Here is a 57671-nt window from a genome sequence, read left to right as displayed (position 1 = left end):
GCATTTTCGGTGCGGTAATTATCATGCCTGTTGCGGTTAAGTTGGCTTGAAGTAAACATAAGCTTGGCTGTGTACGAGCAGTAAAAAATTCCCCATCAGGGCTCGCAACAACAAAGCGACGATCAAAAGCTAAGCCGAACTCTTCCACCCAACTATTAGATAACTCAATGCCAGCACTCGATTTTATTGGGTAAATGATAATGTTTTTCAGCGTAGCCTGACTCATGAATTGCCTCAAATGTTAATTGTGTTGTGATCAACTTGCGATAATATCGTTAATTGCTCGATGCGCTTATTCAGTTGATAGTAATAGACTTGGAATAACCGCTTTGATAGTGGGCAAAATGGCTTGATTTTGCAATATGTATTTTTGTGAGATTAAGGTATATTGAGCGCATTCTGATTTAAACCTTAGCTCAAGCTAGCATTTGCAGTGTAAGAGCTATAGAAATAGGCTTTTATGCATCTTCATATATTAGGTATTTGTGGCACATTTATGGGCGGTATTGCCGCCATTGCTAAGCAAATGGGTTTTCGTGTTTCCGGTTGCGACGCTAATGTTTATCCACCAATGAGCACGCAGTTAGCACAACTCGGCATCGAGTTAAAGCAAGGTTATTTGGTTGAGCATTTAGATGATGAACCTGATTTAATTATTGTTGGTAATGCCATGACACGCGGTAATGTCATGGTTGAGCATGTACTCGATCGGAAAATTCCTTATACCTCTGGTCCACAATGGTTACTAGACAACGTGTTAAAAGACCGTTGGGTACTTGCGGTTTCAGGCACTCATGGTAAAACTACCACAAGTTCAATGCTGACTTGGATTTTACAATATGCCGGCATGGAGCCTGGGTTCCTCATTGGCGGCGTACCACAAAACTTTGATTGCTCTGCGCGTTTAGGCAATGCACCGTTTTTTGTTATTGAAGCTGATGAATACGACACCGCATTTTTCGATAAACGCTCTAAATTTGTGCATTATCGTCCCAATACTTTAGTGATCAATAACATGGAATTTGATCATGCCGATATTTTTAATGATCTTGGTGATATTCAACGACAATTTCATCATCTTATCCGTATGGTGCCAAGCAACGGTTTAGTGTTGTCGCCGAGCGGCGAGCAAGCAATTACCGATACCTTAGCTATGGGCTGTTGGACGCCAAGGGAATACAGTGTTGGCGACCATGACAAGTTGTCAGGCTGGCATGCAGAAAAGTCTGTTGCTGACGGCAGTGAGTTTATCGTGAGTTTTCAAGGTGAAATTCAAGGACGAGTCAAGTGGGCACTTATTGGCGACTTTAATATCGACAATGGCTTAATGGCGATAGCGGCGGCAAGACATGCCGGCGTACCCACTTCAGTTGCAATCGAAGCCTTAGCAACTTTTGTTAATACCAAACGTAGACTAGAGCTCAAAGGTGAAGTTAATCAAGTTAGGGTGTTTGACGACTTCGCTCATCACCCGACCGCGATTGCGAAAACACTGGCAGGTGTGCGGGCCAACGTAGGTAATAAACGTGTTATTGCTATACTGGAGCCGCGGTCAAACACCATGAAGTCAGGTGTGCACAAAGATACTTTAGCAAAATCATTAGCGGCTGCTGATATGGTTTTTGTTTATCAGGGCGAACAGGTTAAGTGGTCTGTTGATGCGTTAATTGCTGATTGTATTCAACCTTGCTTTATCAGCCAAGATATCGCACAACTGGTCGCTGACATTGTTGCTAAAACTCAAGCAGGAGATACGCTTGTTGTTATGAGTAACGGTGGTTTTGGCGGTATTCATGATAAACTGTTATCGGCACTTGCAACGCAGTAGCCATTGTTTAAACGACTTGAGTGATCAATAACATCGTGCAAGTCGTATGATATAGGTAACAAAAGTAAATTTTGATTAACTCAGGTGAATAAGTGCAAAATCAATCAGTAACAATTAATAATAGCGATGAGTTTGATAAAAAAATAACCTTAGCAATTACTGGCGCTTCGGGCTCAGCTTATGCGCTGCGTTTATTAGAGTGCTTAGTTGCTGCTAATTACCAAGTTTATTTATTGTGCTCAAGCGCTGCGCGAGTGGTATTTGACACTGAAGTGGGGTTGAAATTGCCGAGTTCGCCGGATGCCGCAAGTCAATTTTTTACTGAAAAATTTAACGCTAAAGCAGAGCAAATTATTGTTTTTGGTAAGGAGCAATGGTTTTCACCGGTGGCGTCTGGTTCGGCTGCGCCGAAAACGATGGTGGTTTGTCCATGTTCTACTGGAACGCTAGCGGCTATTAGCCAAGGCATGAGTGATAATTTGATCGAGCGTGCTGCCGATGTGGTGATAAAAGAACGCGGACAGTTAATTTTAGTGCCGCGCGAAACACCATTTTCAACTATTCACTTACAGAATATGCTGTCGTTATCACAAATGGGTGTCACCATTATGCCAGCCGCACCGGGTTTTTATCATCAACCCAAATCGATAAATGATCTGATTGATTTTATGGTGGGGCGTTTACTTGATCATTTAAATATCCCGCAAACCATTATGCCGCGTTGGGGTTATCAAGCGTTTCCAAGTGCTAACAAGCAAACAAGTTAGTTACCTAACAAGCTTATACTGACAAAGTTAGCGACAGTTGCAACAAGGATTAGTGAATCACGCTAAGGTTTATAGATCTTAAGGTTAATTCACCTAATCAGCGTTGCTGGCGGCTTTGTTCTTTGCTTTAATTGCTTTAATATCAACACCGTCAAGCAACAGCATGACATCAGCGAGTAAGCGCTTGAGTTCGGTAACTTCAGTAGGGATGCTTTTTTTGACTTTTTGCACATAAGCAATCGCTTCACGATTTTGAATAACCTCTAATAGCGCCTTTAAGGTTTCGCTATCGTTAGCATCAATTGCCGGCAATTTTTTTTCACTCGCCGCGTTATAAAGTGAGTAGGTAGCAATTAAACTTGCTTGTGCTTCTTTCAATCTTTCCATAAAAATCAGTCCTTGTTTTTATTATTAGGTTGGTATCTACCATACTGAAAAATAAAAAATTGTCTAAATATTTATCACTTTTTTTAGCTTTAATTGTTAATATTTACAAGCTGTTAACAATTGGTGCTGAACGATCAATAACTGCTATTTGTCGCATTGCACTTAAGTTTTAAATGCTGATGTGTTCTAGTAGTAAAATAACAATAATTTATAGTCGTTGAAATGACTCTTATAAGTATTTAGATTGTCAATTTAATGATTATTATATAGCTGATTAGGTTAAAGATAATGTCTAAATTTACATCCAGAATATCCTCGCTAGCACTCAGTATCGCCTTAGTGTTAGGTACAAGCCATCATGCTTTTGCAGAAGATAGTGCCACGAAAGCAACAAACAAAGCGCAAGCTGAAAAATGGTCGGTAAACAACCCTCCAGGGAAGTTCACCACAGCAAAAATTGACGTTCGCCAAGGTACTTGGATGAATGTTGATATAAGCCCAGACGGCAAAACTTTAGTGTTTGATTTATTAGGTGATATTTACACTTTGCCTATTGAGGGTGGCGAAGCTACAGCATTAATGACTGACATTGCTTGGCAAATGCAGCCACGTTTTAGTCCTGATGGTCAACATATTGCGTTCACCTCAGACGAAGATGGCGGTGATAATCTTTGGATCATGAATGCAGATGGCAGCGCCGGTAAAGCGGTCAGCTCAGAAACTTTTCGCTTATTAAATAGTCCGGCCTGGTCGCCAGATGGTAATTATCTTGTGGGTCGTAAACACTTTACTGGTTCTCGTTCATTAGGTGCTGGCGAAGTATGGATGTACCACAAAACTGGCGGCAACGGTGTCATGCTAACTAAGCGACCTAATGAGCAAAAAGATCTAGGTGAACCGGCATTTTCGCATGATGGGAAATATGTTTATTTCTCGCAAGATGCAACGCCTGGTAAAACTTTTCATTACAGTAAAGATTCTGAAAAAGGCATTTATAAAATTAAACGCCTGGAACTGGCTACCGGTGAAATTAAAGTGGTGGTTTCAGGTAAAGGTGGTGCGATACGTCCTGTTCCGTCACCGGATGGTAAATATTTAGCTTATATTAGCCGTGACGATTTCCAGTCTAATTTATATTTATATGACTTAAAAAGTGGTAAAGAAAGCTTAATTTTTGAAAATTTAGATCGTGATATGCAAGAAACATGGGCTATTCACGGTGTTTATCCGAATATGGCTTGGCTACCAAACAGTGAAGGCATGGTGTTTTGGTCTGGTGGGCAAATTCATAAGCTTGATCTTGAAAGTAAAAAAACAACGGTTATTCCTTTTCACGTTAAAACTGAGAAAAAAATACAAACTGCATTACGTTTCCAACAAGATATCGACCAAGATAACTTTGATGTAAAAATGCTGCGTGATGTTGAAATATCACCGGACGGTAGAAAAGTTGTTTATGAATCAATGGGGCATATTTATCTTCGCACCATTGCTGACGGTAAAGCAAAAGGAAAAGCTAAGCGCTTAACTAAACAAAAATCACATTTTGAATTAAATCCGAGTTTTTCTCGTGACGGAAAATATGTGGTTTACAGCACGTGGGACGATAATAAGCTGGGTGAAATTCGTATGGTTTCTGCCCGTGGCGGTAAAAGCCGCGTATTAACTGACGAGCCTGGTAAGTATGTAGAGCCTAGTTTTTCACCCGATGGTAAAAGCGTAGTCTATCGTAAGGTTTCAGGTGGCTATATTACTGATCCAACGTGGGGTTTAAATCCGGGTATTTATACGGTTAATGTTAAAAACGGTACCCCAAAACTGGTAACTGAGTCAGGTGAATTACCGCACTTTGGTGCTAAAAATGATCGGATTTATGTTTTACGTAATGGTGAAACGCCACAGTTAGTGAAAATCAGCTTAGACAACTCATCAACAGCTGATAAAGAGCAAGCGCTTTATCAAGGCAAGTTTGCCACTGAGTATAAAGTATCACCTGATGGTAAGTATTTAGCGTTTGCAGAGCGCTTTAAAGTGTTTGTAACTCCGTTTGTTGAACGTGGTCAGGTCATTGATATTGGACCTTCATCGAAAAATTTGCCGGTGAAAAAATTATCCGTGCGTGCTGGTGAGAGTATTAACTGGAACGGTCAGTCGAATGAACTGTACTGGAGCTTAGGCCCTGATTTATACCAAGCAAGTGTCGCGGGTTTATTTGATATTACGACTGAAGAGCCTAGCGCTAAAACAGATAAGCAAGCGAGTGATAGCTCAACGCAAGCACCACTTAAAACTTATTTAGGCTATAAAGAAAAAGCTGACAAGCCTTCAGGTCGAGTTGCTTTTGTTGGTGGTAAAGTTATCACTATGGAAGGTGAGCAAGTTATTGAAAATGGTGTTGTTGTGGTTGAAGGCAATAAAATTATTGCCGTGGGCCAACAAGGTCAAGTGACTATTCCATCTAACGCTAAAGTGATTGATATCACTGGTAAATCGATTATGCCTGGCTTGATTGACGCACATGCCCATGGCCCACAAGGTAGCAATGAAATTATTCCACAGCAAAACTGGAAAAATTACGCGGGCTTAGCGCTAGGTGTCACGACTATTCATGATCCATCGAATGACACCACTGAATTTTTTGCGGCTAGCGAATTGCAAAAAGCCGGTGATATTGTTGGACCACGTTTATTTTCAACCGGGAGTATTTTATACGGCGCCACCGCGGCGGGTTATACCTCACATGTTGATAGCTTAGATGATGCTAAATTTCATATTGAACGTTTGAAAAAAGCCGGTGTATTTAGTGTTAAAAGCTATAACCAACCGCGACGTAATCAACGTCAACAAATGATACAAGCTGCGCGTGAAGCTGAAATATTAGTAGTGCCAGAAGGGGGATCACTACTGCAACACAACCTTACTATGCTAGTTGATGGCCATACAACATTAGAGCATTCAATTTCAACCGCGAAAATTTACGATGACATCAAGCAATTATGGTCACAATCTGAAATGGCTTACACGCCAACCATGGGCGTAGCTTACGGTGGTATTTCGGGTGAACATTTTTGGTATGACACCACGGATGTATGGTTACATCCTCGCTTAAGTAAATATGTTCCGAGTGAGTTTTTAGATCCACGCTCCATGCGTCGTAGTAAAGCACCACATCATCATTACAATCACATTAACGTCGCGAAAGTTGCTAAAGAGCTAAACGACCTAGGGGTTGTAGTGAACGCCGGTGGGCACGGACAACGTGAAGGCTTAGCGATGCACTGGGAAATGTGGATGATGGCACAAGGTGGTATGTCACCATTAGATGCTATTCGCACGGCAACAATGTCTTCGGCACACACCTTAGGTTTAGATAGCCAATTAGGTTCACTTAAAGTAGGTAAACTTGCTGATATTTTAGTGATTGACGGCGATGTTAGTGAAAATATTCGCTTATCCGATCAAGTAGTTTATACCATGGTAAATGGTCGTTTATACAATGCCGAAACCATGAATGAAGTAGGTAACTACGATAACAAACGTGAAAAATTCTATTTTGAAAAATAGGCTTTAGTAAGTTTGATGTCACAAAGCCCGGATTTATCCGGGCTTTTTATTTTTAAACTATTGGCGTTTAAACAAAAAGGCTCAATCCAGACTTGTTTTTGGATTGAGTTTTGTACTGGTTTCAATTATTGTTTGCTTATTAAAAGTCACTCATTATGGCTGATAAAGTTTAAGTTCTTAAGCGCCTCGCTTAATTTATTCAAAACTCGTTATACTGCGCTTACTAAGCTTAGGCTGAGTAAGTTATAGGGCTAATTGTGAATATTGAAGTATTAGAAAACCCCGATGCGCAGTTAGTGTCATTTTTAGATGAAAAAATTGCCGAATTTAATTGGGCTCGCTGGGAAGTGAGCGAGCGTAAAGCATTAGCCGTAAAATTGAGCGATGAAAATGGCGAGATTATTGCCGGTGCTGCCGGGCGAACATTTGGTGATTGGTTGATGATTAATACCTTATGGGTGGCTGAGAGCTCGCGAGGGCAACATGTTGGTAGCCAGCTGTTAGCAAAAATAGAATTGGCCGCGCAGGCAAGAGGTTGCAATAAGGCGTTACTGGATACTTTGAACTTTCAAGCTATGCCATTTTACCAAAAACATGGTTATAAAGTGCAATGGACGCAGCAGGGTTATCCTAAAACTGGCTGTAAATATTACATGGTTAAGCAATTATCCAGTCACTCTTAATAAAGCTTTAGTTGGTGGAATTAACATGTATTCAGGAAAGTGTTTGTGCAAAGAAGTAGTTATTGCCGTACATGGTGAAATTAGCGATATTATTCATTGTCATTGTTCGTTATGTCGAAAAAACTCAGGTACGGCTTATGCCACTAATGGCTTTGTTAATAGTGCCGACTTTGAAATCATAACAGGTCAAGAATCCTTAAGTCGCTTTTCTTTTAAGCCGGGTCGTACCCGTCATTTTTGTCAGCATTGTGGTAGCCCGATCTTTAGTAGTAATGATGACGATATCGCAAGAATTCGAGTCAGGTTAGGGATTTTCGATAGCGATATTTTAGCACGACCACTATCACATAATTTTGTTGATTCCAAAGCTAACTGGGACGATTTAGATGCAGAGCTTCCACGTTATTCAACCTTTGAGCCTAGCCGTTTGAAATAACGTTTTTGTTTAACGATGCATTGCCATAAAGTCATTTGAGATAATCAGTAATACCAGCCTAAATCGTCTATTATCAGCAGGCAGTTTTATCGTCATAAAAAGACACTAAGGTGCCATTTTTCCTGACCCCTTAGTGTGCTATAAGCTGATTTATTAGCCAATGGTATTGGTTTAGTTTCTCCCGGCCATTACACCGCCGTCATGATCCCAAATTGCCCCAGTGACCCAGTCGGCTTGTTCGCTTAATAAAAAGCTCACTGTGTTGGCAATATCATCAGCTTGCCCAATTCTGCCAATAGGGTGAAAGGCATCAAAACCTGCTAGTGCACTATCAATCTCTTCTGGCTCAATAAATGACTGATATATCGGTGTTTTTACGACAGCAGGTGCTACTGCATTAACCCGAATATTATATTCTGCGAGTTCCATAGCCATATGTTGAGTGAGGGCATGTAAACCGGCTTTTGCCATGGAATAAGCCGACGATGGTGTTGCTTTTATGGCTTGTTTAGCCCACATAGAACCAATATTAACAATGGCGCCTGCACGGTGTTTTATCATGTTTTTAGCTACGGCTTGCGAGATAAAAAATGTTGCTCTATTTAGCTCCATATATTGGTCATAAACTGCATTGTTATGCGCCATAAAGCTGGTTGGTTTAAAATAGCCAGCGGCGTTAACCAAGTAAGTAACGTGTCGAGGAAGATCCTCAATATATTGATTTAATTCGTCAACTTGTGTTTTGCTGTATAAATCAACCGACAAAGTTTCTACCTGTGCTAATGGTGATAGCTCGGCTTTTATGGCGTTGAGTTTATCAGTATCACGACCAATGATGATCAGGTCAGTGCCTTTTGCGGCCAGTTGTTGTGCTGTAGCTAAACCCATACCACTTGAGCCACCGATAATTACTGCTAAATTGTTTTTTGAAACGCTCATATTTTTCTCCAATTTGTTATCTACACTTGCTAAAGTGTTGATAGCTTAGCGAGCAAATCAGCTTGTTGAAAAGTAGGTACAAATTAGTGGGGTAGGTACTTTTTAGTACATCTTTATGAATAACAATGAAAAAATAATTTCAAGAAAAACACCACCTTTAAATAGTGCGCGTATGGTTGAAACAATATATGGTTGTAAGTGGTCACTGACGGTTTATCAATTACTGTCTGACGGTATTAATCGACCCGGTGAAATGGTGCGCAGTGTTGAGGGGTTAACCACTAAAGTGCTTAATGTGTGTTTAAAAAAGAATATCGAGTTTGGTATTTTAGAGCGGCAAAGTTTTAATGAGCTACCTCCGCGAGTTGAGTACCATGTGACTGACTTTGGTCGAAAGTTTCTCACCATCGTTGACGCTTTAGAAGCGTTGCAACAAGAAGTAGATAACGATAAAGGATAGTGCTGATTTATGTTAATTTTTCATCCTAATTGTCAATGTTGCGATAAGGATCAAGGTGTTTGCCCCAATTGTCAGGGGGATTTTATGCCACGTCCAACCCGACAGGGTGACTTATTGGTTAAATATCCTGCTTCAACAAAACGTATTACTCAAGCTTAATGGTAATATTGATATGCTATGAATAGTAAATAATGAGATTTAAAGAGGTTAGTATGAGCATAGTACGAGTAAATGAATTTACCGCAGCTGTTGGCAAGTCAGCTGAACTTTTCGATTTTTTGCAAACTTTAGTACCTTACATTGCTGGCGCAGCTGGTTGTATTGCTTGTGAGTTATTAAAGCATCATGAGCACTCAGATCAGTTCATGATTATTGAACGTTGGAACAGCATTGAAGATCATCAACTGGCTATAACCAACTACCCGCAAGAAGATATGCAGGCAGCAATGAGTTTATTTGGCGCACCACCTAAAGGTAATTACTTTCAGCAGGATTAAAGTGACTGACTAATAAATATTAGCCAGCCAAAATTACTTATACCCAAGCAACCTAACAATCATTGCTAAGCTGTTAAATTTGTGACCGCTGCAAGTAACTTTTGTCTGATGTCGTGGTTAGTTACGGTATTGTTTTCTAAGTCAAAATTTTCAAAGAAGCTTGGTATTGATAGCGATGCCTTTACATCACCAGCAAAATAAGGTGCAGAGCCTACTGCCGCCGCTAATACGCTAGCAGCACCTCCAGGCCCTGGAGACGTTGCGAGTAATAACATAGGTTTACTTTGAAATACTTTTTGATTAATGCGAGAAGCCCAATCAAAGAGGTTTTTATAAGCAGCAGTATAGCTGCCGTTATGTTCTGCAAATGAAATGATAATGGCATCGCTTTCACCGAGTTTATCGAAGAATGCCTTCGCTGCTTCTGGTTGACCTAGTTCTATTTCTTTATCTTGACTAAAAATAGGCAGCTCGAAGTCGTTTAAATCCAGTATTTCAACCTTAATATCGCTATTTGTTGTTGCTGCTAAATTAGCGGTGTATGTTGCGAGTTTTTTGTTGATTGATGTACGGCTTGAGCTTGCACCAAATGCGATTACTTTCATGATAATGCCTCGTTTTTTTGATCTGATTTGTAAATAAATATAGCTTGGCCTTCGGCTAATGCTGTAAACGTAAGGCCTTGTTTATCATGCACAAGAGTACGTGCTTGAATAACTTCACCATTGATTTCTGCCGTGCCCATACTGAGATAAACCATGGCCTCACCAGCTATATTGATGCTTTGTTGTACTACGGTATTGCTGACTGAAACTGAGATTGTATTATTAAAGTTTGTTTGTTGCGCTTCGTGACCACCGTAAACATTGATATATTCACCCTGTTTGGGATGATAATGCTGATAAGCGGCCGCTTGACCTGGTTGCTCAGGTAAAAACCAGAGTTGAATCATATGGTTTTGATGAGCATTAGGATTAATTTCATTATGGCGGAAGCCTTCTGCACCAGCACGCTGTACTTGTACTGATCCTGCCGTTAAACGCTCTCCATGCCCTAATGAACCTTGGTGTATAATATCACCCGAAACCATCACAGAAATAACATCTACTTCTTTGTGGCTATGCATCTTGGTTTCACCATGAGGTAAAAAATTAGCATCAGCAAGGTAAATAAAATTTCCTAAACCAGCAAAAGCGATAGTGTTTGAGCGACCAAAAACTGCTTGGTTGATGACAAAACGTCGTTCAATTAAACCGGCAAAACCGCCTTGTGGTAACTGCTCAAAAGTTAATGTTTCCATTTCTATCGCTATAGCCTCAAGCTGTATAAAATAAACTATAGTCAGTTTATGCCTATTTTTAGGCATGATAAATGGCGTATTAAGTAAATCATTATTACGTTTGGTGTAATAATTGAATATTAAGCGTTAATTTATTATTAATTTTATATTCTATCCTTCATTACTCTACTTAGTGATGAAACTTAGTTAAAATGACGGCAATATGTTTGTCTTTGCAGTTATATAGTCAAGACACTTCAAGCCGGTACGTGACAGTTTGAAGTATCATGGTTATACACCGCACTTATTTTAGGAAAAGTTGTGTCTATTAACGAAAAACGTCTTAATAAATACATTAGTGACTCAGGTTATTGTTCACGTAGGTTTGCTGATAAGTTGATTGAGAATAATCGGGTTACTATTAATGGTAAAGTACCTGAACTGGGCACTAAAGTTGTACCCGGCGACAAGGTTTGTGTTGATGGCATGGAAATAAAAGCCAGTGCAAGTAACCATACCGATCGTATATACATTGCTTATAACAAGCCTATTGGCATTACTTGCACCACTGAGCGTCACGTAAAAGGCAATATTATCGATGCCATTGGTCATAGCAAGCGTATCTTCCCTATTGGTCGTTTAGATAAGCCGTCTGAAGGTTTGATCTTTTTGACCAGTGATGGCGACATTGTGAACAAAATTTTACGTGCTGAAAACGCTCACGATAAAGAATATATTGTTACGGTTGATCAACCGATCAGTGAACGATTTGTTGAAAGAATGTCAAAAGGTGTGCCTATTTTAGGTACGATAACAAAGCCTTGTGTTGTTACGCCAGAAAGTAAGTTTGTATTTCGTATTATTCTAACCCAAGGCTTAAACCGACAAATTCGTCGTATGTGTGAGTATTTAGGTTATGAAGTAACAAAACTTAAGCGCGCCCGTATTATGAATGTTGAGTTAGGTAAATTGCGTCCGGGTCAATGGCGAGACTTAACGGCTAGCGAATTAGCAGAAATAACGACTGCGGTTGCTGGTTCTCGTAAAACAGCCATAGATGACGACTTTACTGAAGCAGAGCCCGCCGTTGTTGAGGCCGCTAAAAATCCTGAAATTGCTGATATTAAACATGCGAGTAAAACTATTGAATCGAATGCTGATAAATTTTCGAAGCGTAAACTAACGCGTATTGATGTGAAAAAGCCGGCGGTAACTGCAACGGGTAAAAAGCGTTTAAGTTTGAAAAAAAGCACTTAAGTTGAGCAAGTCAATTGAGCTAACCTAAGTCAAGTTGAAAGTTTTAAAACTAAGGTTGCCACTATTTCTCTGAAACGAAAAATAGCTTATTATTAAAAAAAACAATAAAAGAAAAATAATAAAAAGAGTGCATATGTTGAAAGTATTTTGGTTAAAAGTTGTAACGGTATTGGTATTTTTAGGTATTACAACCAGTAGCTATGCGAGTCAAAACAAGGATAGTGGTTTTTATATTTCACCTAAGCTCATTGTAGCCCATTCTAGTTTAAGAAATGGTCAAGTGAAGGGAAGTTACCAAGAACCTCTCATTCTATACTCAGATCAAAATCATGATAAAAATGATAATAACACCTCAGATATTGTCGGAGGAGCGTTATTATCACTTGGTTATTATAATGATAACTGGCGTGCTGAGTTATCTTATAGCTATCGCTATAGATTTGATTTAAATGGTGATGTTGGTGAACCTGATCCAAATGAATATCATAATCATAACAACCTTCCAGGCCGTTTTCGTTTAGATATTAATACTCAGTCAGTACGTTTTGATTTGTATTACAGCATATCAGCGCTGCAAACCGAGAGTCTAAAACCTTTTGTTGGTGTTAGTATTGAGTCGTTGCAACATAATATTTTAGCTAAGGTTCGAAATGCTTATAACTATACAGAAGAAAATACCGACAGTAGTTCAGTTAGTTTAGGATTCGGTGTTGGTACTGAAGTGATTTGGACCAAGAATATGAATTTTACCATATCGTTGCAGTACATCGATTTAGGCGATATTAACATTGGCCCTCAAAGTGACAATGCGTATTTTTCATCAGATAGTTTTGATACGCTTGATTTGATGTTTGGCGTTAATTACTATTTTTAATCACTATATATCATTGGCTTGATTCAAATAAGATGTGCTATGTGCTGCTAGATTTGCACATAGCACATAGCTTCCTTTTTGTTATATCTATCACAGTACTCTTCTACTTAACCTCAATTTGGGTTAATGAATTTTGCTTATCTCAAACTGACGGGAAAAATAGCTATTTTAAATTCAATAAATTTGCTGGCGAATATTGGTCGGTTAACAGTCGCGTCTCGCTTGGCCAATCTTGTATTATTGCTGTTGAGGTTATTTGACGGCTAATTTCTTTAATATTTACATTATAAGGTAATAATTTTTCACTTAAAAACTGAGCGCGCTCTGTGATAATTTTTGCTTCAGGTAAGGGCTGATTACTCGCTAAGATGATGCGATTACTGCTGCTTTTACGCTTGACGTTAAAAAAGTCACCAAACACTGATTTATAGGTGGCTGACTCATAATGATATAAGTCGCTGACTGAAAATGTATTGGCAGCTAACACGCCGTTAGTACTGAGTAATTGTTTGGTTTCTTGCAAAAACTCTTGTGTCATTAAATGTTCGGGTATGTAATCACCGTTAAAAGCGTCAAGAATTATCCAATCATATTGTTGTTTTTTAATCGTCGCACGTTTTACAAAAATACGACCGTCTTGCACTATCGAAGTTACTTGTTGATTTTCAATAAAATCAAAATAGCTTCGTGCAACTTTAATAACGGCTGGGTCAATTTCAACATTAGTGATGTTAGCGCTAGGAAATATTTCGTGTAGCGCATTCGACATACTACCACCTCCTAATCCTATGATTAAAATACGCTCCGGATTAGGGTTAAGTAACAAGCTAGAAAACAGCATTTTTGTATAGTTGAATACTAATTGTTGAGGCTGATTTACTAACATACAACTTTGTTGGGTTTTAGTGCTTTTGACGTTAAATTTTAAGCAGCGCAAGCCATTATTTTCTTCAACCAATATATTGCGGTACAACGAACGTTCACTATGGATGGTGTTAGCGTTAGCTGTGCTACTTAAAGCGTTGAGTAAAACCGCGCTGAGTATCGCGAGCCATAGCGTTAGTTTATTCATGTATAACTCCTTGGTGATTGCTGTTTTTATTATCTTTGATGCTCTTTTGTTGGTTAAGACGATTAAAAAGCATCGCGCAAACACCCAGCAAAAATAAGGTCGCGCTAAACACCATAATAATATCGTTAACTTCAAACAGTAAGACTAAGTAAAACGAGGTAATAATGGTGCCTAAAGCGCTGCCAAGTGTTGACACAAAGTAAAGAAAGCCAGCCACTTGACCACTTTTATTTTTATCGGTAACTAACAAGCGTACCGAGTAGGGAGAAATCATGCCAAGAATTACTGTCGGTATAAAGAACAAGGCCATTGATGCTAGCAATGAGCCGTAACGCGTATCTTCAATAGCGAGAAAAATTGCTTCCATGAGCCATTGTGAAGAAAATGCGACCGGTAAAATAGCGATGCCTGCACAAATAAAGATTAAACCATAGCGATTTAAAGAGGCTGCTTTGGTTGAAAGTTTGCCGCCAGCTAAGTAACCAAACGATAAACTCAGCATAAAAACAGTAATGATACTGCCCCAAATATGTACACTACTACCAAAAAATGGGGCGAGTATTCGCCCGCCAAGTAGCTCGATACCCATAATGCAAAAGCCACTAGAAAAGGCTAGTAAATAGATTAAAGGGTTCTGCCACTGCTGCATTTTATTATTTTTATTAGTCATTTAGCTCACTACTTCAGATAAATTAGTTAATTGATTAGATTTTATTCATTAATCATATTAAACATAACTGCACTGAGATGCTAGATAAGCTCAATAGTGGCTAAGTTATTTCTGTTAAGGTTATTAACTTTCAGGGTTTTATTGATGGCTTTTCTATCAGATAGCCAGTATTTAGCTAGTAAAAAGGCTTGTTAACATTAACAAGCCTTTTTCGGGGAGATTAAAACGTTTAATGACTCTTTAGTTATTTACGTTCTGAGGGGGTAATAATGCTACTTATTGGCATTAGCCAATAATGGTTTTAAGAAACGAGCGGTATGCGAGCCTTCATGCTCAGCTACTTGCTCTGGTGTTCCGGTCACCAATATTTCACCGCCACCTGAGCCACCTTCAGGGCCTAAATCAATAATCCAATCAGCAGTTTTGATAACATCTAAGTTATGCTCAATCACGACAATGGTATTACCGTGATCACGTAAACGATGAATAACTTGCAGTAATTGTTTAATATCGTGAAAGTGTAAACCGGTTGTAGGTTCATCAAGAATATAAAGCGTTTTCCCAGTATCTCGCTTTGATAGCTCCTTCGATAATTTAACCCGTTGTGCTTCACCACCTGAGAGCGTTGTTGCCGACTGCCCCAGCTTGATATAGCTTAAGCCAACATCCATTAAAGTTTGCAGTTTACGTTTTACCGCAGGAATAGGTGCAAAAAACTCTAGCGCGTCTTCAATGGTCATATCCAGTACTTCGTGAATGCTCTTACCTTTGTATTTTACTTCTAAGGTTTCACGGTTATAACGTTTACTTTTACAGACATCACAAGGTACATAAACGTCAGGTAAAAAGTGCATTTCAACTTTAATTAAACCGTCGCCCTGACAGGCTTCACAACGTCCGCCTTTGACATTAAAACTAAAGCGACCGGGCTTATAGCCACGTGAACGTGATTCTTGTGTGGCGGCAAAAATATCACGAATAGCGGTAAAAATTCCGGTATAAGTGGCAGGATTCGAACGTGGTGTTCTACCAATCGGGCTTTGATCAATATCGATAACTTTATCCAGTAAGTTTAAACCGATAATTGCTTTATGTGGCGCAGGCTCTTGCGTGGTTGCGCCGTTTAATTCGATATGAGCAAGCTTGTATAAGGTATCGTTGATCAGGGTTGATTTACCTGAGCCAGAAACACCGGTAACACAAGTCATTAAGCCATTTGGAATCACCAGATCGACATTTTTTAAGTTATTGCCTGTTGCGCCTTTGAGTTCGACAACATTTTTCTTATCAAAAGGTATGCGTTTTTTAGGGATTGCAATGCTCTCTCTACCTGATAGGTATTGACCAGTAAGTGAGTCCTCACAGGCTAAAATATCATTTACATCGCCTTCTGCAATAATACTACCACCATGTACTCCCGCGCCTGGGCCAATATCGATAACATAATCAGCGGCACGAATAGCGTCTTCATCATGCTCTACTACGATAACGGTGTTACCCAAATCACGTAAATGGATCAGGGTTTCCAGTAATCGTTCATTATCGCGTTGATGTAAGCCGATAGAAGGTTCATCAAGTACGTACATGACACCAACTAAGCCAGCGCCAATTTGGCTGGCTAAACGAATACGTTGTGCTTCACCACCGGATAAGGTGCCTGCGGCGCGTGAAAGGTTAAGATAATTTAAGCCAACATTAACCAAGAAACCTAAACGGTCACAAACTTCTTTAAGAATTTTTTCGGCAATTTGTGCTTTTTGTCCGGTCAGCTCTAAGCCTTGAAAAAATGCTAAGGCATCCGCGATGGCGTATTCTGCAATGTCGGGCAATGGCGTATCAGCAATAAAAACATTACGCGCTTCTAAGCGCAAGCGGCTTCCATGACAATCCGGGCAATGTTGACTGTTAAGATATTTTGCGAGTTCTTCACGCACCGCGTTAGATTCTGTTTCACGGTAGCGGCGATCCATGTTATTTAAAATACCTTCGAATGGATGCTTGCGGATCACGATATCGCCACGATCATTCATGTATTTAAATTCGATTTCTTGTTTGCCACTGCCTTTTAAAATCAGCTGCTGGGTTTTTTCATCCAATTCATTGAACGGTAAATTTAAGGCAAATTGATAATGGTCTGCGAGCGCTTGTAGCATTTGAAAGTAGTAAAAATTTCTTTTATCCCAGCCACGAATAGCACCACCAGCTAAACTTAATTCAGGATTAGAAATAACACGACTGGCGTCGAAATACTGTTGGTTACCTAAACCATCACAGGTTTGACAAGCTCCGGCGGGATTGTTAAAAGAAAACAATCTTGGCTCTAACTCTTGCATACTATAGCCACATTGCGGGCAGGCAAAGTTAGCAGAAAAAACCAACTCTTCTTTAGTTGCTTCATCCATGAAAGCTACTTTCACAGTTCCTGAGGTTAATGAAAGTGCAGTTTCGAATGATTCAGCAAGGCGCAATTGAATATCTTGACGCACTTTAATGCGGTCAACAACTACTTCTATGGTGTGCTTTTTATGTAGCTCTAAGGTTGGTGGATCGGAAAGGTCACAAACTTCACCATCAATTCTTGCACGAATATAACCTTGAGCAGCAAGGCTATCGAGTAACTTAACATGCTCACCTTTACGATCTTGCAATACCGGCGCAAGCACCATCACTTTAGTGCCCTCTTCGAGTGCTAACACTCTATCGACCATTTGCGAAATGGTTTGTGCGGCAAGGGGTAGGTGATGCTCAGGACAACGAGGTTCACCAACACGAGCATATAATAAACGTAAATAATCGTATATTTCGGTGATGGTACCAACGGTTGAACGTGGGTTGTGCGATGTTGATTTTTGTTCAATTGAAATAGCTGGAGATAAGCCTTCAATGTGATCGACATCGGGCTTTTCCATAAGAGATAAAAATTGACGTGCGTATGCGGAAAGTGATTCAACGTAACGCCTTTGCCCTTCAGCATACAAGGTATCAAAGGCTAATGAAGACTTACCTGAGCCAGAGAGGCCGGTAATAACAATTAACTTGTCGCGAGGAATATCTACATTAATATTTTTTAAGTTATGGGTACGAGCACCCCTGACTTCAATTTTCTTCATAATGATATTGTGACCAGTTGAGCGTCAGGAAATTTATATACGAAGTTTTTGTATGAAAATTACCCGACTGAATGTAAATTACCTTACGCTATATCAACACTTACCATATTCATTCGCTTTAAAATACCCCGTAATTAAGTGGTTTTCAAAGTGTCATGTACTAAGTGTTGCTGCTAGCAAGTAAATCAATGCCGGTTAAAATTAACGCGATATTGTTTTATTTGCTATGACATCTACACATAAAGTTAGAACCGAGAATTATCGCATAGTTTTTAATCCGAATTCATCTTAAATCTCTGTTTTTGTTCATTAGGTGCCCGTGTTAAGATATGCCGGTTTTTCTAGCCAGATTTTCAGTTTAATTATTTCCAGTTTAAATAAGAGTTAACATTTCATGAGCGCATCCGGTTTAAATAGTATTGAGAAGAAGGCCGCATTTTCGTTAGCCTCAGTGTTTGGCCTGCGTATGTTAGGTCTGTTTATGATTTTACCTGTGTTTGCCATCTATGGTGAGCAGCTTATAGGTTACAGTCCAATATGGATAGGCTTAGCGATTGGCGCTTATGGTTTAACGCAAGCACTACTGCAAATTCCAATGGGAATATTATCGGATAAGTTTGGTCGAAAACCGGTGATATTAGCAGGCTTAGTGATGTTTTTAGTCGGCAGTGTTGTTGCGGCAATGTCGGACACTATTTACGGCGTTGTGCTGGGGCGTGCGTTACAAGGTATGGGGGCTATTGCGAGTGCTATCTTGGCATTAGCTGCCGACTTAAGTCGTGAAGAGCAAAGGCCGAAAGTGATGGCCACTATCGGTATGTTTATTGGTGTTTCATTTACCGTGGCAATGATTATTGGCCCTATTGTTGCGCAAGCATTTGGCTTAAGTGGTTTGTTTTGGTTTATTGCTATACTCACCGTTTTTGCCATGCTAACCATTCAATTTGTTGTGCCTAATTCAATTAATACCGCCCCTAAAGGGGATAATGTTGCGCTGCCTTCAAAGCTTGGGAGCTTAGTGCGTGATGGTCAGTTATCACGTTTAAATGCAGGTGTTTTTATTCTTCATATGGCACTGACGGCATGTTTTGTGACTTTGCCCAAGCAGTTCGTGGCGAGTGGTTTGATGCTTGAACAGCACTGGCAGCTCTATTTACCGACCTTATTAGGTTCGTTTTTCTTAATGGTGCCATTTATGATCATGGCGATAAAAAAGCAAAAAGAAAAACAAATGTTCAGTGCTGCGGTTGCTTTGTTAACAACAGCTTTGTTATTGCTGTGGTACCTACCGACTAGTTTGACCACATTAGTGGTACTGGTGATGATGTTTTTTACTGCTTTTAATTATTTAGAAGCAACCATGCCGTCAATATTATCGCGTATTGCACCTGCTGGCGTAAAAGGCAGTGTGATGGGTATTTATTCTAGTAGCCAATTTTTAGGGGCTTTTGCTGGTGGTATGTTAGGTGGCTTTATCGCGGGTGAATTTGGAGAGCAAACGATATTTGTTGTAATGTCCGCTTTTGGTTTAGTTTGGTTGCTTTTAACCTTCGGAATGAAACCACTTAAAAAATCAAAAGCTTATAGTTTGACAACCAATATTGTTAGCGATGAAAAAGCTCGAGAGGTAGCGCAAAAACTCAGTGAAATGCCAGGGGTTATTGAAGCAACCATTATGCATGATGAAGCTGTCGCTTATTTAAAAGTTGATGATAAGCTAGTTGATTTACCGGGCATTAAAAGCTTATTAAATAGCTAGTCACTTCAGCGAAAGCTCAGATAAACAAGCGAACAACAAGTTACCGAGCAATTAAGCTAAGCAAATAAATAACCGTTTACTTATGAGTAAACGGTTATTTTATATCGGTAATAAAATCTCGAATATTATTTCTACCAACGGACAAAATAACGTCATCATCAAGTTCTTTGTTAAGCAGTGCTTTGCCCATCGGTGCTTGTGGGGTGATCAAGGTAATGTTAATTGATACGCCCTGATGACTTATTTGGCAACGATAGCCACCTGCGGCAGGGACAATAAAAAACCAGTGCCGCTTAATAATATCTTGTTCCACTTGGACCAATGATCCCATCATGACACATGTTTTATTAGATACTTGTTCAAACTTGAGGCTTTGTAAGCTTTTAATTGCCGCGCGAATTTCATCAACACGTCTTGACTGCCCTTCAGCTAAATAACTTTGCTCAATTGCTAAAGTGTCGTATTGGGTTTCTGCAACAGATTGATCATCAGTTGCCGCTTTGTGAGCATTATCTGCAGCCAGCAATGCTAAGGTTAATTCTTGTTGTAACTGAGCGCTAACGTCAGCAATGATAATGTTTTTGTCGATATTCAATAGCACTTACTCCTGATCTTATCTTTGCAGCATACGGAGATTATAAAAAAAGTAAATCTGAGTATTTCACTGAATTTTTATTGGCGTGATAAAATATCGATCTGACAGGTGTCAAAATAAGGCTTGAGTTTTGCCCTTAATGGGGATATTTTAGACATAACAGATTCGAGTAAAAACTAAACTCGCTTTAAATACGATTTTAACATGACAACCAAAAGTGACTTAATATGAATGATAATGCTGCCTTTCCACATTTATTAGCGCCATTAGATTTAGGCTTTACTACCTTAGCCAACCGCACACTAATGGGCTCAATGCATACGGGCCTTGAAGAAGAAAAAGGCGGTTTCGATAAGTTAGCTGCATTTTATCGTGCCCGAGCAAAAGGTGGCGTAGGTTTAATCGTCACCGGCGGTATTAGTCCTAATACTCGCGGGCGTTTAGCGCCCTTTGGCTGTGAACTAAGTAAATTTTGGCAGGTGGGTAAACATCAAAAAATCACGGCAGCAGTACATGAATACCCGACTAAAATTTGTTTACAATTATTGCATGCCGGCCGATATTCATATCATCCCTTCAGTGTATCAGCCAGTAAAATAAAGTCACCGATTAACCCATTTACTCCTAAAGCCATGTCAGTTGGGCAGATTAAGGGCACCATTAAAGATTTTGCCCATTCGGCAAAACTCGCTAAAAAAGCGGGCTATGATGGTGTTGAAATCATGGGCTCTGAAGGTTACCTAATCAATCAATTTAGCTGTGTAAAAGTCAATAAAAGAACCGATGAATGGGGCGGTAGCATTGAAAATAGAATGCGCCTTGCGGTGGAAACTGTTCGCGCGGTACGAGCAAGTGCAGGCGATGATTTTATTATTATTTTCCGCTTGTCGATGCTTGATCTAGTCGATGGGGGTAATAGTTGGCAAGACGTAGTTACTATGGCTAAAGGAATTGAAGCGGCAGGTGCGACATTAATCAATACCGGTATTGGGTGGCATGAAGCGCGTGTACCAACTATTTCTACTTCCGTACCCCGTGCAGCATTTACTTGGATCACCGAGCGAATGAAAAAAGAAGTAAAAGTACCGCTTATTACCACCAACCGTATTAATACGCCAGAAGTGGCAGAAGAAATATTGTCGACTGGGCAAGCGGATATGGTGTCAATGGCACGCCCATTCTTAGCGGACGAAAATTTTGTTGTTAAAGCCGCGGCCAATAAAAGTGACGAAATTAATACTTGTATTGGTTGTAACCAAGCATGTTTAGACCATGTATTTAAACAGCAAAGAGCATCATGTTTAGTAAACCCTACTGCATGTTATGAAACTGAGCTTACCTTCGAAACAGCGCCAATCAAGAAAAAAATTGCGGTAGTGGGCGCAGGTCCTGCAGGTTTGGCATTCAGTGTTTATGCTGCTCAGCGTGGTCACAGTGTCGAAATATTTGATCGTAGCGGTGAGATTGGTGGCCAGTTTAACTATGCTAAGCAAATACCAGGTAAAGAAGAGTTTTATGAAACCTTACGTTATTTTAACAAGCAAATAGAGTTAAATAATATCGCTTTGCATTTAAACCAAGAGCAAAGTGCAGAGCAATTAGCTGCTGCCGGTTTTGATGAGATTGTTTTAGCTACAGGTATTGTCCCTAGAGCTCTCGATATTAAAGGTATCGAGCATGAAAAAGTTAAATCTTATATTCAAGTATTACGTGACAAAGAACCGGTAGGTAAGCGTGTTGCAATTATTGGTGCTGGTGGTATTGGCTTTGATGTTGCAGAGTTCTTAGTTGAAGAAGAGTCTTTAACAACTAATCCTGATAAGTGGTTAAAAAGCTGGGGTGTTGATAAAAACTATCAAGAAAATGGTGGATTATCAGCAACAGTTGCTACTGAAAAGCCAACACGAGAAATATACTTATTACAACGTAAAACCACGAAAGTGGGGGCGGGCTTAGGTAAAACAACCGGTTGGATCCACAGAGCGACCTTACAGAAAAATGGCGTACAAATGTTAGCCGGTATCACTTATGATGAGGTCAATGATGAAGGTTTAGTCGTTTCTATCGACGGCAAACAACAAACCTTGCAAGTTGATAATGTAATTATTTGTGCGGGACAAGAATCTGAGCGCGGACTTTACCAACAACTTGAAGCACAAGGTATAAAAACGCACTTGATCGGTGGTGCTAATGTTGCTGCTGAACTTGATGCTAAACGTGCGATTAGACAAGCCGCAGAACTTGCAGCGAAAATTTAATTAGCCTGTATCAATAGTTACCTAGTTGTTGCCATGAATTTTTTATCAATCGCATTCATGGCAACGCACGATGAAATAGGGAAAATAATAGCAGCGATAATTTAAATTGAAATAATCATTACCTTATCTGGGTCAAATGATATGCTTATAGAAAGCACATTGTAGATAATAAAAGATAAGAGTCACTATGAAGCTAATATTCAAGCCCGCAATCGCTATTTCAAACTCACTCAGGTTCAAAGCTAAGTTTTCTTTATTAGCTTTAATGTTCTACCTTCCTCTTATTGCCAGTTTCATCTGGATTGTAAAACAGCAATTTCATGACTTAAGCCAATATCAACAAGAGCTATCCGGTAATACACAGATTGCTGATATTATTGCATTAGAGCAGTCGGTTGGAAAAAGTCGTTTAGCATTATCTAACGGCGATGATATTACTCGCCAGATTGAACAACTGACATTAGCAGCTGTTAATAAACAAACACTGCTTGAAGGTTGGCAAAACTTGCAAGCAAGTGAGCGAAAATTTAACGATTTTGCGATGTTTTACGATAAAACTTTTGCTGAACGAGAAATTCTATCCGCTGTTAGTGGCCTATCTCGAGAACCAGATCCACAAGCTTTCTATCTGGCTGAGGCCGCTTTAATAAGAATGCCAGCGCTAGTTGAATATATAGGCAGAATTAAAGACTTAACACGAAGTATTATCGGCAACGATGGTTTTAACGCCGAGACATACACATTACTTGTCGCCTTAGATAATCGCCTTGATGAATTACAATTACAATATGCAAAAACGATTGAGCAACTTAAGCGTGTTGCCCCTAATATGTTTAATGACTACTTAGCGCAATATGAAGAAGTAACGCAATCACTGAATAATTTTCAATCATCACTGCGTAATGAAGTTATTAATCCTGACAGCATTCAATGGCGCGCAGCGCAAGCTGCTAGCTTAGGTGATCAACAATATCAAAACTTACATACATTAATGGTTTTATCACAGCAAAAATTAGTTGAACGTATTACTGTTTTGCAAAGTAATAGCACGCAAGTGCTCTGGCTATTGTCGATTTTACTTGTACTTATTATGTTAGCGATTAGTTATTTATTAGTCGGTATTTACCACTCGCTTAGTGAAAATGTTAATAAAATAAATTTAGCGGCAGAGCGACTAGGCAATGGTGACTTCTCAATCGATATTGCCAGTAATTCTAAAGATGAACTCGGCGATATTGCTCGTCGTTTTAGTCAAATGCAACACAAAATACATACCTTATTATTTAATGTTGATAATGATGTTGCAGTATTAAAACGGGCAGCGGTTAATATCAATAGTTTAACTGAAGCGATGGAGCGAAATATTGCCCAGCAGCAACAGGATACTCATCAAGTTGCTAGTTCAATCAACCAAGTTAATGATTCAGTACAAGTTATCTCATCAAGTACTGCAGACGCGAAAACTTTGACAGAACAGGCTTATGCCAGTGTTAATCAAGGAGAACAAGTGATTAACGATACGGCGAGTGCTATTACGGCGATTTCTTCTCAAGTACATACGTCAGCAGAAGTGATCAATGAACTTGCTGTGCACAGCACCGAAATTGGTAAGTTTGTGAATGTTATTCGTGAAATTGCCGATCAAACCAACTTATTGGCATTAAACGCAGCAATTGAGGCGGCTCGCGCCGGTGAGCAAGGCCGAGGCTTTGCCGTTGTTGCTGATGAAGTGCGAACATTAGCCAGTAGAACCCAAGACTCAACCAGTGAAATTCAGCGAATAATTGAACAATTGCAATTAGGTACCAGTCGCTCAGTTGAAGTGATGAAAAATGGCGTCGAACAAGCCGAACAAGGTGTTGAGAAAACCGCCCAAGTCGCCGATACTTTTCAGCAAGTAAGTCAAAGTGTTACCGAGATTGTTGCAGCGACTACCGAAATATCAAATGCCGTTGAACAGCAGCGAAATATGGTCGTTGGTATCACCGGAAATACCCATGATATTGCTGAAAGTACCGACAACTTATTGCAGTCAGCTGAAGATACTGCGCATGCGGGTGCTAATATTTCTCAACTCGCAGAAGATCTTGCGGTACAATTAGCGCAGTTTACTTTGAAGAAATAATTATCTAGATTGAATGAATAATAATATACCTCATTTAGCCACCATATTTTCGGGCAATTGTTAATATGGTGAGCGTTAATTCTATGGCAGGGATAGCAGCTACTGATATTACCATTGCCGACTCTGCTGCTGACTTTAAGCAAATGCTATTGACCGAAATAGCACAAGCAAAATCACGTATTTATATTTCAGCCCTTTATATTCAAGACGATGCTGCCGGCAGAGAAGTGCTTACAGCGTTATATCAAGCTAAAGCACAAACACCGACATTAGATATTTGTTTGTTTGTTGACTTTCATCGTGCACAACGTGGTTTGATTGGAGAAAAAGAGCATGGGGGTAACCGTGAACTCTATTTAGCGCTTGAGCAACAGCATAGCGAATCGATTAATATTTACGGTGTACCAGTAAAGCGCAAGGAGTTACTTGGTGTTTTACATTTAAAAGGTATGGTGATTGACAACGTATTGCTTTATTCCGGTGCGAGTATTAACGACATATACTTACAACAAGCCGGACGTTACCGGCTCGATCGCTATTATCGTTTACAAAGCCAAGCCTTAGCAGATAATTTTTGTGAATATTTGCAACGTTGCTTTATTGATTCAAACCTCGCCCCACTTCTCAATCAAGGGGCTCTGCCTGACGCCAAAATAATTAAGCGTAATATTATGCGTTTAACTAAACTACTGAAGTCGTCAAAATATCGCCCGTTTAATTCCACTGAGCATGCCGATATTCAAGCATCATTGTTTGTCGGGTGTGGGCGCAGAGGTAACCAGTTGAATCGTGTGATCAGAGACCTCATTCGAAGTAGTCATGAGTCGTTGATCATATTTACACCTTACTTTAACTTACCTAAACCTTTATTAAGAGATCTAGATTCCGCATTGAAACGTGGTGTTAAAGTGACATTAACCGTGGGCGATAAGAAAGCAAATGACTTTTATAATGCTGATGAAGCAACATTTTCAACCGTTGAAATTGTGCCCTATATTTATGAGCGCTTGTTAGCGAGTTTTATTTCTCGACGCCAAAAATACTTAGATAATGGCAACTTGTCATTGCGTTTATGGCAACATGACGACAATAGTTTTCATTTGAAAGGCCTAGTGGTTGATAACCGTTACCACTTACTAACTGGCAGTAACCTTAACCCGCGAGCTTGGGCACTAGATTTAGAAAATGGTGTATTACTTGATGATGCGAAAGGGCAACTTACGGATAAGTTTACTGAAGAATTTCAACGTATTAGCCAACATACTGAGGTGATTAGTAAAGCAAGCGATATTGAGAGTGTGCAAAACTATCCTGACAAGCCACGTAAACTGTTGAAAAAGTTACGTATGACGCAAATAGATCGATTATTAAAACGTTTTCTTTAAACTTTATACTATAGCCAGTACTTAATTTCAGCCCACAATAAGTTACTTTACATAAATTTAATCACTGTAAAGTAACTTATGTTATCTAGATGCCTGATAACTAAGTTTCTATTGATTTTTCTGATTCTTCAATCACCAATAAAATTTATTTATGTTTTAAAAAAATCTGTTACTTAACCGTAATTTAGGTTAATTTATCGAAAGAATTATTTAGGATTGGTCGACGTTTAGAAACGAAGCCAAATTATGGAGAAGTAGAAATGGCATATGATTTTGGTTCAAAAGGATTAGGTATTAGCAATCCTTTTAAACAGGAAGGTTTAATCCGCACGCTAGGTGGCTTGGCCATTGCCGGAATTGGTTTATACAGTGTTTTTAATGTAACAAAAATAATTGAACAAGACATGACCACGGCATGGATTTATGCCGTTGTTGGGCTGTTGTTGCTTATTTCTGGTTTTAAACGTGCAGGTAGTGGCTTATTTCAGTTGTTCAAATTTTTTGTTGGTCGCTCTGTTCCAACCTCATTATCGTATAATTTAACAAAAAGCGAAAAAGAGAATGCTGAATTAGAGCGTAAAGAACAAGTGCTTGCCTATAAGGCATCTACACTTGAGTCTATGCTCATGGGGCGTAAAAACACCACATTTACTGAGCCTCTAGGCTGGATGGGACGTTTTGTACATTCTATTTTTCCTAAATTGATTTTCTTACCTTATCCGATTCGTAATATCTCTCAAGAGCTTATTTCGGTCTTAACCACCACTATTATTGCGTTTGTCGCGTTTGGTTTAACCTACTTTGTCTCATCAAGTGGTTTAGCTGGCGAAGCTGGGCATATTATTATGCCTATTTTTTCTATTTTTATTTTAATCTATTTAGTTGCGGCATGGCGAAGTGCTGCTAATGCAGTTAATTTAGATCGTGTTAAATTATTAAATACTGCTGGCGCTGCCAGTGTCGCGAAAATAATCACCTTCTCAATTTTATTTCCCGTTGTTATTGGCGGCGGTTATCACTTGATCAGTCAAAATGTTAATTTGGACAGTGGCTACTATCAAATCGCCGATAGCATCAGTGTTTTTTCTGCTTGGCCAAGTTTATTAACGTTGATCAGTTTAGGGTTTATAACCGCGATATTCGTCTTCTATTTAGTGGGTATTCGTAGCAAACAAAGTACAACAGATACTGAAGTGAGCGAGTACCGTGAGAATTTGCAAGAAGCTGTCCATCCTAATGAGATTTTCATTAATATTGAAAATATTGTGCTAGCTAATCGTCGCTATAAAGAAATTCCTAATCGTACTTATATGAACTTTGATCCGGTTTTAGAAGAGCAAAGCCAAGGTAAAGGTTCATTTTCTGGTGAGTTATTGATTGAGACACAACCTAAACTATCTAGCATAGAGCAACCGCAAAGTTACAAAGTTACCCGTTTATTGAGTACGGCTTTAGCGCAAGTTTTATTAGTTATAGGGGCATACTTGTTCTTTAGTTTTGTTGGCCAGATTTCGGCAGGTATCGAATATTTTCAACATTTTATGAGTAATATCGAAGCAGCAGCTCGCATGGCTAATAACGGTAATGTTAGCCAATTAGAAAGCTTAGTAACTGAGGCATCAAGTTTAATTGTGGCTTTTGTTAGCACATTGTTTTTCTGGCAAATAGTTACGGCTATAGGCCGTATGTTAGAAAACTTCTCTCATATATTTTGGGCAGAGTTGCAGTTTAATTCTTTACTGATGTATATGAAAACCGAGGGTACTTTTTCTGAGTCAAAAATGTCAACGGGTATGTCGATTCATGATTCTACACGCAGTGAGAATGTTATCGTTAAATCGTCAATTACACCTTGGATAGTTAGTTCTCGCATTAGCTCAAGCACCTTTGCCACTAGCGGTGCGCGTAATGTTGAAATGCCGCGCTATGTGATGTCAATGTCGAAAAATGATGATGAGTTAAGTGGTATTGTTGATGAAATAAAAGCATTTTTACGAGCACGTGAAAATATTGCCGGTTTCTCCAATACTGCCGACTTACAACATGCAGAGAATATTTTAAAAGTAAATAATGCTTCTCGCTTCAATCCTAATCAACTGACAAGTAGTGATGAAGAAGCGGCAGGTTTTTTACGAAATGAGCAAGAAAATGGTGCGGAAAATTCTGGAAATAGCGAACCAACGCCAGAAAAATTAACAGAATAAATTTAAATAGCTAACCGTGAACTAAAGAAAAAGCATAATGATTTCATTATGCTTTTTATGTTCAGGACGAACGGTATGTCATGGTGCCATGGACGGCAAAGAATGACGTTCAGGACGAACGGTATGTCATGGTGCCATGGATGGCAAGTGATGACAATATTTTGCTCAACAAGTGGCTTTGCACCTTAACCGATATAAATTTTACTAGCGGGATTAAAGCTGACCCAAGAGGTTAAAACATATTTATTTGATGAAATAGGAATGTTGCCGCGATGAGTATGAGTAAAGCCACAAGGGGCAATAACCATAGTACCTGCTTTAGGCTTAATGCTTTTATTTTGGTAATAAAAGTCAGTTTCGCCACCGTCTTCAACGTCGTTTAAATAAATCAAAAATAATAAAACGCGATGTAATGCCTTGTTTTCACCCGGTTGAGGATATATTTCTGAGTGCCAGTAGCCATAATTACCTTTGCCTTGTTCGTAACGCTGGGCATTAATTGGCGCTAAATTAAACAGGTACTTGATCAAATTGAAAGCATTAGGTTTGCCAACTTCCTCAAAGTTATCAGCGGTTAGTACCACCGGTTGTTGAGTTTTGGGGTGTCGAACCGTTAGCGATATGCCACTAATGAGGCTAAAAAAGTATTTACTAATATATTCAGTAATATGATCAGCACAGGTATGTAAAATGGTATTTAAAGCGGGTTGAAATTCTGCATGCTGATTTAAATAAATATCTTGGCTGAGTTTTTTTGTGGTATCAACACCATTGCCTGTTCTACCGGAAACTTGATGTTGGCTGTTGTCAAAATCTAGAATAAATTTTTCACAAAACGTTTGGCTAAGTGCATTGGGGTATACTTCAATAAAATCGGTCATAGTGTTAGTGTTTATTGCGCTTTATAACTCCATGCTTAAACAAAGCGATGATACTTTTTTGTCAAACAGGGAGTAAAGTTAAGTTCAACAAGCCCTTATCTTTTTATTAATCTGTAGTCAGCATACAACAAACGGCGACTAAATTAATTACCTTGTGAAAAAATCTATGTAGAATGTTGAAATAATTTGCATTTATTAAGGATTTTTTATGTTTACTGAAGTGATAACCCCTCGATTTTGTGACACTGATGCGCTTGGCCATATTAATAATACCATGTTACCTATCTGGTTTGAGGGGGCACGTGAGCCAGTTTTCAAAATTTTTATGCCTGAGCTAAACGTCACACAATGGCGATTAATTTTAGCGAAAATTGATGTTAATTTTCATGCACAAATATTCTATGGTAAAGCGGTTGAGCTACGTACTTTTATTGGCAGAATAGGCAGTTCATCGTTCGACGTATATCAAGAACTATGGCAGAACGATATCAAATGTGCGTCAGGCACAGCAGTGATGGTAAATTTTTGTTATGAAAATCAGAGCTCTTTAAAAATCCCTACGGATATCAAAAATGAAATGGAAAAGCACCTCTTTGTAGCAGAGTAGTCGCTACTTTTTCTTAGATAAAATATTTTAGAAAAATGGGGTAAATCTAGCGTAATTTTTTACGTCTAATGTTAGAATCTCTTCATTGTTATTAAAAATAAATATTCTGAGCGAGTTGTCGCTTGGAATAATGTTAAATGAGTAAAGCACTGCTTTACTGAAATTATAGGATTTTGTTCATGGCTGGTGTCAATAAAGTAATAATTTTAGGTAACTTAGGGAAAGATCCTGAAGTACGTTTCATGCCTAACGGTGGTGGTGTTGCTAACCTCACTATTGCAACTTCTGAAAGTTGGAAAGACAAGCAAACGGGTGAACAAAAAGAAAAAACAGAATGGCACCGCGTGGTTATGTTCGGGAAATTGGCTGAAATTGCCGGCGAATACCTGAAAAAAGGCTCAAAAGTTTACATTGAAGGTGCTTTACAAACACGTAAATGGCAGAACCAACAAGGCCAAGATCAATACACCACTGAGATCGTTGTACAAGGCTATAACGGCACAATGCAAATGCTAGATTCTCGTGGTGGTAGTGGCGCAGGCGCTGGTGGTTTTAACCAACAAGCACCACAACAAGGTGGCGGCATTCAACAGCAGTCAGCTCCACAACAATCTAGTGGTTTTCAACAACAAGCGGCACCTCAGCAAGCGTATAATAAACCTGCACAACAAAGTGGCGGCTTTCAACAACAAGCAGCACCACAGCAAGGTGGCGGTTATCAACAACAAGCGGCACCACAACAAGGTGGCTATCAACAGCAATCTGCACCACAGCAAAGCGGTGGTTTTCAACAGCAGTCAGCTCCTAAGGTAAACCCACAAGAGCCAACTATTGATTTTGATGATGATATCCCGTTTTAAATGATATAAAAATGTAAAGAAAAGGTGAGCTAATGCTCACCTTTTTTGTTTTAAAAACTTACTTTTTCAGTGATGAAAACCCGTTAATTAAGGCACTAATACTATTGGTACATCAGCTTGATGCGCCAATTTATTTGCTACGCTGCCCAGTAAAATATCAGCAATTCTTGAACGTCCTTGGCGGCCTATAAATAACATACTGGCGCGTAGTTCTTTAATTTTTGCTTGTATCTCTGAGCTAGGATCTCCCCAGATTAACTCCGTTTTGATGTCTAGATCAGTATCTTGATATTTATCGAGTAGGGGAAGCAAAACATTAGTACGAGTGTTTTGCTCTTCAGTAGCTTGATCTAAAATTATTGGCGCAGTGCCGTCAAGCATCATAGGTTGTAAGTATGACCAATCTTTTACTGTTAAGAAGGTAACGCTTGCATGAGTTTGTTTAGCTAAGCTCACGGCACGATCTGCGGCACGTAAGCTACATTCGCTGCCATCTACGGCAACAAGGTATAAAATATTTTTCACTTTACTCTCCTGTCAGTTATTGGTTTTTATTGATAATTTTCATATCTATTTAATCAAGATCATTAGCTGGTTGGCGCGCTGCAGATGAATACATTGTTTTTAAGTTAACTAAACACGCGATAAAAGCCTCTAAGCGAAGTAACTTAAGCTGAGTTTGGGTTACTGGCTTTGCAACTGATACTAACACTGTAATAAAGCTATTAGATATGTTCAAGTTTTAAGCGCTGAGGGCTTTGATTGAAATCAAGCTATGTCAGTAAATTTATGAATATCATGCACCGTAATGCTAGGTTATGGCTTTGATTGAACAATGCACATTTCGGTGATCTCAATGCTATGTCAGTAATCCGCATTAACTTGATTCACGTCACTTAAAATAAACGGTGCTTATGTATGCTATTAAAGTCGAATAACTGAGTAGAACTGATATGAGTCATGAGCAACCGAGTAATACATTAGGTATTTTTCCTCGTGCTTGGAGTGAAGAACAGGCCGGCCGTATTCCAGGCAATATTCCTATCTGGGTTGGCATACTTTCTGAGCTTACTGAGTTTGCGATCTTTTTTGTTGCTTATTTTGTTGCCAAATATTATTACCCTGATGTATTTGCGCAAGGACCACAAGGCTTAAATACTAGCTTAGGTGTGGCCAATACTATTATTTTATTGTCGAGTAGCTACTTTATGGCCAAAGCTATGATGCATATTCGCTTGAATAATCGCGGCAAGTGCCAAGGATATTTATGGTTAGCATTAAGCTGCGGTTGTTTTTATCTTATTGTTAAAACTTGGGAGTTTTACTGGAATAACTTACAAGGGCTAAGCACAAGTACAAACGAGTTTTATACGGTTTACTATTACATGACTTTTAATCACTTTCTGCATGTAGGCTGGGCATCATGTGCGGTATTGTGGGTAATATTTCGTTTGCGGGCAGGTCATTATTCAGCTGAAGAACATAGTGGTCTTGAAGCACTTGCTGTTTATTGGCATATGATTGATCTGATGTGGATTTTAATTTTCCCGCTGTTATACGTATTACGCTAGAGGTTGCAATGAAGAAATTTTCTAGTTTGGAATGGTTTTGGGTAATACTGATCGCCATTACGCTATTTAACACGTTTTTAGGCGAACAGTTTGCTTCAACTGCGTTTGTTAGTATTTTAGTGGCAGTAACGTTAATGTATAAAGGTATTATTGTTATTGATCATTTTATGGAGCTAAAACATGCAAATAAAAACTTACGTTTTTTGATGCGGTTATATTTTATTATTTTTCCGGCAATGATTATTGCAACGATTTTTTTCTAGTCTGCAAAGCAAAGCAATGTTGGGCTTAACGTGTGTGGCCTAATAAACAAGTAAAGGGAAATAACCATGAATTTACAAGCAAGATTACAAAGTAAAGAGCAAATAAAACAGGCATCTAGCATTGCTTTATGGTCGATACTAAATTTAACTTTTTTACCGGTGCTTGCCTTTATTATTTTGCTTTTTCAACTAAGTAAAGTGGATAAAAACAGTTTGGCTGATGGTCATCTTAAGTTTGCTATTAAGCTGAATTTATTTGCGGCAGCTGCTCTGATTTTCGTTAGCATACTGATGATAGCATTAGGTGGTTTTAATTCAGGTTGGACATGGGTATTTGTTATCACTTACTTTGTTCTTGTACATACAATTTTTATTGTGCTGGCTGTTTGGGCATTAATACGTGCTTGGGCCGGAAATACTGTATTTAAGCAATAGGTGCTCGCAATAAATCGCACCAATGGCAACATAGTATTTAATGTAAATGGTAGCCCCCTGACGTGCCATGTTGTGTTGCTCTAATACGGGCAATGGCTTCAACAAGAACCGCTGTATTTAGTCCGACAATGATTAAACCATTAACCGCAGTTAAACTACCCAGTATGCGCCATTGTGGCTCTAAAACGATATCGCCATAACCTAAAGTTGAGAAGGTCACAATGGAGAAATAGAGAGCAGGTTCTAGACTATTAAAAGCTCCAATGACTAAATAGACACCAGCCCATAGTGCCGCACTGACACTTAACCCGGCAACTAACCACAGCACCATAGCACTGAGTATTAATACGGTTTTTAATTGAAAAGGAGGTCTGGCTAACCAATTGCTTAATACATGTAAGCAATAGGTGAGGGTGCTGATGAATGCAACTTGAATAAATACCGTGCCAACGATGAGCAAAGAGCCGTAAATTAACTGGGTGAAAATCACGATATTGAACCAATACTTGTTGCTAAATTCGAGCGTTAATCATCAAACTTATTCGTCTGTAAGTCAATGTTTGCTCTTATTATTTTTGATAGAAACCCCGCTTATTATAGGCAAGGTAGCTTCGGTGAAACTTTATTTTAATTGCGCCTTTAACCAGGTTTTTGCCTCTTCAGTTGAGTCAAACGTTCTATTTTTAAGGCCTGCTTGGTTATAAACATTTTGAAAAATACTTTGGGTGATTTGTGGTGCATCACTTAAGGTTGAGTGAATGGCTAAGGCTTTTGTTGGCCCCGACCTAACTAAGTTCAGGTGGTAATCTAAACCATCTTTTGCAGCTAAAGAATCCCCTTTGAGTATCAATAAAATAGCAAAGTTATGAAAGTCGACTTCATGTAGGAGAATTTGCCCCAGTTCATAGTGCATTTTTTTGAAGAACTCTAAATTCCACGGGCCTATAGCATGAATAGTAACGATGTTACCTTCAACGCTGTAGCTACATTTACCATGGGGGGGCAATTCTGCTTTCAAACGGCACCTAATTGTTGTTGTTTGTATTATTGTCACACTTAAGTAATAGTTGTTTTAAGGCGATCTGTAAAGAAGGGTATTGGAATTTAAAATTATTTTTCAACAATTTATCGGGAATAACATGTTGACCGTAGAGTAGTAAATCTGACGATTCTCCCATGATTACTTTTAACACCAAGGCTGGAACTCTGAAAAAGCAAGGTCGGGAAAGTACCGTACTTAACGTTTCGGCAAATACTTGATTGCTAACGGGGGTTGGTGCTGTGGCATTGATAATACCGGTTAACGAAGGTTGATTGATAGTAGCCATGATAATCGCAACCATATCGTCGATATGTATCCATGACATAAATTGTTGCCCGTTAGCTATTGGGCCACCAAGACCGAGTTTGAATGCGGGCAACATCTTCTGCAATGCACCTCCGTTGTTGGCTAAAACAATACCGGTTCTTAGTACACATACCCGGGTTTTATCCGACTGGGCCGAAAAAGCGATACTTTCCCACTTCTGGCAAACATGATGGCTAAACTCGTCATAAACATCTTTTTGGCTTTCAGTTATCGCCTTAGCGCCTTGGCGTCCATAAAAGCCGATAGCACTGCCCGAAATAAAACACTTAGGTGCTTTAGTGGCGGTTTGTATTTTTTCAACAAGCTGCTGAGTTATGTGCCAGCGGCTTTGGCAGATCAGCGATTTTTGCTGTTCTGACCAACGACGGCCTACGATGCTTTCGCCAGCTAAGTTAATAACGACATCAAGTTCATTAAAATTAACTTCAGCAAGTGATGAGATTAACTTGATATGAGCGGGTAGTATGTTGGCGGCATTTTTTTTATTACGCGTCAGCACGATAATGTTATCAGTATTTAAACCTTGTATTAGCGCTCTGCCTATTAAGCCCGTACCACCAGTAATAAGTATGTTCACTATCGCTCCTAAAGCCAAATACTATGCATGATTGTGTATCAATCATTTATTTTAGTTGATAGTAGTTATACCGCTACATTTGCTTGATAGATCACTTTTGCTTTTAAGCTGCAATGCCAAGCACAAAAAAAGCTCCCGTAGGAGCTCTTGTATTGTTAGATAAGTTTCGTTTAAAAGACTTAATAGTAAGTATCTTCTTTGTTGTGCGCTTGAGGATCTTCAATAATCTCTTCGAAGCCGACTTCAAAACTGTTGTTGCTGTCGCTATTTGCCATGTAAATAGTACGGGTTGAGCCATCTATCCAAGTTACGGTGCCGCTGCCTTTTTTGCTGCCGCATTTCATGCCAATATGAATGTCGTTAAATTCCATTACCTACTCCTCGTTTGTTGTTGAACATCGAATAGTGCATTCGATTAAGCAAACTGTGTGATTAACTTAGAAACCTCCTCGCAAGGATAGTTCAAATATTATTCATTTAACGTGCTTTTTTTCAACAGGAACGGATTATTATAAACAGAAAACTATTCAAATCTAGTCATTTTTAAGGATTGACACTGATACCCAAAACGGCTGGCTTGCTAGCCCCTGTTACAGCTGGGATGTTGCCAAAAATATTTTTATCAAATGCGAAGGCTAACCAGGCAAATGCCATTGCTTCTAATGAATCACTATTTATGTTTTTTGACTGAGTATTCATTACTTGGTGCTTGCTAAGCTTATGATTTAACAGCGAAACCAGTACGTTATTTTCAACACCTCCACCGCAAAGATATACGTCTGATTTCGTACTTAATTTGTTAATTTGTTGCGCAATAGTTTCAGCTGTTAGTGCAGTTAATGTTGCTTGAACATCAGCCGGTTTTATCGCATTTTTACCGATGAACTTTGCTAGCCATTGGGCATTAAAATACTCTCGTCCTGTGCTTTTAGGCGCGGGTTGTTTGAAGTATGGCTCGTCTAACATAGGGCGAAGCAAATCTTGGCAAATGTTTCCTGAATCTGCCCATTTTCCTTGCATATCAAATCTACCTGCTTGGTGCTGAGCAAACCAATAATCCATTAGGGCGTTGCCTGGGCCAGTATCGAATCCGATGGTGCTTTCAGGACTATTTTTTGGTAAGAATGTAATATTGGCAATACCACCAATATTGACGATAAAAACATCATTTTCAGTTGAACCGAAAATAGCCTGATGAAAAGCAGGTACTAATGGTGCTCCCTGGCCTCCTAAGGCAATATCTTTAGTTCTAAAGTCTCCTACTACACGAATGCCGGTTAGTAATGCTAACGTTTGTAAACAGCCAATTTGTAGGGTAAATGGTGTACTAGCAAATTGACTTATGGTCGGACGATGACGAATCGTTTGACCATGGCAACCTATTGCGGTGATATCCGTTGGAGATAATTTTTCTTGCTGTAAAAACTGTTCAATTGCATGAGCAAATAACTGTGCAAGTTTTATATTAAGGCTACCTGCACGATCAATTTCATTATCGCTTGCATTATACAAGCGGGTTATTTTTTGGTGTGTAGCGTTATCGTAAGCTTGATAATAGCTAGCAATTAACTTGGCACCGTTAGCTTGTTGTGATTGCTCAGTGTCAAATTCAACCAAAGCGAGATCAATGCCATCAGCACTGGTACCTGACATTAAACCAATATAACGCACTTTATTGGCCATTTTATTCTGCGCTTGGCTGCATGGATAACATGATTCTACGTGAACCAGTTAGTTCTGCTAATCGTTGTTTAGCTATCACATCAAAAGCTTGTTTATATTTTGAGCTTATCGGCTTAGCGTCTGGTAACTTCACGGTTCTAGGATTGCGGTGTACGCCATTGAGTAAAAATTCATAATGTAAATGTGGACCTGCTGCTAAACCTGTTGACCCTACATAGCCAATCACTTGCCCTTGCTTAACGCGTTGACCTTTTTTAACGGCACGTTTCGAGAAATGTAAATACTTGGTGACTATGCCATTTCCATGCTGAATAAAAACGTAGTTACCATTGTATTTGTTATATGTCGCGTGAGTAACTTTACCATTACCAGCAGCAACAACGGGGGTACCTGTTTTGGCTGCGTAGTCGGTACCACGATGAGCTTTCCAACGCTTTTGTACGGGATGAAAGCGTTTAGGTTTAAAATTAGAACTAATGTATTTAAAACTAACGGGGGCACGTAAAAAAGCTTTGCGCATGCTGCGACCATCAGCGGAATAGTATGCACCATCAGTAAAACGAATAGCGTGAAAAGACTCGCCTTGGTTAATAAACTCTGCGGCAACTATGTTACCTTTGCCAATAAAGTCACCTTCTATGTACTGGTTTTCATAAATGACATTAAAGCTATCGCCTTCGCGTATATCTAAGGCAAAATCAATATCCCAACCAAATATATTCGCCAAGTTGATAATTTGTCCGTCATTAAGGCCGGCAGCCGCTGCAGCATTCCAAAAATTAGATTTAATAACCCCATGCGCAATGGCTTCACGTACCTCGACTGTTTTACTTTCTTTATAGGCGTGATATTGCTGATTTTGTAAATTTACGTATAACGTTTCGTTTTTTGACAGCGGGTACTCAAGCGATACTAAAGTACCTTGCTGATCCTTTCCGATACGGATTATGTCGCCAACCCCTAGTTTTTTTAGTGATTTACTACCTTCGCCTTGCGCGGTGATTACTTTATGAGTTGTGGTGGCGTTGAGCCCATTACGCTTAAATATTTTAGCAAGTGAATCACCACTTCTGACTTTAACAGCCTGCCATTGCAATTGGGCTGAACTTTCTTCGATATTACTGGGTAACTCACGTGCTGGAATTTCTGTATCGTTTAATGATTCAATGGGGGTATCAGGTAACTCAATACTGGCGGAAGGTTGTGTGCTACTGGCTTGTTCAGGTGTTGCCACTTGATATCGCTGACCGACTTTAAATTCGCCTACAGTATTCGATGTTGTTTGCTTGCTACTTTTCAGCGGCACCACTAATAAAAATAGCACTATCACAGCGCACGTAGTAATAATTATTTGGTGCTGTTTTGGTAAGGCAAAATATAAATTTTTTATATTTTTCAAAAAGCTAAGACCTATAAATGAGATTTTAATACGACAATTGTCGTTTACTATAGCAAAATAATATCCTTCTAAACAATGATAGGGTTTTCACCACAGTGAAAATTACAGTAGAATTCAGCCATTAAAGATTAATCATACCCTTTGTTGGAGCTTAGTAAATGTCAGATGTAAGCCAAGCGTTTTCAGAAATAAAACGCGGTGCGGAAGAAATTCTGCTAGAAGATGAGTTATTGGAAAAGTTGAAGAAAGGCAAGCCGCTGAAAATTAAAGCAGGCTTTGATCCAACAGCACCAGATTTGCATCTTGGTCATACAGTACTGATCAACAAATTACGTCAGTTTCAACAACAAGGTCATGAAGTTATCTTCTTAATTGGTGATTTTACCGGCATGATTGGTGATCCAACCGGTAAAAATGTTACGCGCAAGCCATTAACTAAAGAAGACGTGTTATCAAATGCTGAAACCTATAAAGAGCAAGTTTTCAAAATTTTAGATCCAGCAAAAACTACAGTTGCCTTTAACTCAACCTGGATGGATAAATTGGGCGCTGCAGGTATGTTAAAGCTTGCTTCACGCCAAACCGTTGCGCGTATGATGGAACGAGATGACTTTAAAAAACGTTATGCTGGTGGCCAAGCGATTGCCATCCATGAGTTTATGTATCCTTTAGTGCAAGGTTGGGATTCAGTTGCTTTAGAAGCTGATGTTGAATTAGGTGGTACCGATCAAAAGTTTAATTTATTGATGGGTCGTGAACTACAGAAATCAGAAGGCCAACGTCCGCAAACTGTGCTTATGATGCCATTATTAGAAGGCTTGGATGGCGTACAAAAAATGTCTAAGTCGTTGAATAATTACATCGGCATTACTGATGCGCCAAATGACATGTTTGGTAAAATCATGTCGATCTCAGATGATTTAATGTGGCGCTACTATGAATTACTTAGTTTTAAGCCGATTGAAACGATTAGTGGCTACAAAGAAGCTATCGCGGCGGGCTCAAATCCTCGTGATGTAAAAATTGATTTAGCAAAAGAGTTAATTGAGCGTTTTCATGATATTGAAGCGGCAGAAGCTGCTCACCAAGAGTTTATTAATCGTTTTCAAAAAGGTGCCTTACCTGATGACATGCCTGAATTAGATATTGTGACTGAAACGGGTGAAATTGCGATTGCTAACTTGTTAAAAGAAGCCGGTTTAGTGGCTAGTACTTCAGAAGCTATGCGGATGATAAAGCAAGGTGCAGCAAAAATTGAAGGTGAAAAAATTACCGATAATAAACTTGTGATTAAAGCGGGTTCTAGTGCGGTTTATCAAGTAGGCAAACGTAAGTTTGCTAAGATTACGCTTAAGTAACTATAAGGATAAAATAACTAGCACTATTGCTAACGTTAGTTAAATTATCTATCGATAAAGCCAGTCAACGTGACTGGCTTTTTTATTATTATTTATCCGGTTTTTCAATAAAAACTAACCTGTATCTTTAGAATAAATTGAAAGCTTTGGGGTTTCTTACGCTGCTTTAATCGTTTTATTGCTAAATCAATTTAAGTGCACCAATCCTTAAATACTCCTCTTGTAGCTTCGCTTTCTTGTCATGCTTAGTGAGCTAACTATTAAATATCCCTACAAAAATTGTGTGTTTTTTGGTTGTTGAATTACACAATTTTGTTGATCTAAGTCAGTATTAGAAATTTTGAGAGGCGTAGTATGTGCGACATATTGTCGCAGTTAGATAAATTAGAGATTTGACATATTCACTCTGAACTTGCTGCTTATCATCTAGGTGTAGGTATTACGTACAATGCTATTTTTCTTATCGTACAGTAAAAACAAGTTAACGTTACTTTTGGTGCTATTGCTCTGCTTTGCTCAGTTCTCTGCGCACGCTTTATTTGTTAGTGAACCAAGAGATCCTTTACCACTTATCAATCAAATTTTTCCCCAAGCCACTAAAGTTTCTGATAAAGCGGGTGAGCCGCTGATTTGGACGGTATATCAACAAGAAGAAATCATTGGTTATGCATTTGAAACCAATGACATTGCAAAAATACCAGCCTACTCAGGTGAGCCAGTTAACATGTTGGTGGCCATTGATTCGAAAGGCGTTTATCTCGGTGCGAAAGTTTTAGAGCATCACGAGCCTATTATTTTGGCAGGTATCCCCGAAAGTAAATTATGGAAATTTTCTGATCAATATAACGGCCTTAACGTTAGTGACCGCTTGAAAGTCGGCGGTAACGCAAAAGGAGATATCATTCATTTAGATGGTTTATCTGGGGCGACTGTCACTGTTATGGTGATGAATGTTGCCATAACTAAGTCAGCAACTAAAGTTGCACGCTCACTCGGCATTATTGATGAGGCTGAAGAAATTAAGCAGCCGATGGCCACGGTATTACCCAATGTGTATAAAAAGGCAGATTGGCAAACATTACTTGGCGACGGTTCAATTCGTAAACTATATCTCGACCGTAATAAGGTTGATGAAGCCTTTGTTGGTACTGAAGCTGAAAATATAGAACAAGCTACGCCGGAGCAAAAAGGCGATATGTTTGCTGAGGTTTATTATGCCCAAGCAGATATTCCAACCATAGGGCGTAACTTATTAGGTGATAGCGAATACCAATGGTTAATGTCAACATTAAAGCCTAACGAACATGCCATTATTGTTTTAGGCAACGGTTATTCATTTAAAGGCTCGGGTTATGTTCGTGGTGGGATTTTTGACCGTATCCAAATATTACAGAATGAAACGGCTTTTGCCTTTCGCGATTTAGATCAAATTCGAGTGACTGACTTGTTTATAAGTGGGGTGCCACATTTTAAAGAAATGTCATTATTTATTGTCCGTGAACATCAAGAGTTTAATCCGGGTGTTGATTGGCAGTTCGAATTGCTAGTTCGTCGCCAAGTAGGTGCTGTAGATAGTGTATTTACTAGCTTCAAAGGTAGCTACCACGGTTTAGATCAATACTTGAACCGTCCACCGATTATATTACCTGAGCCTGAGTTAACGCTGACACAACAAGTTTGGCAAGATAAGCAAACTGAGGTGATTATTTTATCTATTTTAATGACACTGCTACTTGCCACTTTATTTTTTCAAGATGTGTTGGTTAGACACCCAACCTTTATGCACAATTTTCGACATGGCTTTTTAATTGTTACAGTGGTTTTCATCGGTTGGATGTGGGGTGGACAGTTGTCAGTGGTTAACGTCTTTACATTTCTACAAGCCTTTATGTCAGACTTTTCTTGGGACTTATTCTTATTAGACCCAGTGATCTTTATGCTTTGGGGCGCTGCGGCAGTAACTATGCTGCTTTGGGGCAGAGCTGTCTATTGTGGCTGGTTATGTCCTTTTGGTGCCTTACAAGAGCTGATTAACGTGTTTGCTCGCTACATCAAAATTCCTCAGTTTGAATTGCCTTGGGCGGTACATGAGCGTTTATGGGCGATTAAATATTTAGTGTTACTAGGCTTATTTGCTTTATCACTGGACTCTCTAGCTCTAGCTGAGCAGTTTGCTGAAATAGAGCCCTTTAAAACCACCTTCCTATTAAAGTTTGATCGTGAATGGCCTTTCATTGCTTATGCACTTATTTTGCTCACTATTAACATCTTTAATCGCAAATTTTTCTGCCGTTATTTATGTCCGTTAGGTGCAGCGCTTTCAACAAGTAATAGTGTGCGCTTATTTAGCTGGTTACGTCGTCGTCCAGAGTGTGGTCAACCTTGTAAAACCTGCGCTAAAGAATGTGAAATACAAGCAATTAACCCTGACGGCGTAATAAATATGCGTGAGTGTCATTACTGCCTTGATTGCCAAGTAACTTATTTTAATGAAGAAAAATGTCCACCACTGAAAAAATTAGCACGTAAAAAAGCCAAGTATAAGGCAACAGAAATTGAAACTGTCAATGTAGCTTAATGCTTAGAATTAGATAAATAGAGTTTAAAAGTTCCAACTAAAAAATTAACCAGAGCGGAGAAGAGTGATGAGTAATGATGATAAAAGCGCTAACAACGTAGAATTAGAGAACGAAGGTAGACGTAAATTTTTCGGTAAAACAGCATTAATTGGCGCTGGAGCCGTTGCCGCACCTATGACTGCAGCTATGTTTACTTCAATGGCACAAGCACAAGCTGTTGAAGCGGCTAATTCACCACATGTAGCGCCGGGCGAGTTAGATGAATACTATGGTTTTTGGTCTGGCGGACATTCCGGCGAAGTACGTATTATGGGTGTTCCCTCAATGCGTGAATTAATGAGAATTCCAGTATTTAACCTCGACAACGCCACTGGTTATGGTTTAACAAATGAATCAAAAGAGGTTTTAAACAGTGAGTATGTTACTGGTGACTGTCATCATCCTCACATGTCTATGACTGATGGTAAATATAACGGAAAATATGTTTTTATTAACGATAAAGCGAACACCCGTGTTGCTCGTATTCGCTGTGATGTAATGAAAACTGACAAAATTTTACATATCCCTAATGTTCAGGCTATTCATGGTTTACGTGTGCAAAAAGTGCCTTACACTAAGTATGTTATCTGTAATGGTGAATTTGAAGTCCCCGTAGTGAATGACGGCAAGTCTGGTATGGAAGATGTCAGCACTTACCGTTCAATGTTCAATGTCATTGATGCAGAAACCATGGAAGTGGCTTTTCAAGTTATGGTTGATGGTAACTTAGATAACACAGACGCAGATTTTGACGGTAAGTATTTTGCCTCAACATCATATAACTCAGAAATGGGCATGAACTTAGGTGAAATGATCAGCTCAGAGCGTGACCATGTAGTTGTTTTCAGCCTTGCACGTTGTGAAGCCGCTGTTAAAGCTGGTAAATTCAAAACTTACAATGGCAATAACGTCCCTGTGTTAGATGGTCGCAAAGGCTCAGAATTAACGCGCTATATTCCAGTACCTAAATCACCACATGGCATTAACGCCTCTCCTGATGGAAAATATTTTGTTGCTAATGGTAAGTTATCACCAACAGTTTCTATTATATCTATTGCGAAATTAGACGATATTTTTGCTAATAAAATTGAACCACGTGATGCCGTTATTGCAGAACCAGAATTAGGTTTAGGGCCACTTCATACTGCCTTTGATGGCCGTGGTAATGCATACACTACACTATTTTTAGATAGCCAAGTGGCAAAATGGAATGTTGAAGATGCTATCAAAGCGCATAACGGTGAAAAAATTAATTACTTACGCCAAAAAGTAGATGTTCATTATCAGCCAGGCCACAACCATACGTCACAAGGTGAGTCGCGTGATGCTGATGGTAAATGGCTAGTTGTTTTATGTAAGTTCTCAAAAGATAGATTCTTACCAACAGGGCCACTTAAACCAGAAAATGATCAACTATTTGATATTTCTGGTGATGAAATGAAACTGGTTCATGATGGTCCAACTTTTGCTGAACCGCATGACTGTATTATGGTACATCGTAGTAAAATCAAAACCAAAAGAGTTTGGGATCGTAATGACCCAATGTTTGCGACTACAGTAGCAACTGCAAAGGCTGATGGCGTAAACCTAATGACAGACAATAAAGTTATTCGTAAAGGCAAAAATAAAGTCACGGTATATATGACTTCAATTGCGCCAACGTATGGTTTATCTGAATTTAAAGTTAAGCTTGGAGATGAAGTAACTGTAGTTATTACTAACCTTGACCAAGTTGAAGATGTAACGCATGGTTTCTGTATGACTAACCATGGTGTACAAATGGAAATTAGTGCACAGCAAACCTCTTCTATTACCTTTAAAGCAAACAGACCAGGTGTACAATGGTACTACTGTAACTGGTTCTGTCATGCACTTCATATGGAAATGCGCGGACGTATGCTAGTTGAAGCTTAAGTCGAACTTACTAAGCACAGGTGACTTAGCATCAGCAAAATGTTGCTGCTAGGATTACTTACCTAGTGAGGATAAAATAAGCGGTAATAGCAATTTTGTTATTGCCGCCTTTTTAATTTATAGCGTTGAGTTTTTGATAGTGTATTTATTTAAAAAATTACTGGTTGCTACTTTTCTTTTAAGTTTTTCAGTTAATATTTTTGCTGAAGAAATTACCATAGCGCCAAATGATAATTTACAGCGAGTATTAGATGAAAGTAGTAACGGTGACATTATAAAATTAGCGCCAGGTCGCTATGTGGGCAACTTTGTTGTTAATCACCAGCTCACTTTATCAGGCAAGAAAGGCGCGATTATCGATGCCAATGGCCAAGGCCATGCTGTATTACTGAAAAATTCAAATATTACCATTGAAAACCTGCAGATAGAGAATTGGGGGCATAACTTAACTGACGAAAATGCAGGTATTTATTCGGCCACTAAAGCTGAAAATATTACCATTAAAAATAATAAATTAACGGGCGATGGCTTTGGCATTTGGCTGCATAAAATTAACCATGCAAAAGTAATTAACAATACCGTACAGGGCAATATTAATATTCGCTCTGCAGATCGAGGTAACGGCATTCAAATATCAAGTATTGAAAATGCCCATATCTTTGGCAATGAAACTAGTGGTGTGCGCGATGGAATTTATGTTATTGCCAGTAAAAATAACCTTATTGAAGGTAATACCATGCATCATTTACGTTATGGTATCCATTATATGTATTCATATGACAATTCGGTAATAAATAACACCGCTTATAGTACTCGTGCTGGTTATGCGTTGATGAGTTCACGTCGGCTGATAATTAAAGGTAATAAAACCACCGACTCCGAAGACTATGGTTTTTTACTCAATTTTATCACGGAATCAACATTTGAAAATAATGACATTAAAGGCGTTTGGACTAAACCAGAAAATAAAGTGTTGGGTCGAGACGGAAAGGGCTTGTTTGTTTATAACTCAGGTTACAACACCATTAAAAATAATCGTGTTGATACCGCTGAAATTGGTATTCATTTAACCGCGGGCTCAGAGAATATCAAAATTTACGGTAATAGTTTTATTAATAATCCGGTACAAGTGAAATATGTTTCCAATAAAAAACAAGAGTGGAGCTTTGAGGGTCGAGGCAATTATTGGAGTAATTATTTAGGTTGGGATATGAATGGCGATAATATTGGTGATGTTATTTTTGAGCCAAATGACGGCATTGATCAGCTTATTTGGCAATACCCAGAAATGAAAATGATCATGGATAGTCCGGTGGTATTGATATTACGTTGGATACAAAAAGAGTTTCCGGTTTTAAAACCGCCAGGCGTTAAAGATAGCTTTCCGTTAATGCAACCCGCAGCAGCGCCAAAGAGAGTAAGTCAGATCGCGTCATCGCTTCAAGTAAGTGATGAACAGTCAGAAGTTCATGCGAATAAGGCAAGTAAACCACAATGAATACACCCTTAGTTTCCCTTGAGAATGCCAGCAAAAACTATAAAGCTTTGCCAGCGTTATCATCCATTAACCTGCAACTTGCGCAGGGAGAAGTACTCGGTTTGTTTGGCCATAATGGCGCGGGCAAAACTACCATGATGAAGCTTATCTTAGGCGTAATTTCTGCCGATGCCGGCAATGTTACTGTGATGGGCATGAAACCTGATGATAAATCAGCATGGCATATGCGAGCAAAAATGGGCTACTTGCCAGAAAACGTTATGTTTTATGAGCAATTGACCGGCTTAGAAGTTTTAAGCTATTTTGCTCGATTAAAAGGTCAGACAAAACTGCATGCTAAAAAACTGTTGGAGCAAGTCGGCATTGCTCATGCGATGGGGCGGCAGGTAAAAACATATTCTAAGGGGATGAGGCAGCGTTTAGGTTTAGCACAAGCTTTTATTGGTGAACCAAAATTACTATTGCTTGATGAACCAACTGTCGGTTTAGATCCCAATGCGACGGCAGAATTCTATAACAGTGTTGACCAATTGAAAACCCAAGGAACAAGTGTTGTGCTTTGCTCTCATGTTTTACCTGGGGTTGAGCAGCATATTGACCGAGCGATGATTATTTCAGGAGGAAAAACTTTAGCGCTTGGCACTATCGCTGAATTACGCGCGGCGGCAAATTTACCAACGCAAATTAAGCCGCAAGGACTGAATGTGGAATTACTTGAACATCCAATCGTCAAAGCTTATGTTAATTCGGCTGGGCATTTAACGGTTCCTGAACAAGACAAGCTTAAAGTTTTACGTTATTTATTAGCAGACGAAAGCTTGAGTGATATTGCCGTTGAATCGGCAAACTTAGAACAAGTTTATCAATATTATTTAGCACAAGCAGAGCATATGAAAACAGAAAATACCAAGGCAGGTGCGTAATGAGAGAAATACTAACCGTCGCCAATAAAGAATTTCATGATGGACTTCGCAATCGCTGGTTGCTGTCGATAACATTAATTTTCGCTGTATTATCCGTTGGTTTAACTTATTTTGGTGCCGCGGCTTCTGGTACTGTCGGTGTTACATCGCTTTCTACCACCATTGCTAGCTTAGCAAGCTTGGCCGTATTTTTAATTCCATTGATTGCATTATTGTTAAGTTACGACAGTTTTGTTGGTGAGCAAGAAGGCGGTACATTATTGTTATTGCTAACTTATCCGTTGAGTAAAAATCAATTGCTGTTTGGCAAGTTTTTTGGTCAAGGCGGTATTATTACTTTAGCGACATTACTTGGGTTTGGTGCATCAGCGTTACTGTTATTTATTCAACATGGTGATTTTGTCATCATCGAAACCTTTGGTTATTTTATTGTTAGCGCAACGCTTTTGGGCCTGAGCTTTACCGCTATCGCTTATATGATCAGCTTACTTGCCAGTGAAAAGTCAAAAGCAGCAGGTGTAGCGTTAATCACCTGGTTCTTTTTTGCTTTGGTATTTGATTTAGCTTTGCTAGCGTTATTGGTTGGTGCCGATTCCGGGCTAAGCCAATCAGCGTTAACCCAATTGATGATGTTGAATCCAGCCGATGTGTTTCGTTTAGTTAACCTCGCAGGCTTAGATAGCTCAGATGTTAATGGTGCATTAGCTGTTGCTATCAATGCTAATTTAACACAGGCTCAACTACTGGCGATTTTATTGGCTTGGGTAGTTGCACCTTTAGCTATAGCATCCGTTATTTTTAAAAATAAAAAACTGTAAGGGTACTTTTTATGTTGCGTAAACTTCTCCTCTCTATCGTCTTAGTCGCTGTGATTGGTTGCTCCGAGCAATCTGAGCAACAACAAGTTATTCACCAAGCTGTGGCTATTGAAAGCTCGGACGAATGTCACTTATGTGGCATGCTAATTACCAACTTTTCAGGACCTAAAGCAGAATTATTTCGCAAAGGTGTGACGGAAGCTGATGGCAATAGTGTGAAAAAATTCTGTTCGACGCGTGATATGTTTAGCTTCTACCTTGACCCTGAAAATAAGCGTAATGTGACAACTATTTTAGTTCATGATATGAGTAAAGCGCCATGGAATGCGCCAAATGACGGCTACTTTATTGATGCTCGTAATGCTTGGTATGTGGTTGGTTCTGAAAAAATGGGTGCTATGGGTAAAACGCTAGCAAGCTTTTCAGCTAAAGCGGATGCCGATGCTTTTGCGAAAGAGTTTGGCGGTACGGTTATTGACTTTGACGCGGTAAGTTATCAATCATTGCAATAAGTTGACGGTTATATCGTTAGCAGATGTTGTAATTTAACTTCAGCTAGGTAATCTAGTGTCATTATTTTTTGTTTGAAGATACTATGATAAATATTAGGTTACTTAGTTGCTTAGCATTCATTATTACCCTTTCGGCTTGTTCAACTATTTCTGCCACGACTTCCTTTCGTGATGGTTTCGATTTTTCCTCCGTTGAGAGTTATAGTACCTATGGTCGAAATTCTGCGTTTGGTGACGTACAAAACCTCAGCGATAGCACGCGTAATACAATCGAGCTAGCGATAGAACAAAGTTTTGATAGTAATGGTTTTAGTTATAAAACGCTTAACAAAGCTGATATCGTTATTGCTTATCACCTACTAAATCGCCGTGCTTTTGAATTAGATAAGTATAATCGTGAAGTAAAATATTGCGGTTATTGTTTAAGAGCAGGGGAAGCTACACATGCTGAGTTAGAAAATAAACTACGACCGGGTAGTTTGATTCTCGATATTATTGACCCTAAAAGCCAACGTTCAGTTTGGCGTAGTGTTTACCCACTAAAATTCAAAGAAGATGACAACAGTCGAGAAATGCAGGAAAAAATCACTACTGCAGTTGATGGAATGCTGCGTGATTTTCCACAGGGGAAAAGCGGTAATGCCAGCGCTAGTTCAAGTAAAGAGCCAGCTTAATGGCTAAGTGGGTAACTATTACGCTGATCGTGTGCGCAGGACTTTTGATAATATTACTCGGTTTAGGTTATTTATTATCAGAGAATGAAAAAGCGACCACACGGCTAAAAAATCAACTAGAGCAAGAGGCTCAGTTACAACAACAAAAGTTAGAGCAACAACGTAATCTTAGTCATTATAACCACAGTGATGATATTGAAATACCGCTACCATCAGATGATAAAAGCGTGATGAAAAATTTTGAAAAAACGCTGATTAATAATTTAACTTGCGTGACAATAGCGCAGTGTCAGGTGCTGACTGTTAAATTTAAAAATATCGACTGTCGTCTTGCTAGCAATATTATTGGTGCATCTTTGTTGAAAAAAATCGCCACCAAAGACATTGTTATCGACCAATGCCCAACCATAAATTCAGCTGCGCAATTAGCTTGTCAGCAAAATATTTGTACGTTAATAAATACTAGCCATGAGTGAAAGAAATCACTAAGTCATAGTGCGAAATTGATTTGTTATTGCCAATAAATTATCAGTAAGCTGCCCTTTGCCCACGTGATACTATCAAGTAACAATGATTGCAGAGTATTAATTAACAGTCGAACGAGCATCTTGAATCGCTTTGGGTATATAATAAGGTATTGTTTTTAATAATTTGTATGCGATATGACCTTCCCAAATGATGAAACCGGCCAAGTTTTAGCTGAAATGCAAACTGCGGGCATTGATTTAAACGAAATTCACCAGGTAGTGTTTTTTCAGTTATTTGAACAAGAGCAACAAGCACGAGCTATGGTTGCTCATTTAGCAGAGCAAGCGCCAGACATGCAAGTTGAGCTAGTACCTGATGAGTTGCCCAATGTATGGGATGTTAACTGTACGGTTAGCATGGTACCAAGTTATGACGCGGTTATTGCGCAAGAAGCTGAGTTTGAGCTACTAGCGACAAAATTCAAAGGTTATAACGATGGTTGGGGTATAGAAGCTTAATTATCGCTAAATAGGCAATGACAGATAACTCAGGCTCGACGTTATGTTGTGTGCGTTATTTAGATTAACTAAGTTTATTAAGCAGTTAAAGAAAAAGATCAAGCATAGTTTAACTGACTATTATTGATCTTTTTTGCTTTCTTCTGGTTCAATAATATCAAAAGCGGGCAGAGTAACACGCCAATAAATAGCGGCTAAGCGTAATGTTAACGCGCCAAGTATCGCCGTGATAATAGCCAGATGCTCAGGGCAAGAAAAATAGCGTAGCAATGTATATAATGCTCCACCCAAAATCGCAGCGGTGGCATAAATTTCTTGTCGTAATATCATTGGTATTACGTTACATAATACGTCGCGTAGCATACCACCAGCAACCCCCGTCATCATTCCCATCACAATGGCTACAGGAATCGCGGCGCCTAAGCTTAGTGCTTTTTCTGTGCCTAATACGGCGAATAACGCTAAGCCAAAAGCGTCTGAAACCAATAAAAACCGTTTAGGAATACGCTTGGGTGAACGAATAAAAATGATGGTTAATGCCGCAGTTGCTAAAATAACATAGAGGTAAACGGGGTTTTGTACCCAAAATACTGGCGTTTGTAAAATAACATCGCGCATGGTTCCACCACCAATTGCGGTGACAGCAGACAAAACTACTACTCCGAAAGGGTCAAGTTTATATCGTCCAGCCATTAAGGCCCCAGAAAAGGCAAAAACAACAATGCCGAACATATCAAGCCAATAGAGTAATTCTGACATTGAGTTACTTCGCTACTTTACTAAGGGTAAGTTGGCAGCTTGCCAGCCTTTCATGTCTCCTTCAAGGTGACGAAGGTCGCTAAATCCAGCGGCACGTAAATCGTGCTCAGCACTGATAGCACGACGGCCTGAACGGCAATGTACAACTACCGTTTTATCTTTAAAGGCGATAATTTTATTGAGGTTAGCGTTAATTTGCTCATGGCTAATATTAATAGCGCCCTGGATATGACCTTCAGAAAACTCTTCAGCGCTACGCACATCTAATATTACTGTCTGTTTGCTGGGCGTTGCCATTAAAGCTAGCAGCTCTTGTTGCGAAATAGAGGCAGTTTGCTGGGCAAAAGTGAACAGCGAAATAACACTTAATAAAATAACTAACGATAGTTTGATGGATTTCATGGTGTAGCCTTATATTAATAACAATGAGAGACTCATCTTAAGTCTAATAGTTTACCTGAATCTTAATAATAGCAAAGTGATTAAATCGCGTGGCGACAGGTTTTAGCTGGCAGCAGTGTAGGATATTATTGCTAGTAACAAAACCATTAATGTCAGTAGGTAAAGTGCATAGTTGATGCGTTTGCTTGCATGAATAATATCAGTGGCCTGTGGCTGTCTCGCTGAGTCATTAAAGCTAGTTTTACGTACTTTATCTCCGTCATATAGAGCCACCCCGCTGAGTTTCACAGCTAAACCTAATGCAAGAACATGCAATAAAATGCCGTTATCTGTCTGGAAAAACTTACCACGTATTAAACGCCAATAAAGGAGGGTGTTTTGCCCAACAGTACCGAGCAAAAGTACGAGAGAAAATAATCGAGATGGTAACCACTGTAATAGTTTTACAATATGATTAATGGCGGCGCCAAAATAGATAAAGCGTCTGCGCTTGATATTCCAGGCATAATGCATTTCTAGCAATAATCGAAAGGTTAATGCCGCCAAAGGGCCGAACACTAAGTAGTAAAACCCAACGCAAACCAGTAATTGCGAACTGCGCAATACTTGTGTTTCGATGCAGGCTTTACTGATACCTAACGGTGATAACTGTTCGGTGCTACGTAATAAAAAAGGCGCTACTTTTTGTTTTGCTTGATAATTGTTATTGGCTACTAGCTCACGCGCGACAGTTTTACTGGTTTTAGTTAAACCAAAACTGCCTAAGGCAAGGTAAAGTAATAAAGCATTCCAGAGCCAATAAACTTCAATAAAAGCCTCAAATAACCAGAGAATAATCAGTAATGGTACTAGCGTAACAATAATGGCAATTAAGCCAGAGATATTCTGCTGGCGGGCACTATTACTCGGTTTATTGACCTTGTCCGCTAAGCGCTGACAATAAAAATTAAAAAAAGCTAATGGTTGTTGAGTAACAAACTGTCCAATACCGGCTTTTAATGCCATCACTAATAACAGCATGAAGGCAGCAGAATAAAAATGTGGACTGGTGAGGATGTTACTCAAATTTTCCATTAGTTTAGTGTTTTACCTTTCAGTGCCGCTAACATGCTAGTAACTAGCACTGAAGAGTTAACAGAGGCTGTTTCTAAGTAAGCTTCGAATGAGGTTGGTGATTCTTTACCTGCAATATCTGACATTGAGCGAATAACAACAAAAGGTGTGTTGAATTGATGACATGTGTGTGCAATAGCTGCGCCTTCCATTTCTACTGCGGCCATGGCTGGAAAGTTAACCCTTGCTTTGGCAATGTCTTCGTCTTTAGTCATAAAAGTATCACCTGTTGTGATCAAACCAACTAATGTTTGAATATTATCAAGTGACTTAATTCCAACCTTAGCGGCGGCAACTAATTCAGGGTGAGGTATATAGGCTGGTGGGTTTGCAGGCAATTGGCCTATTTCATAACCGAAAGCGGTTACATCCACATCGTGATAACGTACTTCTGAACTAATCACAATATCGCCCACTTTAAGTGACTGTTCAAAGCCGCCAGCAGAGCCGGTATTTACAACATAATCAGGCTGGAACTTATCAATCAGTATCGCTGTTGCAAGTGCTGCAGCAACTTTACCAATACCAGACTGAACAATAACCACGTCAGAGCCATTCAACAACCCTTGGTAAAAGGTATAGCCGGCATGTGTCGATGTTTGGCAGTTTTCTAATTTAGCTTTTAAAATCGCAACTTCGGGTTCCATTGCGCCAATAATGCCTGCTTTCATGAGTTAAATCCTGTAAAAATTTTAGCGAAAATATTTCGCTAAGCTATGTCTATGGTTTATGTGCGAATTATAACGTGGATTGCGCGTAAAATCTTTTCTCTGTATCAACAAAAAAGCAGATAGGTAAATCTGCTTTTAGTTTGTGATATGGATATACACCACCATGAGGTCTCATGGAGATATTAGTGCGGTAGTGCTGCCGCATGCGGTGCAGATATTTGTCTAGCCATTGCCGGTGTATCTTGGGGTAACATCGCCTGAGCTGCTGCAGGACTTAACGCACCGACAGTTCTTGGACGAGCTTTGACTAAAGGTGCAGGAATTATTCTTCCTTTCACTTGTGGTGTAGGTGCATTATTGCCAAGAATTCGACTGTTAATACAAGCACGTATTTCATCAATAGTATAATTGGCTTTTACTTTAATACGAATATGTGGAATAGCGGCGGCTTCAAGTGCGCCACTGACAAACCAGTCTTTTTTCACTTTATAGCCCTTACCTTGGGTATCGACTAGGTCGATGACACCGAGCAACTTCATACTGTCGCGTTCGCAAATAACAAAGTCTAAATACTTGCTATTAGCATTATTTGCCGCGGTTTGACTTGCGCGATTTGATACCCCATTGCGAATGCTGACAATATCGGCAAGTTTAACGCGATTGATAATGCGATACCTTGTTCCCATGGCTTGCTCAACAAGATTTTGAAAGTTTTTTTCTGCGGGGGTAAATAAAGCAGTTTTACGATCGAAAGGAAAAGGAAAGCTATTGTCGTTTAACCGACTTGCAAGCATAGCAACAATAACAATTAGGCTGATCATGGCAAATAGAATGAGTTCCATATACATCTCCGGCAGTTCAAATTCTTGACGTTTATCTTAGATAACAAGATAAGCAAAAACTGAGCCAGAGATCGCAGTAAGATCTTATCGGTTAATTAATTCCCTAAAACGTTTAGGTTTTATCAATTAACCGGTTGATTATTATGGTATTAATTCTTTGGGTATTTAGCTTCTAAAGCACTATAAAGCTGCTGTTGAAAATCATCAGCGCTTGCATCTAATGTAGTAACTAAGTTTGCGAGTACTTCGTTGTCTTCTTCTCCATGCCACACTTTGATGTAACTACCGTCTTTATAGCCGTGATCTTGGCGGAAAAAGTTTAAAGTGTTTTTGCCAACATATTGACGAAACAGTTCATCTAAATCCATTGACATTAAACGCATACAATCAGCAAGTGCTAAGGCATCAAAGGCTTTGTTAGTGACGGCTTTTGAGGCAAGATTTTCTAAAGCAATTTTAAAGTCCTTTTCACCACTGTTCTGGGTTAATTCTGCCGCTAATGTTTGGCTGATATCGGCAATTGAATCACCGCTCATCAGGCGTAAGCTTAAACCAAAATGAAAAATATCAACTAGCTCTAACTGTACTTGTGCTACGTCAATTTCTTGGTGTTTCCACCACTTCCAGCCATGGTGATCAAGCATTTCTGCACATTCAACCCAAATGGCGCGGTACCATTCATAATTGTTATCTCGCCATGTTTCACTTACGCGTGAATTCATCGCATCTTGCATTGATAGCATTTGTGTAATTTGGTTTTTTGCTGTGCTAAGTAAATCGCTCATGCTGTTCTCTATTTTTTGATAATTTGGTGGCAATAAAAACTTTTGCTGATAGTTTAGCAAGATTAATGGCATTATATAATGAATAATAAAATGATTAAGGATTTTAGTTTTGACAGCGCAAGTTTCAAATGAAACTCAAAGTGAAGCTTTACGTATTGCTAAAGGTACGCAAAAAAAATCTCAAACCAAAGAGCAAACAAAACTGATTGCTCAAGGTATTGAGAAAGGCATCAGCGAATATAAAAAACAGCAAAAAATTAAAGCGCGAGAACGTGATAAACAACGTAAAAAAAGTCGAGTAGAAAAAGCAAATACATCAGCAGCATTACCAGTAGCAAGTGATAAAGCGCAGGTTGCTAAAGCAGGCGCTAGCGCATTCTCAATATTGCCATGGGCATTGCTTATAATGAGTTGGGGCTACTTTCTATTTAACCTGAACTCTGGATAATGAGTGCTTTTGTATTGCGAGCAAATTAGGCTCAGGTAGATTTTTTGTAATGTTGGTAGCTATTACCGAATTTAATGTCATGGTTCGTTGGCAATAACAGGTGAATAAAAATAAAATGAAAATGAGAGAAGTAAATGACAGCGTTAGCAGAAATTAATATTAAAGACATGCAGAAAAATTCCGCTCAGGCTGCTGATTTATTGAAAGCCATGAGCAATAAGCACCGGCTATTAATATTGTGTCATTTAGGCGAAAAAGAAATGTCTGTGAGCGCGCTTAATAACGTTATTACGCTAAGCCAATCAAGCCTATCTCAGCATTTAGCGAGATTACGCCAAGACGGCTTAGTCAAAACGCGTCGAGAATCACAAACTATTTTTTATAGTATTGCTAACCCTTCAGTGGTTAAGTTGATCACCTTTTTGCACGGCGAATTCTGTCAATAGCCAGATACACATGGTGAATATGACATTAAAACAAGCAAAGGTTTGCAATAAGCATGACGCTTTATATTGCCGTGTCATGGGGACATTTAACCATTACTAAATAGCTTTTTTCTCACCATGGCACGATAGGCTTTAGGTGTTAAGTTGAGCACTTTCTTAAACAGACGGGTAAAGTTTGCTTGGTCTTGATAGCCAACTTGAAAAGCGACTTCTTGAATCGACAAATTACTTGCGGCTAATAATTCTTTTGCTGTTTCAATTTTCAATTTTTGCCAATATTGTGTGGCATTGATGCCTGTAGCGAGTTTAAAGCGGCGAGTAAATGAGCGTTGACTGATGCCAAATTGTTGCGCGATATCATTTAACGTTAAAGTAGAATTTAAATTAGTTTTTAGCCAAAACTGGATTTGGCTAATTAATTCGTCGGGATGACGATCGACAGCACCTTCTAAATAGCGTTGTTCTTCATAAGGTTTTCTAATTTCATGTGAAAAATTACGCTCTACTTGTTGGGCGGCATTCTGCCCATAAACTTGAAAAATTATATGAACAACAATATCGGCCAAGGCATTTAAGCTAGCAGCACAATAAGTGCGTTCAGATTGTGTGATAAAAAAATCAGGCTTTAAGTCTACTTTTGGGTAATCACGTTTAAATTGTTCAACATAATGCCAGTGAGTTGTTGCTGGGTGATGATCTAAAATACCCGCTTCAGCCATTAAGCAAACCCCAGTACCACCACCAATTAATGTTGAACCCTGCTGCCATATATCACTAAGCCATTGCAGCATTTTAGGTTGTCTGGCAATAGTTGGCCTAGGATTTCGCCAAAGGCTAGGGATAAACGCAAAGTCGGGTCGTTGGGCATGGTCAATATCTGTGTCGGGTAGCAATTTAATGAGAGCACGGGTAGAGATTGGCTTAATGTTTTCTGCAACCATCTGTATTGATAGCCGTGGAGCATTGCGGTTCTCTTGCAATGCAACAGCTTCGCCCGCCCGAAGCATTTCAACGGGTAAACTGACACTGGTTGCTAACATGTGATCATAAAGTAGTAGGGCAATATTAATGCTATTGTCTTGATCGCGTTTATTTGTTGTCTTCATTGTATCCAATGCCACTTTATTTTTATGTTTTGGCTATTTTGACATGTTTTTTGGCTGTATATGAATATTATTTTTTATAACTAACTCTTACACTGAGCGACATTAATTATTAAGTTGCAATTTAAAGAGATTTTTCATGACTGCGTTACCGATTATAGTTGGCATGGGCGGCGTTAATGCTGCTGGTAGAACTTCATTTCATCAAGGCTTTCGTCGTATTGTTATCGATAAACTAAATGCTGAAGCTCGCCAAGAGACTTTTGTGGGTTTAGCAACCTTAATGAATTTATTGACCAGCCAAGATGGCCAATTAATCGATGCTGAAGGTAATGTTGTTGAAAAGCCGGCTGTTGAGCAACGTTTTGGTCCAGAAATATTAGCGGGTACTTTGATCCGTAAAATAGAGCATGATCACTTTGACCCTGATGCAACCCCTTGGCAGCAAAAGCTAACCATGGATGTGAGTGACCAAGGCATAAGCTTTGAAACTCGTGCCCGTGATCTGCCAAGCCCGCTGCCGCGGACATGGAAAATAACAGAATTAGCCGAGAAGCGTGTTCGTGTCGATATTGCCGGTGAAATTGAAGTTAGTCACGGCTCTACGCGCGATAATCCTATTAAAGCAGCCGGGCAATTTCCTACCGGCTTTAAACCTGCAAGTTTATATAATAGTCGTTACCAACCTCGTGGTTTACAAGCGACAATTTTTGGTGCTGCCGATGCTATTCATTCAACTGGTTATAGTTGGAATGAAATTGCAGACAAGGTTAATCCTGATGAAATTGGTACTTATTCAGCTTCAGTTTTTGGTCAAACCCAAGTAGAAGGTGTTGGTGGTATGATGCAAAGCCGACTCAAAGGTGAGCGGGTATCAACAAAAAATTTAGCGCTTGGTTTAAACACCATGTCGACTGATTTTATTAATGCCTACGTTACCGGTAATGTCGGAACAACCTTCACCTCAACAGGTGCTTGTGCAACGTTTTTATATAACTTAAAAGCGGCAGTGCAGGATATTCAAGCTGGTCGAATTCGTTTAGCAATTGTTGGCAGTAATGATTGTGCTATTACACCTGAAGTTGTTGAAGGCTTTGGTAATATGAGTGCACTTGCCAATGAAGAAGGTTTGAAAAAAATTGATGGCACCGGCGTTGCTGATCATCGTCGTACTAGTCGCCCATTTGGTGAAAACTGTGGTTTTACTATCGGTGAAGCGGCACAGTTTATTATCTTAGTGGATGATGCATTAGCGATTGAACTCGGTGCTAATGTCTTAGGTTCAGTTGCCGATGTTTACACTAATGCTGATGGTATCAAAAAGTCTATTACAGCACCGGGGCCGGGTAACTACATCACTATGGCTAAGTCAGTTGCATTGGCTAAATCGATCGTAGGTGCTGAGGCTGTTCAGCAACGCAGCTTTATCTTGGCGCACGGCTCAAGTACACCACAAAATCGTGTAACTGAATCTTTAATTTATGATCGTGTTGCCAATAGTTTTGATATTACTGATTGGCCTGTCGCTGCGCCAAAAGCTTTTGTTGGGCATACTATTGGGCCTGCAAGTGGTGATCAGGTAGCGATGGCCTTAGGTATTTTTGCAGACAATATTATGCCAGGTATTACTACCATTGATAAAGTTGCTGATGATGTTCATGATGAACGCCTTAATATTGCCACCGAACATTGGCATTGTCAGGCTATGGATGTTGCGTTTATTAACTCGAAAGGTTTTGGTGGTAATAATGCTACAGCGACTTTATTTTCTCCTGCGGTAACTTTGGCAATGATGGAAAAACGTCATGGTAGTGATGGTATGGCTAATTATCGAGACAAAAATGCTTTGGTAGAGCAAGCAAGAGCTAAATATCAAGCTCAAGCTGATAATGGTGAGTTTCAAATTATTTATCGTTTTGGTGATGGTACCTTGATGGATGATGATGTTAGTTTAACTCATGAAAATATCACTGTGACAGGTTTTGCCAATAAAATAGTGCTACCAAC

Annotated in this window: 56 protein-coding genes (2 of these 56 cut by a window edge); 32 read left to right on the top strand and 24 right to left on the bottom strand. The window is 39.3% G+C overall.

The annotated features are described in order from the left end of the window. Window positions 1-226: the 5' portion of a YcbX family protein gene (locus B0169_RS01830; RefSeq protein WP_077284120.1), read on the bottom strand. It extends 983 nt beyond the left edge of the window; the window shows 226 of its 1209 coding nt (coding positions 1-226); the start codon lies at window positions 224-226; its stop codon lies beyond the left edge, outside the window. A gap of 234 nt (window positions 227-460) precedes the next feature. Between B0169_RS01830 and mpl the strand changes: the two genes are divergently transcribed. After that, window positions 461-1828, top strand: coding sequence for a UDP-N-acetylmuramate:L-alanyl-gamma-D-glutamyl-meso-diaminopimelate ligase (gene mpl / locus B0169_RS01825; protein ID WP_077284118.1), 1368 nt, complete (start codon window positions 461-463; stop codon window positions 1826-1828). Between the two features lie 92 nt (window positions 1829-1920). Further along, on the top strand, window positions 1921-2595 hold the full coding sequence (locus B0169_RS01820; RefSeq protein ID WP_235838433.1) for a flavin prenyltransferase UbiX: 675 nt from the start codon (window positions 1921-1923) through the stop codon (window positions 2593-2595). Between the two features lie 93 nt (window positions 2596-2688). Here the strand turns inward: B0169_RS01820 and B0169_RS01815 are convergent, their stop codons facing one another. Continuing rightward, window positions 2689-2982: a hypothetical protein gene (locus tag B0169_RS01815; RefSeq protein ID WP_077284117.1), complete on the bottom strand. Its 294-nt coding sequence runs from the start codon at window positions 2980-2982 to the stop codon at window positions 2689-2691. Window positions 2983-3270: 288 nt separating this feature from the next. On the opposite strand from B0169_RS01815, the gene B0169_RS01810 reads away from it, so the two are divergent. The 3 genes from B0169_RS01810 (at window position 3271) to B0169_RS01795 (ending at window position 7665) form a co-directional block, all read left to right on the top strand. Further along, on the top strand, window positions 3271-6546 hold the full coding sequence (locus tag B0169_RS01810) for an amidohydrolase family protein (RefSeq protein WP_077284116.1): 3276 nt from the start codon (window positions 3271-3273) through the stop codon (window positions 6544-6546). Window positions 6547-6803: 257 nt separating this feature from the next. Then, the gene (locus B0169_RS01800) at window positions 6804-7229 is read left to right on the top strand and encodes a GNAT family N-acetyltransferase (RefSeq protein ID WP_077284114.1); all 426 of its coding nucleotides are present in this window, start codon (window positions 6804-6806) and stop codon (window positions 7227-7229) included. Between the two features lie 25 nt (window positions 7230-7254). Then, entirely contained in the window at window positions 7255-7665 is a 411-nt protein-coding gene (locus B0169_RS01795) for a GFA family protein (protein ID WP_077284113.1), read from the top strand. Between the two features lie 171 nt (window positions 7666-7836). Here B0169_RS01795 and B0169_RS01790 read toward each other — a convergent pair whose 3' ends face one another. Then, window positions 7837-8604 carry an SDR family NAD(P)-dependent oxidoreductase gene (locus tag B0169_RS01790; protein WP_077284112.1) on the bottom strand — a complete coding sequence of 256 codons (768 nt, stop codon included), beginning with the start codon at window positions 8602-8604 and terminating at the stop codon, window positions 7837-7839. Window positions 8605-8719: 115 nt separating this feature from the next. On the opposite strand from B0169_RS01790, the gene B0169_RS01785 reads away from it, so the two are divergent. Both B0169_RS01785 and B0169_RS01780 read left to right on the top strand, forming a co-directional pair. After that, complete coding sequence (locus B0169_RS01785) at window positions 8720-9064, top strand: winged helix-turn-helix transcriptional regulator (RefSeq protein WP_077284111.1); 345 nt, start codon at window positions 8720-8722, stop codon at window positions 9062-9064. Window positions 9065-9276: 212 nt separating this feature from the next. Then, a complete protein-coding gene (locus tag B0169_RS01780) occupies window positions 9277-9561 on the top strand; it encodes a putative quinol monooxygenase (protein ID WP_158077031.1) in 285 nt (94 codons plus the stop codon). A 65-nt stretch (window positions 9562-9626) separates the two neighbouring features. Here B0169_RS01780 and B0169_RS01775 read toward each other — a convergent pair whose 3' ends face one another. Beyond that, window positions 9627-10166, bottom strand: coding sequence for an NADPH-dependent FMN reductase (locus B0169_RS01775; RefSeq protein ID WP_077284109.1), 540 nt, complete (start codon window positions 10164-10166; stop codon window positions 9627-9629). After that, complete coding sequence (locus B0169_RS01770; protein ID WP_077284108.1) at window positions 10163-10861, bottom strand: pirin family protein; 699 nt, start codon at window positions 10859-10861, stop codon at window positions 10163-10165. The genes B0169_RS01775 and B0169_RS01770 overlap by 4 nt, the downstream gene beginning before the upstream one ends. A gap of 300 nt (window positions 10862-11161) precedes the next feature. Here B0169_RS01770 and rluF point away from each other — a divergent pair, with 300 nt between their 5' ends. Together rluF and B0169_RS01760 are read left to right on the top strand one after the other, a co-directional pair. Next, entirely contained in the window at window positions 11162-12097 is a 936-nt protein-coding gene (gene rluF, locus B0169_RS01765) for a 23S rRNA pseudouridine(2604) synthase RluF (RefSeq protein WP_077284106.1), read from the top strand. A 133-nt stretch (window positions 12098-12230) separates the two neighbouring features. Next, entirely contained in the window at window positions 12231-12971 is a 741-nt protein-coding gene (locus B0169_RS01760) for an outer membrane protein (protein ID WP_077284104.1), read from the top strand. Window positions 12972-13134: 163 nt separating this feature from the next. Here the strand turns inward: B0169_RS01760 and B0169_RS01755 are convergent, their stop codons facing one another. From B0169_RS01755 to uvrA, 3 genes are all read right to left on the bottom strand, one after another. Continuing rightward, window positions 13135-14043 (bottom strand): spermidine synthase, encoded by a 909-nt coding sequence (locus B0169_RS01755; RefSeq protein WP_077284103.1) that lies wholly within the window; start codon window positions 14041-14043, stop codon window positions 13135-13137. After that, window positions 14036-14713 carry a fused MFS/spermidine synthase gene (locus B0169_RS01750; protein WP_235838432.1) on the bottom strand — a complete coding sequence of 226 codons (678 nt, stop codon included), beginning with the start codon at window positions 14711-14713 and terminating at the stop codon, window positions 14036-14038. Before B0169_RS01750 ends, B0169_RS01755 begins: the two co-directional genes overlap by 8 nt. Before the next feature lie 272 nt (window positions 14714-14985). After that, the gene (gene uvrA / locus B0169_RS01745) at window positions 14986-17823 is read right to left on the bottom strand and encodes an excinuclease ABC subunit UvrA (protein ID WP_077284101.1); all 2838 of its coding nucleotides are present in this window, start codon (window positions 17821-17823) and stop codon (window positions 14986-14988) included. Between the two features lie 394 nt (window positions 17824-18217). On the opposite strand from uvrA, the gene B0169_RS01740 reads away from it, so the two are divergent. Continuing rightward, entirely contained in the window at window positions 18218-19582 is a 1365-nt protein-coding gene (locus tag B0169_RS01740) for an MFS transporter (protein ID WP_077284099.1), read from the top strand. Between the two features lie 94 nt (window positions 19583-19676). Here B0169_RS01740 and B0169_RS01735 read toward each other — a convergent pair whose 3' ends face one another. Beyond that, window positions 19677-20183 carry a hypothetical protein gene (locus B0169_RS01735; RefSeq protein WP_077284097.1) on the bottom strand — a complete coding sequence of 169 codons (507 nt, stop codon included), beginning with the start codon at window positions 20181-20183 and terminating at the stop codon, window positions 19677-19679. 221 nt (window positions 20184-20404) lie between these two features. On the opposite strand from B0169_RS01735, the gene B0169_RS01730 reads away from it, so the two are divergent. The 4 genes from B0169_RS01730 to B0169_RS01715 all read left to right on the top strand — a co-directional run bounded on the left by B0169_RS01730 (window position 20405) and on the right by B0169_RS01715 (window position 28149). Further along, window positions 20405-22435, top strand: a complete 2031-nt coding sequence (locus B0169_RS01730) for an NADPH-dependent 2,4-dienoyl-CoA reductase (protein WP_077284096.1) — start codon at window positions 20405-20407, stop codon at window positions 22433-22435. A gap of 187 nt (window positions 22436-22622) precedes the next feature. Further along, entirely contained in the window at window positions 22623-24560 is a 1938-nt protein-coding gene (locus B0169_RS01725) for a methyl-accepting chemotaxis protein (protein WP_077284094.1), read from the top strand. An 83-nt stretch (window positions 24561-24643) separates the two neighbouring features. After that, window positions 24644-25945, top strand: a complete 1302-nt coding sequence (gene pssA, locus B0169_RS01720; RefSeq protein ID WP_143323431.1) for a CDP-diacylglycerol--serine O-phosphatidyltransferase — start codon at window positions 24644-24646, stop codon at window positions 25943-25945. A gap of 260 nt (window positions 25946-26205) precedes the next feature. Next, window positions 26206-28149, top strand: coding sequence for a hypothetical protein (locus B0169_RS01715; RefSeq protein ID WP_077284090.1), 1944 nt, complete (start codon window positions 26206-26208; stop codon window positions 28147-28149). A gap of 185 nt (window positions 28150-28334) precedes the next feature. Here the strand turns inward: B0169_RS01715 and B0169_RS01710 are convergent, their stop codons facing one another. After that, complete coding sequence (locus B0169_RS01710; protein WP_077284088.1) at window positions 28335-29030, bottom strand: 2OG-Fe(II) oxygenase; 696 nt, start codon at window positions 29028-29030, stop codon at window positions 28335-28337. Between the two features lie 208 nt (window positions 29031-29238). Here B0169_RS01710 and B0169_RS01705 point away from each other — a divergent pair, with 208 nt between their 5' ends. After that, on the top strand, window positions 29239-29637 hold the full coding sequence (locus tag B0169_RS01705; RefSeq protein ID WP_077284086.1) for an acyl-CoA thioesterase: 399 nt from the start codon (window positions 29239-29241) through the stop codon (window positions 29635-29637). A 179-nt stretch (window positions 29638-29816) separates the two neighbouring features. After that, on the top strand, window positions 29817-30497 hold the full coding sequence (gene ssb / locus B0169_RS01700; protein WP_077284084.1) for a single-stranded DNA-binding protein: 681 nt from the start codon (window positions 29817-29819) through the stop codon (window positions 30495-30497). 87 nt (window positions 30498-30584) lie between these two features. Here ssb and B0169_RS01695 read toward each other — a convergent pair whose 3' ends face one another. After that, on the bottom strand, window positions 30585-31022 hold the full coding sequence (locus B0169_RS01695) for a universal stress protein (protein WP_077284082.1): 438 nt from the start codon (window positions 31020-31022) through the stop codon (window positions 30585-30587). A 428-nt stretch (window positions 31023-31450) separates the two neighbouring features. On the opposite strand from B0169_RS01695, the gene B0169_RS01690 reads away from it, so the two are divergent. From B0169_RS01690 to B0169_RS01680, 3 genes are all read left to right on the top strand, one after another. After that, entirely contained in the window at window positions 31451-32068 is a 618-nt protein-coding gene (locus tag B0169_RS01690) for a cytochrome c oxidase subunit 3 family protein (protein WP_077284080.1), read from the top strand. An 8-nt stretch (window positions 32069-32076) separates the two neighbouring features. Beyond that, window positions 32077-32331, top strand: a complete 255-nt coding sequence (locus B0169_RS01685; RefSeq protein WP_077284078.1) for a cytochrome C oxidase subunit IV family protein — start codon at window positions 32077-32079, stop codon at window positions 32329-32331. Between the two features lie 66 nt (window positions 32332-32397). Further along, window positions 32398-32766 carry a hypothetical protein gene (locus B0169_RS01680; RefSeq protein ID WP_077284076.1) on the top strand — a complete coding sequence of 123 codons (369 nt, stop codon included), beginning with the start codon at window positions 32398-32400 and terminating at the stop codon, window positions 32764-32766. 37 nt (window positions 32767-32803) lie between these two features. On the opposite strand, the gene B0169_RS01675 is transcribed toward B0169_RS01680, so the two are convergent. The 6 genes from B0169_RS01675 to B0169_RS01650 form a co-directional block, all read right to left on the bottom strand. Continuing rightward, entirely contained in the window at window positions 32804-33256 is a 453-nt protein-coding gene (locus B0169_RS01675; protein ID WP_077284074.1) for an ion channel, read from the bottom strand. A gap of 132 nt (window positions 33257-33388) precedes the next feature. After that, a complete protein-coding gene (locus B0169_RS01670; RefSeq protein ID WP_077284072.1) occupies window positions 33389-33784 on the bottom strand; it encodes a hypothetical protein in 396 nt (131 codons plus the stop codon). 7 nt (window positions 33785-33791) lie between these two features. Beyond that, window positions 33792-34712 (bottom strand): TIGR01777 family oxidoreductase, encoded by a 921-nt coding sequence (locus tag B0169_RS01665; protein WP_077284070.1) that lies wholly within the window; start codon window positions 34710-34712, stop codon window positions 33792-33794. A 179-nt stretch (window positions 34713-34891) separates the two neighbouring features. After that, window positions 34892-35083, bottom strand: coding sequence for a hypothetical protein (locus tag B0169_RS01660; RefSeq protein WP_077284068.1), 192 nt, complete (start codon window positions 35081-35083; stop codon window positions 34892-34894). 172 nt (window positions 35084-35255) lie between these two features. Beyond that, window positions 35256-36395, bottom strand: a complete 1140-nt coding sequence (locus tag B0169_RS01655) for an anhydro-N-acetylmuramic acid kinase (RefSeq protein ID WP_077284065.1) — start codon at window positions 36393-36395, stop codon at window positions 35256-35258. A 1-nt stretch (window position 36396) separates the two neighbouring features. Continuing rightward, on the bottom strand, window positions 36397-37794 hold the full coding sequence (locus tag B0169_RS01650; RefSeq protein WP_179143614.1) for a peptidoglycan DD-metalloendopeptidase family protein: 1398 nt from the start codon (window positions 37792-37794) through the stop codon (window positions 36397-36399). Window positions 37795-37952: 158 nt separating this feature from the next. On the opposite strand from B0169_RS01650, the gene tyrS reads away from it, so the two are divergent. The 10 genes from tyrS (at window position 37953) to B0169_RS01600 (ending at window position 49095) form a co-directional block, all read left to right on the top strand. Then, entirely contained in the window at window positions 37953-39152 is a 1200-nt protein-coding gene (gene tyrS, locus B0169_RS01645; protein WP_077284062.1) for a tyrosine--tRNA ligase, read from the top strand. A 448-nt stretch (window positions 39153-39600) separates the two neighbouring features. Next, window positions 39601-41730, top strand: coding sequence for a transcriptional regulator NosR (gene nosR, locus B0169_RS01640; RefSeq protein WP_077284060.1), 2130 nt, complete (start codon window positions 39601-39603; stop codon window positions 41728-41730). A gap of 67 nt (window positions 41731-41797) precedes the next feature. Beyond that, entirely contained in the window at window positions 41798-43684 is a 1887-nt protein-coding gene (nosZ, locus tag B0169_RS01635) for a TAT-dependent nitrous-oxide reductase (RefSeq protein ID WP_077284058.1), read from the top strand. Window positions 43685-43823: 139 nt separating this feature from the next. Next, entirely contained in the window at window positions 43824-45182 is a 1359-nt protein-coding gene (locus B0169_RS01630; protein ID WP_077284056.1) for a nitrous oxide reductase family maturation protein NosD, read from the top strand. Then, entirely contained in the window at window positions 45179-46105 is a 927-nt protein-coding gene (locus B0169_RS01625) for an ABC transporter ATP-binding protein (RefSeq protein ID WP_077284054.1), read from the top strand. The genes B0169_RS01630 and B0169_RS01625 overlap by 4 nt, the downstream gene beginning before the upstream one ends. Next, window positions 46105-46923: an ABC transporter permease gene (locus tag B0169_RS01620; RefSeq protein WP_077284052.1), complete on the top strand. Its 819-nt coding sequence runs from the start codon at window positions 46105-46107 to the stop codon at window positions 46921-46923. Before B0169_RS01625 ends, B0169_RS01620 begins: the two co-directional genes overlap by 1 nt. An 11-nt stretch (window positions 46924-46934) precedes the next feature. Further along, a complete protein-coding gene (locus B0169_RS01615; protein WP_077284050.1) occupies window positions 46935-47435 on the top strand; it encodes a nitrous oxide reductase accessory protein NosL in 501 nt (166 codons plus the stop codon). A gap of 83 nt (window positions 47436-47518) precedes the next feature. Beyond that, window positions 47519-48109 (top strand): DUF4136 domain-containing protein, encoded by a 591-nt coding sequence (locus B0169_RS01610; RefSeq protein WP_077284048.1) that lies wholly within the window; start codon window positions 47519-47521, stop codon window positions 48107-48109. Next, window positions 48109-48585 (top strand): hypothetical protein, encoded by a 477-nt coding sequence (locus tag B0169_RS01605; protein WP_077284046.1) that lies wholly within the window; start codon window positions 48109-48111, stop codon window positions 48583-48585. The genes B0169_RS01610 and B0169_RS01605 overlap by 1 nt, the downstream gene beginning before the upstream one ends. A 186-nt stretch (window positions 48586-48771) precedes the next feature. After that, a complete protein-coding gene (locus tag B0169_RS01600) occupies window positions 48772-49095 on the top strand; it encodes a ribonuclease E inhibitor RraB (protein WP_077284044.1) in 324 nt (107 codons plus the stop codon). Window positions 49096-49215: 120 nt separating this feature from the next. On the opposite strand, the gene B0169_RS01595 is transcribed toward B0169_RS01600, so the two are convergent. The 6 genes from B0169_RS01595 to B0169_RS01570 form a co-directional block, all read right to left on the bottom strand. Beyond that, window positions 49216-49854 carry a trimeric intracellular cation channel family protein gene (locus tag B0169_RS01595; protein ID WP_077284042.1) on the bottom strand — a complete coding sequence of 213 codons (639 nt, stop codon included), beginning with the start codon at window positions 49852-49854 and terminating at the stop codon, window positions 49216-49218. Between the two features lie 12 nt (window positions 49855-49866). Next, the gene (locus B0169_RS01590; protein WP_077284040.1) at window positions 49867-50256 is read right to left on the bottom strand and encodes a rhodanese-like domain-containing protein; all 390 of its coding nucleotides are present in this window, start codon (window positions 50254-50256) and stop codon (window positions 49867-49869) included. Between the two features lie 102 nt (window positions 50257-50358). After that, the gene (locus B0169_RS01585; RefSeq protein ID WP_077284038.1) at window positions 50359-51330 is read right to left on the bottom strand and encodes a cobalamin biosynthesis protein CobD/CbiB; all 972 of its coding nucleotides are present in this window, start codon (window positions 51328-51330) and stop codon (window positions 50359-50361) included. Then, on the bottom strand, window positions 51330-52040 hold the full coding sequence (gene mtnN, locus B0169_RS01580; RefSeq protein WP_077284035.1) for a 5'-methylthioadenosine/S-adenosylhomocysteine nucleosidase: 711 nt from the start codon (window positions 52038-52040) through the stop codon (window positions 51330-51332). The genes B0169_RS01585 and mtnN overlap by 1 nt, the downstream gene beginning before the upstream one ends. A 182-nt stretch (window positions 52041-52222) precedes the next feature. Continuing rightward, window positions 52223-52882 (bottom strand): DUF2726 domain-containing protein, encoded by a 660-nt coding sequence (locus B0169_RS01575; RefSeq protein ID WP_077284033.1) that lies wholly within the window; start codon window positions 52880-52882, stop codon window positions 52223-52225. A gap of 149 nt (window positions 52883-53031) precedes the next feature. After that, window positions 53032-53667: a dUTP diphosphatase gene (locus tag B0169_RS01570; RefSeq protein WP_077284525.1), complete on the bottom strand. Its 636-nt coding sequence runs from the start codon at window positions 53665-53667 to the stop codon at window positions 53032-53034. 109 nt (window positions 53668-53776) lie between these two features. Between B0169_RS01570 and B0169_RS01565 the strand changes: the two genes are divergently transcribed. Together B0169_RS01565 and B0169_RS01560 are read left to right on the top strand one after the other, a co-directional pair. After that, window positions 53777-54115 carry a DUF2956 domain-containing protein gene (locus B0169_RS01565; RefSeq protein ID WP_077284031.1) on the top strand — a complete coding sequence of 113 codons (339 nt, stop codon included), beginning with the start codon at window positions 53777-53779 and terminating at the stop codon, window positions 54113-54115. Between the two features lie 134 nt (window positions 54116-54249). Beyond that, window positions 54250-54561, top strand: a complete 312-nt coding sequence (locus B0169_RS01560; RefSeq protein ID WP_412842106.1) for an ArsR/SmtB family transcription factor — start codon at window positions 54250-54252, stop codon at window positions 54559-54561. An 86-nt stretch (window positions 54562-54647) separates the two neighbouring features. Here the strand turns inward: B0169_RS01560 and B0169_RS01555 are convergent, their stop codons facing one another. Next, window positions 54648-55667, bottom strand: coding sequence for a GlxA family transcriptional regulator (locus B0169_RS01555; protein ID WP_077284029.1), 1020 nt, complete (start codon window positions 55665-55667; stop codon window positions 54648-54650). Window positions 55668-55803: 136 nt separating this feature from the next. On the opposite strand from B0169_RS01555, the gene B0169_RS01550 reads away from it, so the two are divergent. Continuing rightward, a protein-coding gene (locus B0169_RS01550; protein ID WP_077284027.1) for a beta-ketoacyl synthase crosses the window boundary here: on the top strand, window positions 55804-57671 show its 5' portion. 28 nt of this gene lie beyond the right edge of the window; the window shows 1868 of its 1896 coding nt (coding positions 1-1868); its start codon is at window positions 55804-55806; the stop codon falls past the right edge of the window.

Source organism: Cognaticolwellia aestuarii (assembly GCF_002000025.1).
Classification (GTDB): Bacteria; Pseudomonadota; Gammaproteobacteria; order Enterobacterales; family Alteromonadaceae; genus Cognaticolwellia; species Cognaticolwellia aestuarii.
The sequence above is the reverse complement of the archived record's forward strand: the minus strand, read 5'-3'. Positions and strand labels throughout refer to the sequence as shown.

Bases quoted from the DNA above. Each gene is read 5' to 3' on its own strand.
- mpl (WP_077284118.1), top strand. From the start codon at position 461: ATGCATCTTCATATATTAGGTATTTGTGGCACATTTATGGGCGGTATT.
- B0169_RS01815 (WP_077284117.1), bottom strand. From the start codon at position 2,982: ATGGAAAGATTGAAAGAAGCACAAGCAAGTTTAATTGCTACCTACTCA.
- B0169_RS01810 (WP_077284116.1), top strand. From the start codon at position 3,271: ATGTCTAAATTTACATCCAGAATATCCTCGCTAGCACTCAGTATCGCC.
- B0169_RS01795 (WP_077284113.1), top strand. From the start codon at position 7,255: ATGTATTCAGGAAAGTGTTTGTGCAAAGAAGTAGTTATTGCCGTACAT.
- B0169_RS01790 (WP_077284112.1), bottom strand. From the start codon at position 8,604: ATGAGCGTTTCAAAAAACAATTTAGCAGTAATTATCGGTGGCTCAAGT.
- B0169_RS01785 (WP_077284111.1), top strand. From the start codon at position 8,720: ATGAATAACAATGAAAAAATAATTTCAAGAAAAACACCACCTTTAAAT.
- B0169_RS01780 (WP_158077031.1), top strand. From the start codon at position 9,277: ATGAGCATAGTACGAGTAAATGAATTTACCGCAGCTGTTGGCAAGTCA.
- B0169_RS01775 (WP_077284109.1), bottom strand. From the start codon at position 10,166: ATGAAAGTAATCGCATTTGGTGCAAGCTCAAGCCGTACATCAATCAAC.
- B0169_RS01770 (WP_077284108.1), bottom strand. From the start codon at position 10,861: ATGGAAACATTAACTTTTGAGCAGTTACCACAAGGCGGTTTTGCCGGT.
- B0169_RS01760 (WP_077284104.1), top strand. From the start codon at position 12,231: ATGTTGAAAGTATTTTGGTTAAAAGTTGTAACGGTATTGGTATTTTTA.
- B0169_RS01755 (WP_077284103.1), bottom strand. From the start codon at position 14,043: ATGAATAAACTAACGCTATGGCTCGCGATACTCAGCGCGGTTTTACTC.
- B0169_RS01750 (WP_235838432.1), bottom strand. From the start codon at position 14,713: ATGACTAATAAAAATAATAAAATGCAGCAGTGGCAGAACCCTTTAATC.
- uvrA (WP_077284101.1), bottom strand. From the start codon at position 17,823: ATGAAGAAAATTGAAGTCAGGGGTGCTCGTACCCATAACTTAAAAAAT.
- B0169_RS01740 (WP_077284099.1), top strand. From the start codon at position 18,218: ATGAGCGCATCCGGTTTAAATAGTATTGAGAAGAAGGCCGCATTTTCG.
- B0169_RS01730 (WP_077284096.1), top strand. From the start codon at position 20,405: ATGAATGATAATGCTGCCTTTCCACATTTATTAGCGCCATTAGATTTA.
- B0169_RS01725 (WP_077284094.1), top strand. From the start codon at position 22,623: ATGAAGCTAATATTCAAGCCCGCAATCGCTATTTCAAACTCACTCAGG.
- pssA (WP_143323431.1), top strand. From the start codon at position 24,644: ATGGCAGGGATAGCAGCTACTGATATTACCATTGCCGACTCTGCTGCT.
- B0169_RS01715 (WP_077284090.1), top strand. From the start codon at position 26,206: ATGGCATATGATTTTGGTTCAAAAGGATTAGGTATTAGCAATCCTTTT.
- B0169_RS01710 (WP_077284088.1), bottom strand. From the start codon at position 29,030: ATGACCGATTTTATTGAAGTATACCCCAATGCACTTAGCCAAACGTTT.
- B0169_RS01705 (WP_077284086.1), top strand. From the start codon at position 29,239: ATGTTTACTGAAGTGATAACCCCTCGATTTTGTGACACTGATGCGCTT.
- ssb (WP_077284084.1), top strand. From the start codon at position 29,817: ATGGCTGGTGTCAATAAAGTAATAATTTTAGGTAACTTAGGGAAAGAT.
- B0169_RS01690 (WP_077284080.1), top strand. From the start codon at position 31,451: ATGAGTCATGAGCAACCGAGTAATACATTAGGTATTTTTCCTCGTGCT.
- B0169_RS01685 (WP_077284078.1), top strand. From the start codon at position 32,077: ATGAAGAAATTTTCTAGTTTGGAATGGTTTTGGGTAATACTGATCGCC.
- B0169_RS01680 (WP_077284076.1), top strand. From the start codon at position 32,398: ATGAATTTACAAGCAAGATTACAAAGTAAAGAGCAAATAAAACAGGCA.
- B0169_RS01660 (WP_077284068.1), bottom strand. From the start codon at position 35,083: ATGGAATTTAACGACATTCATATTGGCATGAAATGCGGCAGCAAAAAA.
- B0169_RS01655 (WP_077284065.1), bottom strand. From the start codon at position 36,395: ATGGCCAATAAAGTGCGTTATATTGGTTTAATGTCAGGTACCAGTGCT.
- tyrS (WP_077284062.1), top strand. From the start codon at position 37,953: ATGTCAGATGTAAGCCAAGCGTTTTCAGAAATAAAACGCGGTGCGGAA.
- nosR (WP_077284060.1), top strand. From the start codon at position 39,601: ATGCTATTTTTCTTATCGTACAGTAAAAACAAGTTAACGTTACTTTTG.
- nosZ (WP_077284058.1), top strand. From the start codon at position 41,798: ATGAGTAATGATGATAAAAGCGCTAACAACGTAGAATTAGAGAACGAA.
- B0169_RS01625 (WP_077284054.1), top strand. From the start codon at position 45,179: ATGAATACACCCTTAGTTTCCCTTGAGAATGCCAGCAAAAACTATAAA.
- B0169_RS01620 (WP_077284052.1), top strand. From the start codon at position 46,105: ATGAGAGAAATACTAACCGTCGCCAATAAAGAATTTCATGATGGACTT.
- B0169_RS01615 (WP_077284050.1), top strand. From the start codon at position 46,935: ATGTTGCGTAAACTTCTCCTCTCTATCGTCTTAGTCGCTGTGATTGGT.
- B0169_RS01610 (WP_077284048.1), top strand. From the start codon at position 47,519: ATGATAAATATTAGGTTACTTAGTTGCTTAGCATTCATTATTACCCTT.
- B0169_RS01605 (WP_077284046.1), top strand. From the start codon at position 48,109: ATGGCTAAGTGGGTAACTATTACGCTGATCGTGTGCGCAGGACTTTTG.
- B0169_RS01600 (WP_077284044.1), top strand. From the start codon at position 48,772: ATGACCTTCCCAAATGATGAAACCGGCCAAGTTTTAGCTGAAATGCAA.
- B0169_RS01595 (WP_077284042.1), bottom strand. From the start codon at position 49,854: ATGTCAGAATTACTCTATTGGCTTGATATGTTCGGCATTGTTGTTTTT.
- B0169_RS01590 (WP_077284040.1), bottom strand. From the start codon at position 50,256: ATGAAATCCATCAAACTATCGTTAGTTATTTTATTAAGTGTTATTTCG.
- B0169_RS01585 (WP_077284038.1), bottom strand. From the start codon at position 51,330: ATGGAAAATTTGAGTAACATCCTCACCAGTCCACATTTTTATTCTGCT.
- mtnN (WP_077284035.1), bottom strand. From the start codon at position 52,040: ATGAAAGCAGGCATTATTGGCGCAATGGAACCCGAAGTTGCGATTTTA.
- B0169_RS01575 (WP_077284033.1), bottom strand. From the start codon at position 52,882: ATGGAACTCATTCTATTTGCCATGATCAGCCTAATTGTTATTGTTGCT.
- B0169_RS01570 (WP_077284525.1), bottom strand. From the start codon at position 53,667: ATGAGCGATTTACTTAGCACAGCAAAAAACCAAATTACACAAATGCTA.
- B0169_RS01560 (WP_412842106.1), top strand. From the start codon at position 54,250: ATGACAGCGTTAGCAGAAATTAATATTAAAGACATGCAGAAAAATTCC.
- B0169_RS01555 (WP_077284029.1), bottom strand. From the start codon at position 55,667: ATGAAGACAACAAATAAACGCGATCAAGACAATAGCATTAATATTGCC.